The organism is Martinezella lusitana (assembly GCF_016901135.1).
In the GTDB taxonomy this organism is placed as follows: domain Bacteria; phylum Pseudomonadota; class Alphaproteobacteria; order Rhizobiales; family Rhizobiaceae; genus Rhizobium; species Rhizobium lusitanum_D.
The window spans coordinates 1-43,404 of record NZ_JAFEVL010000034.1 but is presented as its reverse complement, the minus strand read 5'-3'; the positions used below and the strand labels follow the sequence as shown (position 1 = coordinate 43,404).

The window sequence follows — 43,404 nt, the reverse complement described above, 5'->3', positions numbered from 1 at the left end:
CTTCACAGCCCGAAGACCCCCTGAGCCCTTCAAGATATCCAATGTCATTGTGTCCACCGTCTCCCTTGTGGACACAGAATCCTTCATTCGCTGTTCAGTGAACAGGTGCGCGGAATTGCGCGCTTACGAATCAGCGATTGAGCGATATGGACAACGAGCGACTGAGCGCATCAGGGAATAGGCAATCGCCGGATTTCGGCAATCAGGTGGCAGTAGTTTCACAACCCGAAGCAGCATTCTTGTTGAGATAAGCGCATTGCGCCCTATTTCGGTCAGGGCTGCTGCTGCAAATCTTCCTATTCTGCGTCGCCGCACAAGTCGGGGAAAGGAATGCCGCTCTAATCGGAACTTCTGGGATCAGGAGGGAGGTATAGGATGAGAAGCTATTTTCCGTATATCATTGGTGCCTTCGCCGGAGCGTTGACAGCAATTCTCCTTTCGCACTTCTTTGGTCTTAGTGGAACACCTCAGCTGGTGATGTTCGGATGTTTACCAGCGCTAGGTGGCGCCTTATCGGAACGCTTTGCTCAACGTCCCTCGCAAAAGCCCTAAAGCTACGTCGCAGAGTCCAAACGCTAAGTCGGCGCAGCTGGTTTTGTCGCTTGAAGATGATCTTCCCGCTATCTGGGATCACTACGAGACCGCCGTTTGGGGGTGATGCGCCAATCCCCTTCCGGGTTTCTGGATCGACATCATCGGCACGGGCACGCCTTAGCTTGGCATGGGGGAGATGCTCCACCAAGAACGTCGTAGCCATAGGCGCGAAGGAATGACAGAGCGACGTTGAGAGGGAGGTCGCGGAAAACGCGATCCAACTCGGGATCGTGGAGCACTCCGTCCCGCAGGACTACAGGAATTTCAGTATCGGGCTCCTCCGCTGATCTGACCTGTGCTCTCAGGAGCGCGAAGCCGTCCTGACGCATGTTAATGATGTGGCCCCAACTTGCCAACAGCCCACTTTTCGCGTCGATCAACCGTGGAGGCAATCGTCGCGACGTTGCAGCTTTTCCCGCTTGAGCAAGCTGAGCACCGCTGTTACTTATACCTCAGTATAAGTTATGCGACGCTTTCCGACCGCAGGCTAAGCGATATCCGGTTCATCCACAACGGGGTCTGACGCTGACACACAATAGATCCTTGCTGACAAAAGAATGGTACAAAGTTCCGTTTTCAGCTGATTGCCCAAATTGCGGCGCGCAGACGCGGTCCGCCGCCATCGTGGTAGGTCCTGCGAGCTTGGTGCGCGACGCCGGATTCGCGCCAGAGAGCGATATCCTGATGAAGCCTTGGGAACGACTTGACGCGTTCGCATTAGTCGAGTCTCTGGCTGGTCGGACGGAGGACATCGAGCGCTCTATCGTCAATCGCTTCCATAGCGAATTCGCCTTCACAAATGGCCGACTGATATCGATCTGTGAGCATTGTGAGGAAAGCCTTCCCCCTGCTGCAACCCGTTCCACTGTGATGAACGGCTTCGTCCGTCTTGGCCAGCGACGCCTTCTGGTCAATGAGCATATGCTGCTCTTTGCGTCTGACGCTGCACTGACGGAATTCCGTGGCGGGACCTCGCTCGAGGAAAGTCCCATGCAGGATCCGGACTATGCTCTCATGCTGATCTGCGACGCGGAAGGCGTGAACGGCGAAGGCGGCACCATCGAGCTCTGGCATAGCATTGCGCGCAACGAGTACGCCATTGTGGTCAAGGGCCACGAGGGAATGGAAATGCTGCGAGACGCCCTTAACGATGACCTGAAGGACGTCGTGGCGGCTATTGCGGATCTCGGACTGGTGCTCACCCAACTTCACCTGGCACAGGCATTATCACCCTACTGCGCGCTCGCCCGCGATCTTTTCCTCGAAGCCCTCAACCATGCCGGCTATCGGCAAGCAAGCTAGAAAGCGACGATATGCAAATTTCCATGTTGCACTCCGTAGCTCTGACGATGGTGATCTTATTATCCGGTTGTGGCCACCAGACCGAACCGACACGCCCATTGCCGCCGACGCCGTTCGCGTATCTCCGCCTTGCCGGCTGCAGAGGCTATTCTGACAATATCGTCGAGTGTCAGCTGGAATATGGAACTGAGTACGGACGCCAGAGTCTCGGCCCTGTGCAGGAAAGGGGGCTGTCAATCGATCGTAGTGATGCTCGCTATCAAATCGATTCCTGTTATCCGGTTTCGAGAATTCAGCAGGAATTGCCCAATTTCGTTTGCCGAATCTCTGGCATTCGATCCGGCGCTAATGCTGGTTCAGTATTGATCAAAGGAGGCACGGCCGTGCGTCTGGCCCGTATTCTGGGCGATCGCGAGCAGATACAGTATCGTTGGACGCCGGACAAATGGTCGCGCCTACGCGATTGAATTTCCTTGAGAAACTAATTCCAGGCCATCGCGCTCAGCGCAGAGAATTATACTCAAGGCAAATTTCCGGTTGATTTCCGTAACGGAATGCAGTTCAAAATCTTATACCGCAGTATAATTTTGCACTGGTTCGGCCATGGATCGCATCCCGCTTTCACCTGTGAGAAGACCGCAAAAAGCATGGTCGCGAAGCGCGCTGTGGACGGCTGGGATTTCAACGCTTCTGCTCACCGGTTTCGCCTCCGGTCCAAATGACAACGACCCGCATTCCGGTTCGCGAATGTCTGTACAGGGCCGTTTCGGTAGCCGTGCCACAAGCCCGAAGGTAGCGAAATTGGAAGCTGAGCCTGCTCCGAGCGCCGCTTCGAGCGTGGCAACTCCAGGCCAGCGGCTCGCTTTTCCCTCGATCGACTGGGCCAGTTTCAACCAGCGCTTCGACGGACCAAACGATGCTGCCCCAATTTCCAATGCTGTTTCATTGGACGAGATTGGAAAGTTTGATAACAGTCGCGTCGAAATACCAGGAGAAGCGGCTGGTACTGCGAATGCACGGCGCGAACGCACCGTGCATTCGCCCATCAGCGTCTTCTCATTTGATCAGAGGCCAGCTCCTCCAATCATTGATCCCGCCGTCGAATCACAAGTCGATACCGGCCGATCATTGCCGCGGCCTCGACCCGATCTGCTTTCCAACACTCCCGAGATATATGCCAGGCTCGCTGTGACGATCGCCGCTGCGGAAGAGGTCGATCCGAACTGGGTGCTCTCGATCATGCGGGCGGAGAACGCCGATTTCGATCCGAGCCTTGTCAGCTCTGCAGGTGCCATCGGGCTGATGCAGGTGATGCCGCGGATCGGCAAAGCCTTTGGCGCGAATGACCTGACCGACCCTGAGCAGAACATCCGCGCAGGCACACGGTTCCTCCGTGTCCTAGTCGACAAGTATCGCAATCCCGTGCTCGTCGCGGCGGCCTACAACGCTGGCGAACCGAACGTCGACCTTCACCATTCCTTGCCGCTGATCCGCGAAACCGCAGATTATGTCACCCGCGTCGTCGGGTACTACATCGGCACGACCGCGGGGAAGGCCCCTCCACCTGTAAGTCGGTCGTCTACGGCCGTTCCTGGCTCAGAGCGCCGAACAGGATCGGCCGAGCGGGCAAAGTCCCCGATGCTTGTTTTTTCCGTTGCAAACCCGCCTCCGTCAGCCGTTCGCCCTCATCAGGAGGAGGCGAATATCGGAGCTGGCGGTCCGGTGAAGATCGTCAAGGAAGAGGTGCTTCAATGAATCCCATCACATTGGCAGTCCACACTGCAGTCCTTTATGGCAGCGTCGCCTGGTCCTCCATCGCCCGACAGAAGTGGGTCGGCCATGCCGCGATCGTGCTTGCGGCGAGCTTAATCCTGCTCGTCAGCCAGTACGAGCCGGCGGCGGCGCAGAACCTCGATCGCCTCCAGCAAGCGGCTGATCGCTTGGTGCAATTCTTTACCGGCCCGTTCGGCCGATCGGTTGGAGCGATTGCCTTCATCGGCATGTTCCTCGCCGCAGCATTTGGCTACTGGTCCTGGGGCGCGCTCCTGCGGGTTGCCGGTTGCCTTGCCGGCATGTTTGCCGCGGCCGAGCTCGTCGACTTCCTGGCCGGCGGCGGAGCATGACCATGGCCGCATTAGGCAACGACATCGGCGGGGGTGATGACTACATCGAATCCTATCCCGTCATCCTAGCCCTGACCCGGCCGCCGACAGTCATGGGAATACCCTACACTTACTTTCTGGCCGAGTGTTTCGTCTCGCTGATGGCGTTCATGATCCTCGGATCCATCCTCTGGTTTCCGGTTTCTTTCGTCATCCTCCACAGCATTCTCTATGTGCTGACAGTGAAGCTGGACCTCTGGTTTTTCGAGATCGTCGGCCGCCTCAGTATGTGCGGCGTCAACCCGCTCGGCCGCAAGCTCGGTGGCGGAGTGAGAACTTACGGGGTGTGAGCGATGAACACGATGGCGCGATCTTTGAAAGGGAGCTTGTCGAGGGGTTGGGAGATCTTTGCCGACCGCACTGTCTCGACCCATGTTCCCTTCTATGTGCCGACCGAAAACGGCATCATCCGTCTGAAGAACGACTGCCTTGTCTCGACCCTGCAACTGACCGGTTTTTCGTTCGAGACCGCTGACATCGAGACGATAAACATGCTGCAGCGGCAGCGCAACGCTGCCTTCCGCGCGATCTCCTCGATCGGAAGCTTCGCACTCTATACTCATGTCATCAGGCGGAAGGTGGCGCCGTCGCTGCCCTCGGCCTTCACCGATCCCTTCATGCAGCGTCTTGATCACGTCTATCAGTCGCGCATCTCGAAGAACGAGATGTTCGTCAACGACACGTATGTCTCGCTGGTCGTACGCCCCATGTTCAGAAAGGGCTCTGCGCTTTCCCGCATCATGGGGGTCGGCGGCAATGTCGTGCGCAAGGAGCAGTTCCGCGCGATGCGCGACAAGCTGATCGAGGCGACGCGGGCGCTGGAGAAATCGCTTGCCGTCTATGGCCCGAAGGTCCTGCGAGATGTGCAGCGGGTGCAGGCGGACCTCGGCGATAACCGGATGATCTTCCGTGACGTCTCGGACGACATGGTGGTCGATGACGCCGCGCGAAAAGCTTGGTTCTCCGAACAATGCGAGTTCTTCTATACGCTGCTCAATGGCGGACGCGTCCGGCCGATCCGGCTTGGCAACATCCCGGTCGATGAAATGCTGCCGGCGCGCAGGACATCGATTGGCAACCGCATTATCCACCTGCAGGGCGACACACCCGATGACGACCGCTATGGGGCGATGGTCTCGCTGAAGGAATATCCGCCAGAGACCGGCGCCGGCATGCTCGACTATATCCTCAAGCTCCCGTTCGAGCTGGTTCTGACCCAGTCGATGTCCTTTGTCGACGACATGGCGGCGCGTAGCCGGATCGAACGGTTGGACCGCCAGATGTCGAAGGCCGATGAAGGCGGGTCCAGCGTTCAGGCCAATCTCGACATCGCCCGGGACGAGCTCGCACGCAAACGCGTCGCTTTCACCGAGCATCATCTCACCGTCATGCCGGTCGCAAAATCCACCGCCCAGCTCGACGACGCGGTCGCCCTGATCGGAAACGAACTCGGCGCTCTCGGCGCGTCATATGTGCGCGAGGACCTGAACGCGGAGCCTGCCTATTGGGCACAGCTGCCCGGCAATCAGGCCTATATCGCGCGTCGCGCCTTAATCTCGACACTCAACTGCGCGGGGCTCAGCAGCTTTCACGCATATCCCTATGGCAAGCCAGATGGTAACCATTGGGGACCGGCGATCACGATTTTCGAGACGACGTCGGGCACACCGTTCTTCTTCAACTTCCACCAGGGGGATGTCGGGCATACGACCGTGTTCGGTCCGACCGGGTCAGGCAAGACCGTCATCATGGCCTTCCTCATCCTGCAGGCCTATCGTGTTAGCCCACGATTGAAGACGATCGTCTTCGACAAGGATCGCGGTCTCGACATCATGGTGCGGGCGGCGGGCGGAACCTACATGACGCTCGAACCCGGCGAACCGTCGGGATGGAATCCGCTGCTGCTCGACGACAGCGAGGAAAACCGTGTGTTTCTCTACGGGCTTTTGAGCTTCATGTTGAAGCCGTCGAAAGAAGGCGAGAGCCTGACGCCGCAGGAAGAATCAATCATCCGCAACGCGATCAAATCCGTCCTCAAGACAAAGGATCGATCGTATCGGCGCCTCTCGTCGCTCAGGGCACTGCTCGCCGGCAGCGAAAGGACCGAAGGCAGCCTGATCGCCAGGCTCGACAAGTGGGTCGACAAGGGACCCTATGCCTGGCTCTTCGACAACGCCGATGACGACCTCGATATTTCCAGGCCGATGATCGGTTTCGACATGACGTCGATCCTCGATGATCCCACGGTGCGCACCGCGGCCCTTCTCTACATGTTCCACCGGCTGGACGAAATCTACGACGGCAAGGCACCGATCATCAACTTGATGGACGAAGCCTGGAAGCTGCTCGACGACGACGAGTTCAAGCGCACGATGAAGGATTACTTCAAGACCATCCGGAAAAGGAACGGTCTGGTGATCTTCGGCACGCAGTCGGCTGACGATGTTGTGCGCTCAAGCGTCAGCCGCACAATCATCGAGCAGACGTCGACGAACATCTTCTTTGCCAATCCGAAAGCAGACGAAAGCTCCTACATGGAACACTTTGGCCTCTCCCGGGCGGAGTTCGAGTGGGTCAAGAACAGCGATCCCAATTCTCGCTTCATGCTCATCAAGCAGGCTAAGAACAGCGTGATCGCCCGCGTGGACATGTCCCACATGCCCGAGTTCATCAAGGTGCTGTCCGGTCGCGAGGAGACGGTGCGCGAGGTCGAGATGCTGCTCGACGAATATGGCGAGGATCCGAAGAGCTGGCTTTCGAAATTCTGCGACTGGGATGGGGTGGCGGTCGATGAAGAACGCAAAGCGTCTTGAGAGAGCCGCGGCCGGCGGTCTGGTGGTGGTCTTGATCCTTGCCGGGGGATCGAGCAACGCCCAGGTGCCCGTCATCGATAAGGCCCGCCAGAAGATCCAGCAGGCGACGTTGAACTGGTATCAGTCCTATCAGTCCGATACCCGCAAGGTGAAAGGCGCGTCGGGCGGTACGACCGATAGCGTGGCGCCCGGTCAGGGTTCAGGCGCTCCTGCCGATTGCTCGGTGGACGGCATGGCCGGCGATACCGCGCCGGCGGCGCCATCTCAACGCACGCCGAGCCAGCAGGAAGTTGCCCGCATGGTCGAGGAAGAGGCGACCCGGCAGGGCGTTGATCCGAACTTCGCACTGGCGATCGCCGAGCAGGAATCCCGCTTTCGCCAGTCCGCGCGCTCGGCGGTCGGTGCCACCGGCGTCATGCAGCTGATGCCAGGGACAGCCGCTCAGCTCGGCGTCAACCCCTACGATACACGCGACAACATCCGTGGTGGCGTCAAATACATCAAACAACTCCAGGGGATGTTCGGCGACCGCTACGACCTGATCGCCGCCGGCTACAATGCCGGCCCGTATCGGCAGTCACTGCAGAATGGCCAGATCCCCAACATTCCGGAAACCCAGGACTACGTCCAGAAAGTCTCTGCCTATTACAGCCGCAACAAGGCTCAGAATGGTGATCGTACGCCCACTGAAGGGGCCGGCGAGCCGGAAACCGCCAGCTACGGGAGCGGATGCGGCGAGCAGTTGAAGAAGGCCGTCGACCGGAACACGCAGGCGCAGGTTGAGCGAGGTTCGGTGTGGAACGAGCTGCTCGGTAAATCCCTAGCGGCGAACCAGCAATATCTTCAGCGCCTGCAGGCTGGCCTCCAATCGTCCTCGGCGAGCCTGCGGGGCAGCGGCGGCGGCAACGCCAAAGACAACGATGGCTCCCTTGTAATGGCGCAGATCCAGTGCCCGACCAACATCGTCGACACCGGCGGTACGCGGTGTTTTGCCGTTCCATCGAACGCCAGCAGCGAGCAGATCCAGCGCTGGCTCTCCGAGCTGCAGGAACAGGCGCGTGCCAACGGCACGGTCGCGACCTTCTCGGCGATGCAGGACCCCGCACTTGGCCTCGTCACCGTCGTCGATTCCCGACCTACAGCAAACTGAACAATGAAGAGAGGTTAGGCATATGAAGACAGCAGTGATCGCACCGGCATTCGCCATCCTACTCGTCTCGCACGCACAAGCGCAGGTCCCCGTTAAAGATTCGGAAAACATCTCCATCAGCGAGGAGATCAAGCGCCTGTCGTCGGAGATCCAGCAGGACACTTCCGTCGTCAAGGACAACACGACGAAAACCCTGGCAGCGATCACCGGCGATCGGACGCAGGATGCCAGTCAGTTTGCCAAACTTGCGACCGGCAATGGCTTCAGCATGGGACAGGCGCCGGACTTCAGCACGATCCTGTCGAGCAACCAGGCGGTGTTCGGAGGAATCGGCGGCCAGTTCCAGAACACCGCGGCGAAGCTCATCAACGGCCTGAACCTGGTCAAGATGGTGGTCGACACCGCCAAGGGCGGCGGGCTGTCCGGCGCCAATCAGGCCTATTCGCAAGGGATCAATGCGCTCACTACGCTCACCGCGCTCACCGACGCGATGAACAGCGCCACCAAGGACCGGCAGAACTCGTTCATGCAGGCCACACAGCAAATTGGCACGGCAAAGGATCTGAAAGGGGCGCTGGAGCAGAACACCCAGATGGTCCTTCAGGGCAATCAAACGGCAAACGAGGCCGTCGGCTCTCTGAACAACCAGGTCATGCTCCTGAACCAGCAGTACAAGGCCGCCCTTGCGACGTCGTCGCAGAACCTCAAGACCTTTGCCCCACTTCCCGACAGCGTGATGCGTGACGGGGGGACCGCGTCACAGGGCACTTCGGTTCGTGATCAGTTGAAGGCTTTGGAGGAGCAGAACCAGTGAGGGTCACCTTCGTGCTGGCGATCGGCTTCGTAGCGCTTACCGGTTGCGCCGGAAGGTACGAGCAACTGGCGAAATGCTCGGCCGACGAAAACCCGGTACCGGCACTTGGCTACCAGACAGCGATGAAGCCGACAGCTGCGGAGGTGGCGGTCGAGGGAGCAACCAAAGACGATTGCGGCCCGATGCGACCGGTCAATCAATTTCAGGATGAGATATGGATCCCGTCAGCTACGCAATAAATTTCTATGGCGATGCGCTTCGATATTTCGACAAAATCAACGAGGCTTCGTTGGAACGGGCCTGGGGGCTATTTGCCGAAAACGGCAATCTCGTTTCCGGCATCCTCGCGATCTTCCTGATCCTGTATTTCCTCTGGGGCGCGCTCGGATTGTCCAGCGTGTCCCTGCAGGACATGGCAATCACCGCCTTCAAGCTTACGCTCGCCTATGCCCTGATCATGTCCTGGGCGTTGTTCTACGACAACATTGGACAGTTCGTGCTCTCGGCGCCGCAGGATCTCGGCTCCGCCATATCATCGGCAATGGGCGGCCAATCGGCAGGAGCGGATATCGCCCAGCAGGTCGCCAGCATGGCCCGCAAGGTCTACGACTTTGCCATGCAGCTCTTCAATTCCTACGAGTCCGGATGGCTGCCGAATGTGACGGGCGCCGTCGTCGTTTTCATCGTGCTGGTCTTCGGTCTGCTGCCGATGCTTTTGATCCTCACCGGCGTCACGCTGTTTGCCAAGATGATCACCGCCGTCATGCTGGCGATCGGGCCGATCGCCATCCTCTGCTATTTCTTTGGAATCACACGCTTCGTTTTCGACGCATGGGTGAGGGGCGTTGCCTACGGCATGTTCATGCTCCTGTTCACCTACATCATGGCCGGGCTGTCCTTTGGATTCCTGATCGGCATGATGGACACGATCAATGGCGACATGGCCACCAAGGAGAACGCGCTGGCAATCGTGCTCGCAATGGTGCTCTACCTCGCGCTGATTTCCTACTTCATCTTCCAGGTGCCGGATTTTGCACGGACCTTCGCCTACGGAGCGGCCTTCTCCGGCGTGCCCGGGGGAGGTGGGGTCGACACGGCCTACAATACTGCCCGCAGGCGCCTTTCCTCCAGCAATTCCCGCGCCGGCCAGGCTGCGGCCATAGCGCTCAGCACGCTCGCCGGCCCGAGAGGCGCCGTCACCGCTGCTGCCCTTGCAGGCCGCGGCAGTGTCGCGGCAGCCGGCGCCCTCGGCCGCATGCTCACCAATCGCCGTCGCAACAGCGAATGACGCGGTGGCTGCGAAGAGAACATCCAGATTTTACCCATGCGACTTCGAGGTTTGAAACTTGGCATTGTTCAGAAGGCAATTGAAGGCTGTACCGACCGACCGGGTCCCCGGCCCCCAGGACATCTACGATGGACACCTCTCGTGGGGCGAGAAGAACCGCTCGCTACGGACACTGATCGGTCTCATCCTGCTGGTCTTCGCGGTCGCGGGCTGGATTGTCGCTGGCGTGCTCTCGTTTTCCGTTGCGCAGCTCTTTCCGCTCGTGCGCACCGAAGTCGTGCCGCTGATCGTCGACAAGAACACCGGCTACATGGAGACCGTGACGACGCTCGACAAAGACCGCTCGAACGTTTCCGAAATCCAGGCCGTTCGCGCCTCCTTCGTCGGCAACTACGTCATCCGCCGCGAGACCTACGATCCACGGTATCTCTCGGAAAACTTCGACATGATCGCTCTCTGGTCAGACCCGGATTCGTCGGCCTTCAAGGATTATTCTGAGTGGATGAACCCTTCCAATCCAAGAGGTCCCGTCAAGACCATGGGACCATCCGGCGAGATCCGGCCGGAAATCCTGTCGGTCAATCCGCTCAACCTGACGACGATGTCGGTACGCTTCGAGACGAGGGAGCGACAGCGCGGCGGCGAGGTCGTCAATCGCTGGTCCGCCACGGTCCGCTACAAGCAGATCAACTTACCCGCCAGCAACCGGGTCCGGCTCTACAATCCGCTCGGCTTCGTCGTCACCGAATATGTGAAGGTTCCTGAGACCATGCCTTCGGGGCTCGTTCAATGAAGCGGACGATGGCTGGTATTATGATGTCACTGCTCCTGGCAACATCATCGGCACAGGCCGAGCTCATTGCCCGGCCGGGCAGGCTCGATCCACGTGTCCGGACCTTGCCCTATTCGGCCGAGCAGGTCTTCGTGGTGACCGGCACGTACGGGATGGTGACGACCATCCTCTTTGGGGCGGATGAGGAGATCACCCAGGTCGTCGCCGGTGACACCGTCTCCTGGCAGATCCTCACATCGGCTGACAGGCGCTCCCTCACCCTGAAGCCGATGGAAAAAGACGCGCCGACAAACCTCTCGGTGGTCACGACGAAGCGGACTTATTCCTTCGATCTGGAGGTGAACGACAGCAAGGCAATCCAGAACCAGACCTTCAAGCTGCAGTTCATGTATCCGGAGGATGCCGGACTGAGGGGCACGGCCGAGCTTTGGAAGCAGGCGCAGGACGCCGAACAAAATCCCAATATCAAGAACATCCGGCGCGACAAGGTCAATTACGACTATGGTTTCAAGGGCAGCGATGCCGCCAAACCGCTCTGGGTGTTCGACGACGGATTGAAGACCTTCATGAAATTCACCGGCGATGTGCCGGCGATCTTCATCGTCGATAACAAGCGGCGGGAGAGCCTCGTCAATTATCGACGGGAGGCGGACTACATCGTCATCGACACGGTCTCGCGGCAGTGGACGCTACGCTACGGCACCGAAAACGAGACCTGCCTGTTCAATCTCAGGACCGCTCCAGCTGACGTACCGGCGCCGATCGAGGGAGCGGTGGCGCCCAAGCGGCTTGGCTCGGGCGGCGTCACTTCCTCGCCGAGATCAAAATAGGGAGGCACGATGTCGGATCCGAACTATCATTCCATCGAAAACGACACCGCGATTGGCGGGCAGGTTAGGCGCTCCGGGATCGGGCTGATGCGGCCGGTTGCGGTGGCATTTGCGATCGCCGGTGTCGGTGTCGTTCTCTATTTCCTGTTTTCCGGCGGCGAGCGGGAACCGACAGTCGACAATACCCCTCGGGAAGAGTTCCGCCCGGTTCAGGCGCCGAGAAACGAAGGCTTCAAACCGCCGGCGCCGCCGCCCCTGCCGACGGTGCAGGTGCCCGAGGCGCCGCCTCCGCCTCCACCCCCTCCGCCTGCTCCTGTGGTTCCGACGCCAGCCCAGATCGCACCGCCAGTCGATGTCGATTGCTCCAGAGGAAACAATCCCGACAATCCACGATGCATCGAGCTCGCCCGGCAGGCCAAGCTTCTCGAGCGCGTGCGCTCTACAGCCGTTGTCTTCGATCAGTCCGAACAAACGAACGGAGCAGCACGGGCTTCGTCCGATACTTCAGGAGCTGGTCTGTTCGGGGCGAACAGCACGGCCGGAGCATCTACGGCGAATGGGGACACTAGCGGCGCGGTCGATGGTGATCGCGCCTTTCTGAAAGCAATGGGCGGGCAGGGAGTAGAGGTCTCGGTCGCCGCCGAAAACCGCCGCATCGATGCCTGGATCCCGCAGGGCACAATGATTCGTGGCACGCTCGAAACGGCCGTGAATTCCGATCTCGCCGGCATGGTGAAGGCGATCGTCCGGGAGGAAGTCTATTCCTTCGACGGCCGCCGCATCCTCATTCCCGCAGGCTCCTCGTTGATCGGCGATTACAAGTCCGGTGTCGAACGCGGGCAGGAACGCCTCTTCATCGTGTGGACGCGGATGATCCGAGGCGACGGTGTTTCGGTCCAGCTTGGTTCCTACGGCACCGACCGTCTCGGCCGCTCCGGCATGACCGGCGTCGTCGACCGGAAATATTGGGAACGGTTCGGGCCGCCGGCACTGATGACGATGATCGGCGGTGTGACTCAATATATCGCCCAGCTCGGTCAGAAACAGGACCGCAACATCACGATCGTCAATACGGACGGAACAGTGACCAGCATCCCTCAAGACAATGGAAGCACATCGCAGGACAGGGCACGCGAGATCGGTGCGGAGACCATCGCAGCGGGCATCCAGCAACTGGCGACGGAGGCATTCCAGGATACGCGGAACATCAAGCCGACAATCCACATCGCCCAAGGCTCGGACATCACAGTTTTCGTCACGCGAGATCTGGATTTTTCCGATCTCTATCCTGACCCGGTTCGCGAGGCGTACGAGCGCCTGCGTAGAAAGAAGGTCGGCAAATGAATGCGCGCCCGTCGATCTCAGCCGAACAGCACTTCCTGTCCGAGGCGCTCGAGCCCATCAAGTTGTTTCTCGACGATCCCGGCGTGGTCGAGATCTCCTGTCAGCGCAGCAATGAGATCTGGCTGGAGCGGATCGGCCAACTCAGCATGGTGAGGCGGGAGGTCGATGGTCTCGACCAGGATGCGATCCGTCACATGGCGTCCCGCGCCGCTTCGTTCACCAAGCAAACCGTCAATACCGAAAACCCGTTGCTGTCCGCCACACTGGTCGATGGCGAGCGCGTGCAGTTCGTCCTCAATCCGACCTCGGCGACAGGGCATGCTTTCTCGATCCGAAAACAATTCATCCGCCGCTTCGACCTCGACGACTATGAGAAGGCAGGAGCCTTTCGCTTCACCAAGGTGACAGGCGACGACTATATCGATGACATCGACGTCGAGCTGTCCCGTCTGTTACGGGCGGGAAGGGCGCGCGCGTTCTTGGAGCTTGCGGCGATCAATCATCGTAGCATGTTGATCTCGGGCGGCACCTCGACCGGCAAGACGACGTTCCTCAACACGATGCTCACGGCCATTCCGAACCACGAGCGGTTTATCCTCATGCAGGATACGGCCGAGCTGGAGCCCCTGCAGGAAAATGTCGTCTCGCTGCTGGTCTCGAAGGGCGGGCAGGCCGAGGCGCGGGTGACGATGACGGATCTGCTCGCTTCGGCGCTGCGCCTCAGGCCCGACCGGATTTTCATGGGCGAGCTGCGTGGTGACGAGGCCTTTGATTTTCTCAATGCGATCAACACTGGTCATCCGGGCTCGATGTCGACCATCCACGCGAACTCCCCACACCATGCCTTCAACCGACTGTCGACGCTGGTGCTCAACAGCAACGTCCGCATGGAGCGTGACGATATCATTCGCTACATCCGCTCGATCATTCCGATCGTGGTCCAGTTGAAGAAGAGCGATGCCGCCGGCGGTCGCGGCGTCAGTGAAATCTATTTTGCCGACGAGGTGGACGAAGATGGCAAGCGTATACACGGACGCAGAGGCTGAACGCCCGAAGTGGACGAGGCTTCAGGAAGTCTCGGTCCTCACGTTCCCGGTCGTCATGTTCGGCGCCGCCGCGATATGGCTGATGTTCTTCACGCTGATCTATGACGCCTACGTCGCCTCTTTTGCGTCGGCCTCCTACTATGACTACGTCGCAAAGGCTCCTTTGCTCGATAGCATTGCCTACACATGGTCGATCATCCATGTCCGCAACACGGTCGGGCTCTCGATCCTGGCCTTCGTCCTTGCTTCGCCACTCGTTTTTTTTCTGCTGTGCTTGTGGATGTTGAAAGGCGGCAGGGCGCTGTCGCGCAAGATCCTCTACCTCCTGCACATCCGGTCGCTGTTCACGCTGATTGCGCACACTGCTCTCATATTCGCCGCTACCTATGCCGGTGTCATCGTCTACGGCATTGTCTTCTATCTCGTCGCGACAAGGGCCGGCGGGCACGTCGATATCGCGGACTATTACGGCAATCATCTCGCAGCCATGTACCAGGCGCCATTCGGCGCGACCGACGCGGTCGGCGCCTATCAGCGACCGTCGCGACAGACGGTCCTTGCGGCTCTGGCGGGCCTGGCGGCCGCAGGGGCGATGGTTGGGTTTCCGATCGGCGCTGCGATTCAGAAGCGGCAACGGATGATCATGGGCAAGGCGCGGCTGGCAACCTTGAAAGATGCCGCCGACTTTCGGTTGCGTGACAAGTACGGCATCGTGCTCGGTCTGAAACAGGGCCTGCTCCTGCGCAACGACGGCGACCAGCATGTGATGGTCATCGGATCGCCGGGGCAGGGCAAGTCGCGCGGCTTCGTCATCCCCACGATGATGAGTTTCCAGGGGTCGCAGGTGGTCCTCGACATGAGCGGTGAGCTCTTCGAGGAATCCTCGGGCTATCTGAAGGACAAAGGCTACGAGATTTTCCTGCTGGCGCCGGGATCGAAATTTACCGACGGCTATAATCCGCTCGATATGATCAGCGCCGATCCGAACCAGCGGATCACTGACCTGCAAAAGCTTACGCAGATGCTGTTGCCGGAACGTCTGCGCTCCGATTCATCCGATTTCTGGGAAGAAAGCGCCAGGATCCTTTTGACGGCCATGCTCGGCTTCGTGCTCGAATGCCCTGATACCCGCAAGTCGCTGAGCGAACTCTACCGCATCCTCAATTCGATGTCAGACGAGCGCAAGGCGATCATCCAGCTTTTGGAAAACTACGAGGCTGTCCTTTCCGACCAGACCCGCATGCAGCTCACCAAATTCGCCGGGCGCCACGAAAAACTCGGGGAGGGCATCGCGGCGGAGATCGTCGCCAAGCTGAATTTCCTGCAGAACCCGCTCGTCGAGGCGCTGACCTCAATCACCACGATCCCGATCGACAGCATCAGAAAACGGAAAATGGTGATCTTCGTCCAGGCCGACTGGAACGCCATTCAGATCTACGAGCGGCTGATCTCGATGTTCATCCAGCAGATGGCCGACAAGCTCGTGCAGATGGGGCCGCTGCGCAATGGCGAGCACGAGGTGCTGATGATGCTCGACGAATTCGGCAATGGCGGCCGCATCGACACGGCGCTGACGCTTGCTCCGCTGATCCGCAAGAACGGCGTGCGCTTTGTCTTCATCCTGCAGGACGGCGCCCAGCTCGAACGGCTTTATCAGCGCTCTGGCCAGAAGATCCTGATGGGTGCTTCGACGATCAAGTTGTTCATGAACTTCCAGAACCAGGAGGATGCGACCGCAGTGTCGATGGCCGCCGGCCGGACGACGGAGTGGGTCGAGCAATCTTCCTACACCCATCGCCATGGTCGCCGCGATCGGTCGATCGCGAAGGTTCCGGTCTCTGTCGACCTTTTGCCGGTCAACACGCTGATGATGATGAAACCCGAGGAAGCGATCCTGCAGGTCACCGGCATGCCGCTGATGCGGATCATGAAGCTGGATTCCGGCGGTGAGCGGATGTTTTCGAAGGTGCGGAAGTTCAAGCCGGTACTCAGGCCCTGTATGGAGCCGGTCGAATGGACAATCGCGAATAGCGACGCATTTCAGCCAATCGCGTCGGACGCGGAGACGACCATACCTCGGAGGAGCCCGTCGCCTGGCCCTCGAAAAGACATCGGTTTCAGCGCCGTCAACCGGCCGCAGCAACCACAGAATATGCGCTTCATCGTCAAGGACGGCGTGCGCCATGTCTACATATCATCGCTTGACGAACTCCGTCATCGCCTGGATCTCGACGAGAAGCGCGAGGCTGGAATGACAGAGGAAGATCTGCGAGAAGAAAAGCAGGAAATGACGCGGAAGATACAATCTGCCACGAAGGCCGGCCGACAAGGAAAGCGGAGCGCTTCCCGAGCTTCCGGAGTTATCCCAGTTGATAACGTCCATCTCGAAATCGACCAGGCGAAGCTGAACAGCAACGTTTATCCAGGGTCTCCGCGAGGGACGCACAATCGACGAGATCGCTTTCCTGATGTTCAGGCCGAAGCCGGAACCTCTCCCTCGGCTATTCTTCGACGCCAGGACGTCCGCGACGCATTCGGAGATGACATCCAAGCCTTGAACGCCGCGATTTTTGAGCAGGCTGACGCGGGCTCGTTCGAGCCGACGGAGCTGAATGCAGATGTCGCGCTATTGATCGGAACCCTCTCTGAGCGTCTGACCGAGGATAGTTCGAAAGCGCTTCTGCGCGAGTTTGCCAATCTTGCACGGGATCCGCTGCGCGAAGACACGGAGCCGCCCGAAGACCGTTTCGAATAGGTGGCAAGGGTGTCACGGCGTGCAGCATCCCGACAGCGAAATTCAGAAGCGGCTGTTTGCCGGTTCCCGCACGACTGATAGAGGGAGGAAAAGGCCATGGCCGAAATCAGATACCTCGCCAATCGAGATCTTTGGAAACACGACGTTCTCGGCCGGATAGTGGCAGCAGCCCGAGCCAACGCCGGCTTTTGGCTGATGGTCAAAGAGCGTGCGATGGAAATGCGCGCGCTCAAGTCCGAGCTCGGACGGTCGGGAGTGGGCGCAAGGGACATGGATCGCCTGTTTCCAACGAGTTTGACGCCGACGATCACCGAACTCACGGAAGAGCTTGTGTCCACTATATTCGGAAACTGCCCGCCGGAGGTGCGGTCCGATGCACAGACGGCTTTGCTTTTGGCTGCGGAAACCGAGTTGGATGGAGACACTAATGAACCAACCTAAAACCCTGAAAATCGGCAAGGCTACTCCTCCGTCGCCGCTCATCAATGAGCCGCGCCGGTGTTTCCGCCCGTGCGAAGCTGACCGACGACCCACTCCTGTAGCCTCCGCCCGGTGGCCTCGGAATTGGTCTCGGTGAGATCCTTAGGATAGATATCAAATATCGGTCCGAGATGCTGCATTCGTGGGAGCGTTTTTTCTTTGGCCGCCCGATATTCGTCCGTCTCCATCCCGAAGGCCTCGACAATCAATTTCCGGGGCGGATAGTCCTTGTACTTGACCTCTAAAACGAAGTCCGGCCTGCAGAGTCCGATGGGCGTTTGCGATGCGAAAAGCGGTTTGGTGACCTTTATCCGCAGTTCTGGTGCAGCGTCGAAGAGCGATTGCTGAAGCCAGAACAGAAGGTGCGATACATTCCGCTCAAACCCAGATTCGACCGGGAACAGCGTGTCGCCGTTGTAGACCGGCTGGGCGTAGGCCTGCACCGCCCGAACCGGCCCTTCATCATCCTCCTGAAAATCGACGTTCAGCAAGGTCAGGAACGGCCCTCGACTTGCCGGATCACCCCGCAGCGGCTGGCGCACCTTGGCAATGACGTCGATTGTTCGCGAAGAGGATGCCGGCATGATCGCCTGTGTCGATATGCCGGCCGAAAACAGCAGCATGAACCCGGTGCGGCGAAGCCCCTCCGGCCAGTCGGGGCGGGAGGTCGCAAGCAACCGTTGCCAACGGCTGTCCGGATCCCAGTAATCCGCAGCCCAGGTGGACATAAGCGCATTGAGCGTCCAAGTTCGAAGCACCCTGAGCTCCCGCGCGGCCGATCGAAGCTTGGCGAGCTGATTGCCGAGTGTGAGGTTGGGAACGTCCTGCAGCGGCGCAATAACGTTGGTTTCTGCCTTCTCGAGCATTCGCCACAAAATACCGCCAAGCCTGGAAGGCCGGTCGTTTCGCTCGGTTGACCGAGCGGAATCCTGACTCGAGACCTCGGCGAGGCGCGTTGGGATAGCCGGGAGTGCATCGATATAGGTGCGATCGGATCTCGGTAGTGGACGAAGATGAAAGCCGCGATCAAGGAGGGCGGGGTCGGCATCCTTGTCGACATGGAACGGACAGGTGAGGGCATGATTCGGCCGTTCGTCGTGTCGACCGGGGGCCTCTTCCTTAGGCGTCAGTCTCCGCAGCGTGAACGTGCGCTCCTGCTGAATTGGGGCGAGCAATGGCTGGTGTCGCCCGTCCAGGCAGTCGCATTCTATCCAGCCATCCATCCCCTTGACGCGCCGGATAATCGCTAGCGCGATCGCCTCGTCCTCGCTGGAACTGGCGTTGCCGTACCAGGCGCGCAATGCGACGGCCTCGCGTTCGGTCAGTTCCGCCAGTTTGTGAGTCGAGCTGTTGCGAACCACGATCCGCATCGGTCGCCGTTAATACCCGATCGACCAAAGGCTAAAGCCGAGATATCCGACGCCCACAGCCCCGGCGATAGCGGCGATCGTCTCCGCCCAACCGCGACTGTCGCGAAAGCTGCCTCTTTGAATCCGAGCGCCTTCTAGCGTGGCGGAGAGGAACACATAGGAGGGCACGACCATGGCATAGCCTAAGGTTAGACTATCTTTGAAGGTCAGCCGCGCGACGAAGAACACCAGGGCGAGGATCAAAGCCGCCATGCCGAGCCGCCGCAGATCAAGTCGATAACCAAACCGTTCGAGCCAATCCATCAATTGCCCTCTATCAATCAGAACGTGTCAAAACTTTAACCGCAGTTAAATTCTGATGCAATTCGACATTAATGTGCGGATCGCTTTTTCAATCTCGGAAGCCGCAAACGGTCCCCTTGCAGGGGCTGTTCGTCACAGTGTATGAAGCGCAACGAACTTATGAAGAGATGAATGCAAACGACAGACGATAAAGCGGTTACCCTTGGCACCCTAGGTCTCTGGACGACGTCAGGCATCGAATGAGCAGTGGAACCTCGAAACAATCGAACATCTGTCGCCGGCATGTGCTTGCGCGCGGGTGCCGCCGTTTGTCGTTCCGCGAACCGTTGATGAGATCTCCCACTGACGGTGGCGTTTGATGCCGCGGTTAAAGCACGAAGCACCCCACGAGCCGTCAGACGTCACAGACTTGGCGTCGCTAACTTTTCAGGAGAAACTCGCGATAGGGCTCGACCGCCTGAAGTCCACGCGCGGATTGACGAACAAGGAATTGGGTGAGCAGCTCGGGGTGTCGGAAGCATATATGTCGCAGGTCACGCGCGGAATGCGCGACGTGAAGCTGACAACGCTCGACAAGATGACGCGTGTTTGGGGCGTCTCGATCGAGGATTTGTTTACGGTCACGGCAGAGGACCTCGCCCGGATAGCAGCGAAGAAGGCGAGTCGCCGGAAGAAGAAGGCCGCCAAGCCATCGTCTTGATCCCGTCGTGAGCTGCATGCTCGGTGCCTACTGGCTCAGGTTGAACCAGAACCTTTGTTTCACGCCCTGGTCATTCGGGATATCGAAGAAGTAGGGGTCTGCGCGGCGTGGCCTCGGAGTCGCAATCTGCTCGATGCAGCTATCGCCTCGATCGCCAAAGCTCCGGCTTATCACAGTACCCTTGAGCCCGACTTCGGAACCACGCTGGCTTGGAGACCGGCAAACGTCAACCTTCTTGATGCATTGGTCAGGCTCGCCCCTCCAGCCATTATCCCCCTGCGAACTGTAGCCAGCGGTGGTGCCAGCGGGGCAGTCATCGAAAATCTCGTGCCCCGGCTTGCCGGCATTGGCCTCATGGCAGATTGGCCACGAAAACCCCGGCTCCTTCATGGCCGCAATCAGCTTGGTCATGGGTGCGACGCAATAGGAAATGCCATGCCAGGACGGATTTTGCGATGCCGCACAGAGCAGAACCTGGCATCCCCAGGACGCATCCTCGGCCTTCGCCGGCATAACCGGAGGGGCAAAGGCCGAACCAAGCATGACTGCGGTCAGAATCGTCAGTCTCATTTTTCGTCTCCTTCGGATGGTCATTGGATCTGCGCCCAGGTGCCGTCTATTTTCGCAAAGGAGAGCACTCCAGGCTGGGTAGCCCCGGCAAACGACCCCGTAGTCGTGGTAATCATGCCGGTGCAGGTCACACCCGGTACAGCTTGGCGCGGCTTGCATTCCGAAATCCGCATCGCCCGCCCGGACTTCGCAATCGCAGCGCTTGCCTCCTCGTCACTCGGGGCGCCAGTTCGCGTTTTTCGCTGCTCTTCGTCTTTCAGCCGGACGATCTCGCGTTCAAGATCGGTCACCTGGCTGCTGCTTACGATTTCATTGATCGCATAACCGCCGGCAATCCCGACGAGAAAGGCGATCGCCGCCGCTATGACTGGGCCATGGGAGGTTCCCGCGGTCGCCACCTCTTAATATCCCTCAATCCCGAGCCGCTTAAGGATGGCGACTGGATCGGTCTCGCAGTCTCGTTTCCACTCGCGATGCTTTGCACAGGCATAGGCATATTGGCTGAGGTCGGCCGAGGAGAGATCGGCAAGTTTGTTGCCAACCGCCTTCCACTGCTGCACCTCGGCCGGATCGCAACCGGCGCCTCCCGCTCCGCAAAAGTCGGGGTCGCGCTGATCGATCTGCTTCTGGGTGGCGCCGTCTTGCGCGAGTGCCATCGGAGCAAGTCCGAACAACAACATGATCGCTGCGGCGGATCCAACAATGCGATTCATTCAACCTCCATGCGTATCGTTGAGTGACAGTGATTTATCCGGGCCGATAGGAAGGGGTAGTGGGAGACCGCTGTCCGGTTTTTCCGTGGCGCTTCTGGCCTTGTCCCTATTTGCCGATGATGCGGTGTAGAGCCATGGAGGAAGCAGATCTGGCGAGGACCAGACACCATATCCAAGTCCTCGAGCTCTCCTCTCGATATCGAAATAGGCGGGCACCTGAGGTTCGCCGCGATAGTTGAAGGCGTAGCCGATGCCTTCCGCGACCGCCGTGGCGGCGAGGTTTGTCTCTCCGACGAAACAATGAGCGAGGATAACGCCGTTGGTGTCGCGCCCTATCGGTGCGCAGTTGACGTCCTGTCCAAGCGTTCGAAGGATCATCCAGGCCCGCGAGACCTGACCGGCTGGCCAATCGATGCCATCGCTTCTTGCCGTCTGTTCGAGGCGAGGGGCCTCGTATCCGGCAAGCCGCACGGTCTGTCCGCTTTTCCTGAATTCGAAGGTTGTCGCGTCCACGACCTGAACTTTTCCATAAATTTGACGGGGGATATCGACTGGCCGGTTCTGAGCGGCTGCGGTCGTCGCGGTCATCGTCAGCAACAAGATCGGCAATGAACCTTTCATCGCTGCGCTCCCGCTTGGCCGGTAAGGACGGCGACGGGGTGGGGCATGTCCGAATAGACCCACAGTCCCGCGCGAACCGATCGAGCACTTTCCTCCGCCACCCTGTAGCCAGGAACGATCAAGTGGCCCGTGTTGTCGACGGCGGCAAATCCCCATCCCTTAGCGATCATGTAGGTTGCCAGATCATAGCGACGTTGGCCGGCGGTCGTTTGGCAGGCGACCACGGCGTTATGTTCATCGAGATCCTTGATGGCCGCGCATACGGGCCTCGTGTCTTTGATCAATGCCTGCGCCATGATCAGGTTGAGTTCCCCGCAGTCCCTCTCAACACCGGGAGAAACAGTCACAGACGTTCCTCGCAGACACGTCTGCAGCCCGTACAGACGAAATCGCCGACCGCCAGAAATCCAGGTATCGCCAGTCTCGAATTGCGCCTGTGCTGGGAATGGGACGAATCCTGGCTGGTCACTACCTTGGCTGCTTGCAACCGGCACTTCACTTTCACGCGCCTGGACCGGAATGACTGTCGGCTGGAGGCGAGATGCTTCCGGAGGGTACGAGTTGCCCAGCATCGGCGTGAGAGTGATGCCTGCGTAAAGGCCGGAAACTGCGAGCGTCGACATTAACATCAAGAACCTCATCCGGATCAGTTTGTGGAGCGGTTGCCGCGATAGCGCTCACCAAAGGGATGCGTGAAATGGGCGTTTGCCCAGATCCCGGCCCTTGCCCTCTGTGCACCTTCCTCCGCCTCAGCATATTCCGGAAACACCGCGCGACCGGCGCGGTTACGGGCAGCGAAGGCCAGCCCCCTGGCAATGAGCACCTCAGAAAGCGATTGTGCTTCGCCATCCTTCACAAAAAAGCATTCGGCAAAGCGCACGGTCGGCGTGCCGGCATTTTGCCCGAGGAAATGACACGGGAACGCATTTCCGGCAGCCGCCCCGGCCTCACTGAGGGTGGCGGTCAAACCGGCGAGCGAGGCCATCGCGCAAGTCGTCTGCAGGCCGGCGACTTCCACCTCCTCGGTCGAGAGGCAGCCTTGGGTACCCGCAAGTTTGACGATGGTTCCGTCGGAGGCGAGAAACGCGCTACCGCTCAGCGCGCCTTCCGGTGTGACCGTTCGCAGGTCGAGCCGCTCGGCGATCGATGAGAGATCGAGGGTTCTTTGAGGCGCAGGAATCAGATCGCGCCCTTCCGCGTAGGCCTTCTGATACTCGTCGACAAATTTTAAAGTCGCGTCGTCCTGTGCCGCCAGCGTCAGGGCGTTCATCGTGCATGCAATGGTGCAGAAGAGGGGGCGAGTGAGCCGCCATGCTCCGGGATTCATGCTTGCATCCGTCATCGGTTGCCTGTCGCCCAGCATGCACAAATTATACTGCAGTGCAAGTCTGGAAAAGCTCGGCGGATTGCGGTATGTCTTTTTCAAATGTCGTACGCGCATGGAGAAAGGCAGATGTCGGTACATCAAAAGGCCCTCAGGGTTGTGACGATCCCCTTTAAGGCTGCGTGGCTCCTAATTTTGATCGTCAACTTTTTGATCCTCGCGGCTGCCTGTGTGCTGATCGCGGCCTTCGTTGCCTACGGCCTTGCCCTGATGATTTCGTACTTCTTCTTCCCGGTGGAATGGACGCGGGCACTCTGGCAGTGGGCAGTGGGCCTTTACGCACAGTTCGGATGGTTCAAGGCAACGACGATCATCTTCTTCGTGCTCCTTCTTCTGCCGATCCTGAAACTCTGGCCGGGCAGAGATCTCAAGGCAGACGCAGCCCGTGAGCGCGAAGCGACGAGGCTCAACGACGATCTGATCGCGGCTCGCCAGCGGGCGCAGAGCCAAGCGAAACTTCGAGGCTGAGGGATCCATGACAGGCAAACCACTTTCGCTCGCGATCTCGACGTTCAAGGGTGGCGCTGGGAAATCGACCTTGAACGTCAATCTCGCAGCCGAGTTCGCCCAGCAGGGACACAGGACACTGCTCATCGATTGTGACGAGCAGGAATCGTCGACGCGCTGGTACAATGTCTCCATGAAAAGGGGACTGCTCCCGACCAACGGCACGCTGTTGCATCTGCGGGTCGCGCCGGATGACCGGTTCGCAGATCGCCTCGCGGAGGCACCTGCGGCGGATATCCGGATCTACGACGTCGGCGGATACGTCCACCAACGGGCAATCGAGGTCTATCACGAATGTGATGCGGTCCTCATTCCGGTCATACCGGAACCGACGGCCGCGACCTCAGCCATCAGGGTGGCGACGATCCTCAAGGAGATTTCCAGGAAGCGGGCGCAGGGTCCGATCCCGTATGCGGCGATCTGGAACTATGTGGACATGATTGCCCTCAGGCACAATCGCTCCCTTCCGGAGGTCCATGCTATCCTGACGAGCGGCCGAATTCCGATGGTCGACACGGTCATCCGGAAGAGCAATCACTTCAGCGACGTCGGCGCCGGCTTCGGGTCGCTCTATTCCAAGCTTTCCAGCATCGAGAACAATCCTTCCCTGACGCCGTCGGCCAAGCGGCGCGCCTCGGAAAGCGTGCTCGATGCGATTGACCTCGTGAAGAAGATCAACAATGAGTTCATCGAGCTTCTCCAGGCGGAGGCTGCCTGAGCACGATGTCGAGGGAAAGGACGCCTGCCGGCAACATTCTCGCCCTTGCCCGATCGAGAGAAGATCAGGCGAGGGACGTGGAGGAGGATGCGACCTCCTACATGCCGACCAGCCTCGACCTCGACAAGCTCATGCCGGAGGATCCTCCTCAGGCGCAAGAGCTGAGCGTCGATGGCGAAACAAGGTCAGAGCACCGCCGCCCTCCAGCCAAAAGTAAAACTCGGGAAGAGCAGGCGGTAAAGGCCCACGCTGATATGGACGTGGGATCGGTCAAGCGAAAGCGTATCTCCCTTTACCTCGACGACGACATGCTGACGAAGATCTTCCGAGTGTCGCTGGAACGGCATGAGCAACTCTCATCGGCGACCCACAGACTGATCCTCGAAGCCCTGAAGGCGAGGGGGCTATAGGTAGATGCGCGAACCAGCCGTCATGTTCCGTCTCCCTGCTCATGTCCTTGGCAACGTGGAGCTGCTTGCCAGCCGTCTCGATATTTCTGTGAACCTCGTCGCGAAACTCATCGTCACCAGAGAGATCATGCATATACCCGCGATCCTGGAAGAGCATGACCGGCAGTTGGGAAACATGCACCAGTTCCTCCGCGAGCTCGCCTTTCGCAACGAAGAGTTTCTGTTGGAAGAGCGCGACCAAGCCATCCTGGGCGCGGCCATCATGGCGAAGCTGGACGAGGTGATGGGCGCCCTGGACTCAATCCGGGACGCAGCTTTCGTCAGACCATCCACCTTTATCACCGACCTGATCAGGAGATACGATGAACGACCTCACCAGAAGTCGCTCAGCGTCTAGGCCTGAAGGCCGCAGGCTGCCGAGCTATTTCGACCTCATCGAGGACGAGCTTCGACGGCGCGGCGGAGGTGGCGGTGGAACGAAAAAGGCGCTGCCGAGGACGAAAGCCGGGATATCCTCGGCAGCGCGGAACACCGGCGCAGCGACGGCATTCAGCCGGGCGAGTGGCAATAATGCCGTCGTCGTCAAGGTGTTGTCCTATGGGGCCGGTGCTTCCTCGGCACGCAACGTCCTTGCCTACCAAAGCAAGGAAGAAAAGGCGCATGATCAGGATGGCCGTGAAGTCACCGATCTCAGCGCAGCCGTCCGGTCCTGGGAGCGCGAGTTCGCGCACCGGAAAGGAAGTAAGGACGTTCTATGGCTAACCTATGAGCTCGAGAGTAGCGACCGAGAACAGATTGCCCGCGCACTGAACTCACTTGCGTCCGAGGGGTTCCGCGACGTTGGTGATACCGATCGGACCTACGCGTTCAGCGTGAGCCAGGGCGTGAAAGGTCAAACCCGTCTGAATTTCACGCTGGTGATTGCCCATGAAAAGAAGGACCGATCCGATCGCAGCAGCCAGAATCGCATTGCCGCCGAAATCGATGACGTGCATGCGATCGATGTGCGCGTTGACAGAGCATTGCGGATGGAGGGGATCACGCCGGTTTCGCGCTATCCGGTGGAGTTTTCGAGCGGTCCCAAGGGGTTCACAGCCACTCTGCATGCGATGCAGCGGCAAGGCGCAGAAGTAACGCTTTCGACGAAGACACAGATAGAGGAGCGGCCAGGAAACAGCGGCCGCTATAGGCAAGCCACGGACCGGCGCGAGACGACGACAAGCGATCACAAGCAGCTCACGGCGGAGGGCAAGATCGTCGGTGCGTTGATGCAAACGCGCCAGGCTCGCGACTTCATGCACCTGTTGTTGTCTGGGCCGGCCAATGTCGACCGGGATCAGTTCATCCTCGCTGGCCGCGACTTCCTGAAAGAGCAATTTTCCGGTCATCGCTATGCTTATGCCGTTCACAACCGCAGCAACCTTGATAAGCATCCGCATCTGCATGTGATCGTCGCGCTACGAAACAGCAGCGGCAAGATGATCAATCCCAATATCCGCGACTTCACCGAGTGGCGGTCCCTCTTCGCCGAAAAGGCGCGGGAGCGCGGGATATCTATCGATCGTCAAAAGCGCGTCGAACGTGCTGGCCCACCGCCCGTCAAACGATGGGAGTGGGAGATGTTTCGCCGTATGGGCGCGACCGCACCGACCAATGTCGTCGAAAAGGTGATCTCCAAGCTTCGCGACAAGCCGACCGCGCCGAAACTTGAAGAGGCAAGGAAGCGGCTCGATCAGAGCCGGCAGTCAATCAGCCGCGTTATCCAAATGCTGGAAGGCATTGCGAAGGACCGAAGTTCGCCCAGCACGGCTCGCGAACTGAGCCACGATCTGTCGATCGGGCTGAAGCGCGAGTACCGTCGGTTGGAAATAGCCGTGCGCGAAGGACATGATCCCACCAGAATGAAAGGAGAAGAACACATGCTGCGATCCACACCGATCAGCGCCGCTCAGGCGAAAGCAGCGAAGGAGACGCTGGCGACGACCGCCATCAGCGTTGCCGCGAAAATCCTAAATCCCGCCGATCGTCTGCTCTTCGAGCAAGCAACGAAAGTTATCGGTAAGGTCGTCGGGCTACAGCTTGACTCGCGCGTAACCAAGAATCGAGATCGCGCGGAGGCGGGCAAGGGTAAGCGCTCCTCGGATAGCTTGGAAACGAAGTCGGCGACCGGTCGCGACCACGTCGCGGAGCAGGGAATAGAGAACAGGACTTCGAGCAACCGTACCGCCGACCAATCCCGCATAGCACGCTCAAATGCGGAGCACGATAGTTCCGAGAACAGTCGGACGGATCGCGAACGCTACCAGCGACGTGAGCGCGATCAGTCAAAATCGATCAAACTTCGCCCCCCGCAGGACAAGGATCGGGACCGAAGCCGGTAGCCGAGTGGGCCGCGTCAGCAAACGCGGTTTTGTAGATCTGATCTCGACTGCCGAACCAAACTCACGGCAGTTTCAAAGCATGCTTGATTTTCGTCTTAAGCCAAACCAGTGCTGCTCGCCGGTCGCTGTCGTGGCCGCCGGTGCTTAATCCTGGATAAAGAATTTCCGTGAAAGCTGGCGTCGTTGAGCTGTAGTGATGGAACTCTCCCTTGCGCACCAGGACCGTCATCGTCGGATCGACGTCGTACCATTCAGTCAGTTTCAATATTACATCGAGATCGGAGGTTTCGGGCCAACGCCGGAGTTGAACTGGGCCCGGTGAATGGATTGCCTCTATCCAGAAGTCGGGTACGGCGCCCGAGACCTTCAGGAGATCGTCGAGCAGCCGCGTAAGCGTTGCACTGTCAATGCGCGCACCACGATCGGATCGGGAGGTTGTGTGGTGCCAAACAAACCCGAAGCGAACGCCAAGCTCGCGCATATCCTGAAGCATTGCCAAGAACTCGGTGTCGATATCTCCTAGCGTCTGGTCTGCGAGCTGCGGCCTGTGCCGCAGCAGAATGTCATCACGTTCGAAAATGACTAACCCAACTGACCCCTCTCGTCTTTGGATACAGTGATCGTCGAGTACGACAGTCTCCATAGCTGCTCTCATGCTGGCTTTGCTTTCCCTGAGTGCTGTAATCCGCGATTGGGACCGTCCCACCTGAGACAAGCCCGAACCCCGGCTGATTTGCGAGACGCCTTCCAGGTTTTGATAATTCATAAAAACGACGATTACCGCAGATTGCACGATATGATGCGAAACCAACTGAAATAAAACGAAACGGCGGCGACAACCGATTGGTTTCACACGCAAATTTTTGCGGAAATGGCTCGAGGCGCGTGCGCAGCAGGAGAACATCGAAGTCCACGAAATGCTGCAGATTGGCCTACCTGCAATGAGTTTCTCGCTTGCCGGCTTAGGCGCGATTGCGCCGAAGTAGGGGATTCTCCAGATTTGACGCAAAACGAGCTAGATGAAACCTACGGGCTCTCTCTTAGCTTCTGGACTTCTGAACCGCTGATGGAGCAACACTATTCGAAGCTTTTGCGCGCGACAGAAAACGCTTCAGGCTCCAACCCGCAAACAAAATGTACGGTGGCGTCGCGAGCGAATAGTGGCCGCAGTTCAGCTTCAGAACACTTGGCTTGGCTCCTGCTTGATACAGTTTTTCGATGAAGCGTTTCGTTAACTCGGGCAATACCACTTTGTCTCTTGTCGCAAAAACTACCTGAAGCGCGAGATCGGGCCGTGCCAGTTTCTGCGCGAAATTCTCCAAATTCAGCGGACCCCATGCCCTCCGGAGATCCGCGAGCGCAATTGCCGGTTCTAAGCTGTCGCGGATCGATCGGGTTGCGCGTCCCGTCCAGACCATGTCTGCGAGATTTCCGGCCGTCAAAAACAGCGAAGCCTTCGACACCGCAGGTTCATGCGCAGCGATCAGACCCGCCACCCATGAGCCCAGGCTCATCCCAAGAACCGAGATCTCTCGGTAGCCTTCGCTCTTCAGCCACCGGATGAGCTTTCGCCCATCCCAAACGGCCTGCCGTAAAGATTCGATCGTGCGGCCGAGGTTTGAGCTGAGCATATAATCGGCGTATAGCGCGCCGGGTCGGCTGCGTTCGAAGTGGTAGGGCATAGCAATCTCCACGACCGTGATCCCACGTTTCGACAAGAACCGGGCGATCTGGCGATTTCGGGCGCTGGCATTCCAATGATGAAAAATCACCAACGCCTGATCGCGCGAGCCACTTTCGGTAAGCTTTGCCCAGACGGTGTTGTTCTCTTCCACGTCGGTGACAATTTCCGACGGGAATTTGAGCCACGAATCATGCCTTTCAAAACCTTGACCGCTCCCGTCCAGCGCATCGTAAAAGCCTGGATCAGACACAGCCTGTTCCGCAAGGGCACAAAAATCAGCAAGAGAGTCTACCCCCTCCGCGTCGGGAAAGGCGCGACCGGCGTCGAGGATGAAATCCGTCGCTTTCTTCGCTCCTTCACCACGTTGGGCCCGACGTTCGTCCCAACGATCTAGCCAACTATAATACACCTTGATTGCTCTCCGATTTGCGCGATCGCCGCAGCTCGAACTCTGGATCAAACAGCCCGTATGTGGCGACTAACGCTGCAGCGATGAGAAGGATTGAGAAGCCGTCAAAGGCATCGATCAATAAATAGCTGGCAAAGAGTAGGGCAACGACTGCCGACATCTTCCACAAAACCTCACGAAACCGCGCTCCGACATTCAGGCGTATGGAACCGTAGAGAAAAACGACACAGGCCGAAATGGCGACAAGGAGGCTGCTATAATGCGTTGGCATTCTATAGTCGAAGCTGTTGGCGGGTTGATGATTACGATAAACGACCGAAAACAAATCGTGGAGTATCCAGGTTACGATATCCCCTCCGTTCGAGCTCAGATAGGAGCTTTGAACCTTCATGCATATGGCAACGAGGACCCCAACGATGGTGCACCGGAAAATCCCCCGCATGACCCTGATGCGAATTTCGCCTCCCTCGCGGCGATGTTCTCCACCAAGCCGCGGCATCATTCCTTCTTCGATTCTCCAGAAATCGTGAACGATCGTGTGGAGCAAAATGAGACCTGCGAAGAACAGGTAGAAGCAGAGGCACATATACAGGTATGCAAGCCCCGTGAAAACGATCTCCACTGGCACTGATATGAGATTAGGTTGCGCAGTTGCCACCGTGCCCCAACTTGTCGCGTAGTCGCCACCACCTTGCAGCAGCGGGATCAAGCACACGCCAATCCATTGCAAAACACCTGCGAATATCACGCAAATCACGAAAACGGCCGAGTACGAGTAAGAATAGGCCTGGACGTTGCGCGTCCAAGACGCCTCGCGTTCGAACAGGTCGGATTGCGCCAACAGCCTGAGCCGCGCGTCCTGTTTCCAAAAGAGTAGCAGCTCTGTCACAAACGAAAAAAATAGCGGTAAGAGCACCATGAATAGGAACGTCCAGTTCGGCGCCCAAAGGAAGCCGACCTGTTTTACGACCCCATCCGGCCGACTATATGTAACGCTGTGGATCCCCACGATGTACGACAAAAATCCGAGGGCAGAGGCGCCAGCGAATGTGGACGCAGGGAGGTTCAAGGGAGATCCGCTACTAAAAAGCGCCTCCGACCGTTTGGCCAAGCTGAAGCCCTTTTTTTGCGGAACGACCTCGCCTTTTTGTGCCCGGTCGTCCGCAAGCTGCGTGAGATTTTCAACGGTCAGTGGGCGGGGAGAATCTGGCGCCGCTGCGGTAGCAGCCGCTTTCTTTGAATCTCGTCTCTTGGCGGTGAGGCGTGATTGCGCCGCGCTGAGCTCCAGCAGCCATTCGCTCGTCGCTTCCTTATCGTCGCAGCCGAAGATCCGAGCCAGCCAGTTAATGTTGGTGGGGCTGATCCCCTTGTCGTTCTCTTGAAACCATAGTTGGACGGTGCGTAAATCGACTCCGGCCCGATTGGAGTCGATCTGCGTAATCGCCTCTGCCAAGAGCTCCGGAGTCCACGGCCCCTGGGGAAAGCCGTCAGTGCCTACCGCACGGCCCGCACCCACAGCAGCTAACTGCTTGAACAACTCCTTGAAGTCGCTTCCGTCCTTGGGCGGGGCGACAAAAATCTTCCCGTTCTTTTCCAATGGTTCAAACGCTCCAAATGTGCTCAGTTTCTCATATAATTGGCGGGCTCTCCGCCTATGTGAAGCCGTTCCGATTGATGCCGTGGAATCTCTTCTCTTCCTCATCGAAGCCATGGCGAAACTGCCGCAGAACGACGGATAGTCTTCCCGTCCGTCAGGGCGAAGTCGGCGCTGCTTCGCGACAACTTTATATACGGGAAATGCCTGGGCGAAAAGAAAAAAACAGCTCCTGCGTGTGACGAAATGCGCAAAAATGTGACGCCGAAATAGTAAATAAATGGCGATTATAGAATGGCTTACGGCCTCAGGGGTCCCGCCGCCGCTAAGGCGAAGGCTATCAGCGGATCAATCAAAGATTGTGTGGCGTAATACTATTTATGGAACTGGCCACTAATGAAGGACTTGAGAGAAGCAATTTGTGCTGTACCGGGCCGACGTACACCGCGCCACAGCTTTGGGGCTACGCGAAACTAGCGGGCTCTATTCGCTCTCCTCAATGTGCATCGGCGTGGGACAAGCAATCGCCGTTACTCTGAAATGCGCCTGAACGCAGCCAAAATGATCCGGGTCCATATTTAAACACGCGGATCAGCTTTGCAGAAAGTCCAGAAGAGCGGTGTTGAACGCGGGAGCGGACTCAATATTGACGATATGCCGGCCGGGCAGGGAAACATGTCGACTGTGGCGTACATGGGCGGCGATCGCTTCCAAATCCCGCGGCGGGCAGACCGGATCGTCGTCGCCTGATATGGCAAGCACGGGGTTGTCGATCCTCGCGATATCGGCGCGAAGGTCGGCCTCCGCGAGTGCCGCGCAGCAACCAATATAACCATCCGTGGACGTTGCTACAAAGCTGCCGAGCACCTTGCCGACTGTGTCAGGTTGGCTTTTGTTGAATTGCGGTGAAAACCAGCGCTCGGCGGTGGCGGCGGACAAGGGTGAAAGGCCGTTCATCCTGACAGTCTCTATACGCGCAGCCCATGACTCAGTTGTTCCGATCCGGGCAGCCGTCGCGCAAACCGCCATCTTGCCGAAGCGCTCCCCGGCATGGATCCCCAGCCATAAGCCGGTCAGCCCGCCAATCGACAAGCCGCAGAAATGTGCCTGGTCGATCTTTAGAGCGTCAAGCAAGGCAAGGACATCGCTGCCGAGATCGGACAGCGTATAGGGCGGCAGCGGTGCGGGCGAACGCCCATGGCCGCGTCTGTCATAGCGCAGGACCCGGAAATGTTGCGACAGCGCCGTCGCTTGCGCGTCCCACATGCTCATATTGGTACCAAGCGAGTTGCAGAACAGCAGCCAGGGCGCGCCTGCGCCCTGATTGCCGTCGATTCGGTAAAACAGCCGATTTGTAGAAAGATCGAGGTATCTCAGGCTCATGTGCTGCTTCCGGCTTTTACGCTTTACTTAGCCTCGACTCGCCGAGCTACCGGCATAAGCCACAGCCCGCCCGGTTCAGAAAGAACCGGACAGACTGCGGTGCCGATCAGGCGGCGACGCGCTTGCGCTGCTCGTTGAGCTGATTGTCCACGCCATCGACAAGATGTGTGAGTTGAATGTCGAATTCGATTTCGGCGAAAGGTCCGTCGAGGTTGTTCGCCTTGATGCTGGCTTCGTCGACCCGTTCGGTGACGTCCGGCACCAGGCCGTCGCGGGTTGCATAGGCGAAGTCGTCATGGAGCAAAGGATCGCCGGCGATATTGATCTGCGTCGTCAGTTTGCGATGGCCGTCGGCACTGATGAAGAAGTGAATATGCGCGGGGCGCTGTCCATGGCGGCCCAGCGCCGAAAGAAGCCGCTCTGTCGGGCTGCCGGGCGGCACGCCGTAGCCATGCGGCAAGATGGACTGGAACTTGTAGCGGCCCTTGTCGTCGGCGATGATTGTGCGCCGCATGTTAAAGGGCGCCTGCTGTCCCGTCGGGTCGAAATGAGAATAGAAACCGCGTGTGTCACAGTGCCACACTTCTACCAACGCACCTGGCAAGGGTGAGCCGTCGGAGTCGTAAACGGTGCCGTGCATGATCAGCGTATGCCCGTTGGCATCGGTGCCGTCATCAAGGCGGGCAAAGCCGGTCGAGACCGGTGCTCCCGCGACATAAAGCGGACCCTCGATCGTGCGCGGGGTTCCGTTCTTGATGCCAATCGCTTCGTCGATGGCGTCCAGACGCTCGTCGATGAAATGATCGAGGCCGAGACCGGGAGAAATCAGACCCGCCTGACCTGCAGCACCGATTTCGTTCAGCCAGGCGATACCTGTCCAGTATTCATCCGGTGTAATGTCGAGATCGTCGATCGCTTTAAACAGATCGGACATCAACCGGTGAACGATCTCCTTAACGCGTGGCGACCCACCTTCCTTGTCGAGCCCACTCAGAGTTTTCAGAAAGTCCTGGATTTCCGGCTTATCAAATATCTTCACAGTCATAGTCATTCCTCCTTCTTTGCGTGTGGATCCGACCCTGCCCCCGTACCTCCAGGGAGCGCGCCCGGAAAGCGTTTAGAGATCCGTCTCGCGGATCGACGAGGGATGCCGAAGCAACGGCTTCACCTCGATGTGCATGAACTTAGACAGCGGCAATCCCGAGATAATGTCGTGCAACTCCGTGTTGTCGTTCACGTCGAAAATGCTGATGTTTGCGTACGCGCCCGCCAGGCGCCAGATGTGGCGCCATTTGCCGCTCTGTTGAAGCTGCTGCGAGTAGGCTTTCTCACGCGCGAGAATATCAGTGACCTCCGAGGTCGGAAGGTCACGGGGAATATCGACGTCCATTCGGACATGAAAAAGCATAATCGTCTCCTCTACCCGGCGACACTGATCGTTTTGCGCGGCGCGCCACGCGTGAAGAACGTCACACGGTCGTCGTCCAGATCTATTCCTAGCCCTGGACCAACGGGGACGGTCAGCTCGAAATCCGTGTAGTCCAGCGGGGTGACGAGAATCTCTTCCGTCAGCAGCAACGGGCCGAACAGTTCCGTGCCCCACTGGAGACGGGAGAATGTGGCAAAGACCTGCGCGGAGGCCACCGTGCCGACCACACCTTCCAGCATTGTGCCGCCATAGAGGTCGATCCCCGCCGCGTCTGCGATGGTGGCGACCCGCTGGGCGTTGAAAAGGCCTCCGCTCTGCGCGATCTTGACCGCGAAGACATCAACATCGTGTCCTTTGGCGATCTCGAAGGCGGTTTCCGGACCGCGCAAAGACTCGTCGGCCATCAGTGCCACCGGAAAGCGGCGCACCAGCCGGGCAAGAGCGGCAGCCGAGGCTACAGGCTGCTCGACCAATTCGCATCCGGCATCGGCCAGAGCCGCCATGCCATACGCAGCCTCGGTTTCGCTCCATGCCATGTTGACATCCACACGCACCGCGCCACGCTCGCCCAATGCGCGCTTGATTTGCGCCACATGCGCAATGTCTGTCGCGACGGACTTCGCGCCGATCTTCAGTTTGAAGATTTTATGCCGGCGCAGATCCAGCATCTTCTCCGCCTCGCCGATGTCTTGTGCTGTGTCGCCGGACGCTAATGTCCATGCGACGGGCAGGCGATCGCGCAGGCGACCACCCAGCAATTCGCTGACGGGCACGCCGACACGCTTGCCCTGCGCATCGAGCAGGGCGGTTTCGACCGCACTCTTGGCGAAACGATTTTCTTTGATGCCCTTGCCGATACGCGCCATCAGCGCCTGCACGCGTGTCGGATCCTGACCGACGATCGCGGGCACGAAATAGGTATCGATGGCAAGCTTCATGCTTTCGGTGCTTTCGCCTCCATAGGCCAGGCCGCCGATCGTGGTCCCCTCGCCGATCCCGACGATGCCATCACTACAATGGATTTTGATCAGCATCAGCGTCTGGCCGTTCATCGTCGCGACAGACAGCTTGTGAGGCCTGAACGTCGGAAGATCGACCAGCATTGTTTCAACCCGCTCTATCGTCGGGTGAGAAACGCTGGTCGACGGGTTGATTGCAAATGTCGTGCTCATGGCCGGATCATGCAACGGCGCGACGTGCAGCGTCCAACATCATTTGCGTCTTTCATCATGCCTTAAAGGTATGACGGGAGTAAAAATACGAGTTTAAACAAAGTTATTGCACCGCAACATATACGTCGAATAACGCGGTCATGATCGGAGATCGGTTTCGCTTTCATGTGGCCATAGCGCGAACGGCAGATGGGTTGCCAAGCAGTGGAACTTGTCACATCATACTAAAAAGGTCTCATATGGAAACGCTTTGTGTTGATACGCAATGGACGTGGGCTTATCGAGGGAGGAAATATGGAATGTCGTCGCCTGACGTATTTCCTGGCTGTGGCAGAGGAGTTGCATTTTGGCAGGGCGGCAACGCGGCTGGATATGGCGCAACCGCCGCTGTCACGTCAGATCGCCTCGCTCGAGGAAGACCTTGGCGTTAAACTGTTCGACCGGAGCCGCAGCCAGATCCGACTAACACAGGCTGGCCTTGTCCTTCAGGACCACACCCGTCAGATACTTGAACGTCTGGACTCTGCGTTTCGGGATACCAGATCCGTGGGAAGCGGGGGGGGCGGGACGTATCAGAATCGCCTTCGTCGGATCCGCGTCTCATGGCGTGCTGCCAACGCTAATACAATCCTTCCGCTCACTCTATCCGGAAGTTGAGCTGGCACTTTCCGCAATGAATAACGCCGAATTGCAGCGGGCGCTTGTGAGCCGCGAGATCGACCTTGCTGTCGCACGGCCTGAGCTGAAGGATGAAGAGTTCAGAAGTGAACTTCTGTGCCGTGAAAATCTAATCCTGGCAATCCCCGACAATTCTCGTCTTGTAGAACTTACGGAAATCCACTTCTCAGATCTAGCGGACCAGACATTCGTTCTTTATCCGCGCCGACCCCGGCCAAGCTACGCCGATGTCGTTTTGGGGATGTGCGAGAAGGCAGGCTTCAGCCCGGCGAAACTTGAGCTTACGCAAGACTTTCAAAGTGCCATCTCACTTGTTTCGGTCGGTGTCGGCCTTTCGGTGGTTCCCGAAACCGTCTCCAGAACGCAACGCCCTGGCGTGCTTTTCCGACCCTATGTCGGGCACAATCCCGGCACCGGCCTGACAGTCCATGCGCGCTTGGACAACCGAGCGCCGCAAGTGATCAATTTTATGGAGGTCACCCGTAAATTCGCGCGCAAGGCCAGCCGACAGAGCGTAAACCTAGGGGAACAAGGATAGGGCTGAATTCTGTCGCGCCGCGTCTAATCCGATCTCAAAGAGCAACCGCCATATCGGGGGCATCGTGTGATGCTCTGCTATTAATAGACCGGCATCGACGGTTCAATCCTTGCGCGTCCCGCAATAATGTTAAGTATTCCAAGAATGACATGGGTTACTTCCGGCGGCACTACGTCCCGCAGGGCCACCAGCGCACGGATCCCGACGCCTCGCCACTCCTGGTTTCCGATCTGGGCAGCGCGCCGGTATCCCTGATCATAACGGCAGGCCACGACCCCTCCCTGCACGATGAAGGTGCGGCCTATGCAGACCGGCTTCGCGAGGCAGGGACGAAGGTCGTGTATCGCGATTTTCCTCAAGACATGCATGGTTTTGCCACCCTGCCCGCCCTGACGTCTGGAGATGACGCGCTGCGCGAGATCGCATCCTTCCTGTCCGGTCTGCGGTAATTCCGATCACTTCGGAATTTAATATCACCGGTCCTTGAAAGGACCGGTGATATTCCGCACTCGCGTCACGGCGCCATCAGCCGGATCGCGCCTGAGACGGACTGCGGGCGCAAGCGGCCCGACCGAGAGCGCGATCGCCTGCTTTGACTTTCCAAGGTCAGTTGGCCTTCGGGTTGTCTCCCAGTTGCTGCGACACAAGGGCGGTAGCCTCGACGACAACCCCGCGAAAGGCGCGCGGCTGGCGGGCATACCGGCTTTCCGGAACCACCATGGACAACACGGCAAGCGGCTGGTTGGAATGGCCGTAGACCGCCGCTGCGATACAGACGACATCCGGTTCCCTTCCCAGCGGCGCGGCAAAGAAGCCGTCTGTGGCAATCTCCGCGAGCTGGTTTCGGAATGTCGAACGGGAGACGATCGAGGCGCCAGGGTGCGCGTGCTCGTCCAGCCAGTTCTCCAACGCAGCATGGGTTAGGCCAGACAGATGGATCAGTCCGGCGGCAGTATTGTGCAAGGGCAGCGGCGATTCGAGCACATCCTTGCACACGCGCAATGCGCGCGTGCCTTCGTTTGCGGCAAGGACCAGTAGGCGGCCCTGGTCCTGCAACGTCAAATGCAGGGTTTCGCCGTGATCTTTGACAAGGGCGGTCATGATGGGCCTGGCAGCCTCCACCAGAGCCGAGCTGTCCTCCATTGCGCGGTAAAGCGTCGTTATCAACGGTCCTAGCCTGTACCGACCTCGATCAATCTTTCGCAGCAGCCCGATCTGCGCCAGCGCGTCCACCAGATCGTGAGTACCACTGGTGGAAAGCCCAAGTTCCCGTGAGAGTTCGCTCGTGGAATGCTCGGGCAGCGTGGCCGAGAACAACCGCAGTATTTGACCGACTTTACGGATTGTCTTCAATTTCACACCTCATCATTTCTGCACTTTCCGGTAATGCCGGAAAAAGTCGCGGTATCACGAGATACCTTTCGGAAATTCGGTTTACGATCCAATACTTATAGACTGAATACTTCGGTCTTGGAGGAGGAAATTAAATTGGATCAGATCGTAACGAAAGTGACACCCTATACCGGCGCCGAGTTTCTGGAGAGCATTCGCGACAGCCGTTCAGTCTATGTGCACGGCGAGCGCGTGAAGGATGTGACGACCCATCCGGCGTTTCGCAATTCCGCCCGTATGGTCGCTCGTTGGTATGACAAGTTTCATGAAAAGAAAGAACAACTTGCGCGGCCGACCGATACCGGCTCGGGCGGCTGGACCCATCCCTTCTTCAAGGGACCGAAAACGGTCGATGATCTGATCGCTTCGCGTGACGCGATCGCCGAAACCCAAAGGGTGGCAGCCGGTTGGATGGGTCGGGCGCCCGACTATAAGGCGGCGTTCCTTGGAACGCTCGGTGCGAACTCCGGCTTTTACGGCGAATATGCCGGCAATGCGAAGGCATGGTATTCCCGCACGCAGGAACGCATGGATTATTGGAACCATGCCATCGTGAACCCGCCCATCGATCGCCACCTTCCGATAGAGGAAACGGGCAACGTCTTCATGCAGGTGGACAAGGAAACCGACGCAGGCCTGATCGTATCCGGCGCCAAGGTCGTTGCTACCGGCTCCGCGCTGACGCATTGCAATTTCATTGCCCATTACGGCATTCCGATCAAGGAAAAGAAGTTCGCGCTTATCTTCACCGCTCCGATGGAGAGCGAAGGCGTGAAGCTGATCAGCCGCGCATCCTACGAGTTGAACGCCGCGGTGATGGGCACACCGTTCGACTATCCCCTGTCCAGCCGGCTCGACGAAAACGACGCCATCCTCGTGTTCGACAGAGTGCTGGTTCCTTGGGAAAACGTGTTCATTTACGGCAATATTGAAAAGATCAATGCCTTCTTTCCTGCTTCGGGTTTCGTGCCACGCTTCACGCTGCATGGCTGCACGCGGCTTGCGGTCAAGCTGGATTTCATATCCGGACTGTTTTCCATGGCGCTGGAAGCGACGGGATCGCGCAGCTTCCGTGGTCCGCAAACGGCCGTGGGCGAGGTTCTGGGCTGGCGCAACCTTTTTTGGGGCATGTCCGACGCTATGGTCAAAAGCCCTACGGCGTGGAGTGGCACCGATGGCTATCTGTTGCCGAACATGAACTATGGTCTTGCCACCCGTATCTTCGCACCGATGGCCTATGGCCGGATCAAAGAACTGATCGAGCGTCACGTCGCTTCCGGTCTCATCTATTTGCCGAGTTCCGCTCTCGATTTCGCATCGGATGAAGTTCGTCCTTACCTGGACCGTTTCGTCCGCGGATCGAATGGAATGGTTGCGGTGGATCGCGTGAAGCTGCTGAAGTTGCTTTGGGATGCAATCGGATCAGAATTCGGCGGCCGGCACGAGCTTTACGAAACCAATTACGCCGGTAACTATGAAAACATCCGCATCGAAACGATGCTGGCCGCCGAGGCGACCGGTGAGATGGAAACATTGCATCAGATCGTGCGCGATTACATGGACGAATACGATCTCACCGGATGGCTCTCGCCAGACATGATCAACCCATGGGACGTCAACCGTCTAAAGGGCGGTTTCCAAAAATGATGCGGCTGGCGGCCCGGCAGCGGGCCGCCCAGTTTCTCGGAGGAGGATCGCATGAGACCGGAACCGTTCACACGGATCTTGACCGACAGACAGATTTCATTGCCCGCAAGCATCGTGGCAATCGGCGCATTCGACGGCGTCCATCTCGGACATCAACGTCTTATCCGATCGATGGTGGAAGATGCGCGGACGCAAAGGGTGCCTGCGGTAATCTGGACTTTCGATCCGCCACCGAAGATTTTTTTCGGTCGGGCATCGCAACTGTCTCCCCCCACTCAAAACCTGGCGCGGCTGGCAAGCCTGCGTGCGGATTACATCGTCGTCGCATCCTTTTGCCAGACATATGCCAACCGCCCGGCCGATGCTTTTCTCGCCGATCTCTCTCAGATTGCTCCGCGCAGAGTGCATGTCGGCGCGGACTTCCGGTTCGGCAAGGACCAGAAGGGGGACGTAGCCCTCCTCTCCCGGTATTTTCCAACGAGCATCGCAGCCACTGTCACATGCGCCGACGGAACGGTTATTTCCTCCAGCCGCATTCGGGCATTACGCGCGTCAGGCCACGAGGGCGAGGCGGCCGCCCTGCTGGCCGCGCCGGACCCTCTCGCGCTGCTGGCAGGCAGCCTTCATTCATACGACACCAGATTCAGGGAAGATCTCAATGTCTGACTTTGATGCACGCGCCTTGCGTGACGCCTGTGGAAGCTTCGCGACAGGGGTGACCGTCATCAGTACGACCACCGACGAAGGCGATCATGGCATGACCGCAAACGCCTTCATGTCCGTTTCTCTCGACCCGCCGCTGATCACAATTTCGCTCGATCGGAAGTCCCGCATGCACACGAAAGTGCGTAAGGCAGGACGTTATGCCGTCAGCATCCTATCTCAGGACATGCAGCACGTGGCCATGCATTTTGCCGGGCGGCACAATCCGGACCTCTCCGACATCTTTGTGCGGCTGCATGATTTGCCGGTCATGCCGGGCTCGACCGCGGTATTCCTGACAGAAGTCGTCCAGGAGGTCGATGCAGGAGATCACACGCTGTTCATCGGCCGTGTGACCCATCTAGAACGCAATACTCTGGCCTACCCCCTTCTGTTCTGCGGCGGAAAATTTGGTTCGTTGGAAGTGTTGGCCTGATACGGCTTACCCGCGCTTGCAAACGCAAATTGTGTGGCAGCCGGGTTTGCAGGCGGTTCGAAAGCTTTTGAGCGTGTAACCGGGCTTTTTCGCGAACCTGGCGGTCTCTTCCGGCCAGTATAGCGATACGGCAGCTAGGTTCGAGACCTGAAACGAGATCGAAGCTCGCAGCGGCATTCCGTTTTACCGACCCCGATCTATCGACCATTTGCCCCTGCAGTTCGTCACCGATGTGTACGGCACGTTATGCCGCTCGGGCCCGCCGTTCGCCGGTGCTTGCTTCGCGCATTTGAAAGCGCGCCGCGAGGGCTGCGGATTCCGACGTGAAGCCGGCCGCCATTCCAATCAAAGACCGGCCACCATTCCGATTTGAAGCCGGCCACCGTTCCAATCAAAGACCGGCCAGTTTTCGGCACTGAACATAACCTCCTGGGTCAGCAACTTTTGGCATCGATACCTCGTGATGAACGAGGACCTTTTGATGCCGGCAAAGAGAAGGCTGACCATGAGACAGTTGAGACAAATGCTGCGGCTTGCCGGAAGCGGGACCAGTTCCCGCGAGATTGCGGTCGTATTGGGAATAGCGCGCAGTACGGTGCAGGATAACCTGCAGCGCGCAGCAGCGGTTGGATTGAGCTGGCCCTTGCCGGGCGAACTGACCGACGATGCGCTTGCGAACAAACTCTTCACTCGCAACGGTGTCAAACAGGGCACGAGAAGACGCGTCGAGCCGAACTGGGCCGATCTTGCCGTCGAGCTCAAGAAGCCCGGCGTCACCTTGCTTATCCTCTGGGAAGAGTATCGTGGGTCGCATCCTGAGGGTTACGGCTATTCCCGCTTTTGTGAGCTCTTTCGCGGTTTCGAGCAGCGGCTCTCGCCGACGATGCGTCAGGAGCATGCGGCCGGCGACAAGGTCTTCGTCGACTATTCCGGCAAGAAGATCCCGATCGTTGATCGCAAGACCGGTGAGATCCGCGAGGCGGAGATCTTCGTGGCGGTGCTCGGAGCCTCCAGCTTCACCTATGCGGAGGCGACCTGGACACAAACGCTCCCCGACTGGATCGGTTCGCATGTCCGGATGTTCCGTTTCTTCGCAGGCGTTCCCCGGCTGATCGTTCCCGACAATCTGAAGTCAGGCGTCAGTCGGGCCAGCTTTTACGATCCCGAGATCAACCGCAGCTACGGCATGATGGCCTCTCACTACGGCGTCGGCGTACTTCCAGCACGGCCAAAACGTCCGCGGGATAAATCGAAAGTGGAAAATGGAGTGCGTTTCGCCCAGTCCGCTATTTTGGGGCGGCTGCGCAATCAGACTTTCTTCTCGCTGGCTGAGGCCAATGCCGCCATCAGCCAGGCACTCGATCGCATCAACGATCACGTCATGCGCCGACTGGGTGTCAGTCGCCGACAACTGTTTGAGAGTGTCGAGCGTGCCGCACTCGCAAGCCTTCCTGTCGAAGACTACGAATTCGCCGAATGGCGTTTGGTCCGTGTCTCGACGGATTATCACGTCGAGTTCAAGAGCTTCTTTTATTCCGTGCCGCATGGCCTCATTCGCCAGCAGGTCGATCTGAGGGCGACAGCACGCACCATCGAGATCTTCCACCGCGGCAAGCGCGTCGCCGTGCATCAGCGCCGGTATGGCGGTCCTCGCCATGGAACCGACCCGGATCATATGCCCAGTTCCCACCGGCGCTATGCCGAATGGACACCGGATCGCTTTCGACGCTGGGGCGCATCCATTCCGCAGACAGAAGGTTTGATCATCGCAATCCTTGCCAGCCGTCCGCATCCCGAACAGGGCTTTCGAACATGCCTGGGTGTGCTTCGCCTGTTTCGCGACATCGAACGCAATCGGGCCGAAGCCGTTTCAGCCCGCGCCGTCGAGATCGGTGGCGTGAACTGCAAGAGCATCGCCTCGCTGCTGGCCAACCACAAGGCGGCGCGCCATTCCACCGAACCAACCGCCATTGTCGACCATGCCAATCTGCGTGGCCCTGATTACTTTCATTGAGGAGACATACCAATGCTGACCAATCCCACCATCGATATGCTGCGTGAACTCGGCCTCAATGGCATGGCCACAGCCTTCCAGGAGCTCGACGCACAATCCGAAGCGCGCGGCCTCGAGCATGGAGAATGGCTTGCCATACTGCTCGAACGCGAGGCAACTCTGCGCCGTCAGAAGCGTTTCGAAGCGCGTGCCAGGGCTGCCAAGCTTCGCCATGACGCGCAGATCGAAGATGCCGACTTCCGTGCCGCACGCGGTCTCGACCGCAATCTGTTCATGACGCTTGCTGGCTGCGACTGGATCCGCAGGCACCACAGCCTCCTCGTCACAGGGCCGGCCGGCGTCGGCAAGAGCTGGCTTGCCTGTGCACTCGGCCATAAAGCATGCCGCGAAGATTTCTCCGTCGCCTACCACCGGGTTCCCCGGCTATTCGCAACACTTGCCCTTGCACGAGGCGATGGGCGATATGGCCGGATCCTCAAAGCGCTGGCCAAGACCGACCTGCTGATCCTCGATGATTGGGGACCGGAAAAACTCAACGATGATCAGCGACGCGATCTCCTCGAGATCATCGAAGATCGCTATGAGCGGCGATCGACGATCGTCACCAGTCAGGTGCCCCTGGATCACTGGTGGGAAATCATTGCAAACCCCACGCTCGCCGATGCGATATTGGACCGCCTCGTTCACAACGCCTATCGCATCGATCTCACCGGTGAAAGCATGCGAAAACAGCGCTCGCCGATAGTGCCGGAAACACCGCACGCTTGACCTGAAACGAAACCCGATCCAAACATCAAACAGACCCAGGATCAGTCCGACAAATGGCCGCCTTCAAATCGGAATGCTGGCCGGAATGAAATCGGAATGACTGGCCGGCTTCAAATCGGAATCGGTGGCCGGCTTCATCGGAATACGCAAGGGCAGCGATGCGTTTGGCTTCGGTGGCGAGAGACCGGCTGGCAGCGCTGGATTGCTCGATCATGGCTGCGTTCTGCTGCGTGGCCTGGTCCATGTGATTAACCGCGACGTTCACCTCGCGCAAGCCTGTGGCCTGCTCGTGCGACGACTCGGTGATCGATGCGACGAGTTGGCTTAGCCCTTCGACCTGGATAACGATCTTTTCCAGCGCGGCTCCGGTCTGCTGGACCAGGCCGACGTTGTTGCATCGATCTGGTGGCTGCTGATATCAGGCGTCCGTTTTGGGACCCAGGATATTTCCGATGCCGCATAAGTTCAATGCCGACCGACGGGACAAGATAGCCAAGCAGAAGCTTAAGG

47 protein-coding genes are annotated in these 43,404 nt (G+C 58.6%); 30 read left to right on the top strand and 17 right to left on the bottom strand.

All coding sequences use genetic code 11. The features are described from left to right. Window positions 1–1,278 precede the first annotated feature (1,278 nt). From JTP94_RS13430 to JTP94_RS13355, 16 genes are all read left to right on the top strand, one after another. Window positions 1,279–1,896, top strand: coding sequence for a hypothetical protein (locus tag JTP94_RS13430; protein ID WP_246754921.1), 618 nt, complete (start codon window positions 1,279–1,281; stop codon window positions 1,894–1,896). A gap of 11 nt (window positions 1,897–1,907) precedes the next feature. Next, on the top strand, window positions 1,908–2,363 hold the full coding sequence (locus JTP94_RS13425; protein ID WP_204850995.1) for a hypothetical protein: 456 nt from the start codon (window positions 1,908–1,910) through the stop codon (window positions 2,361–2,363). Between the two features lie 136 nt (window positions 2,364–2,499). Beyond that, a complete protein-coding gene (locus tag JTP94_RS13420) occupies window positions 2,500–3,651 on the top strand; it encodes a lytic transglycosylase domain-containing protein (protein ID WP_210384111.1) in 1,152 nt (383 codons plus the stop codon). Further along, the gene (locus JTP94_RS13415; RefSeq protein WP_168298555.1) at window positions 3,648–4,019 is read left to right on the top strand and encodes a TrbC/VirB2 family protein; all 372 of its coding nucleotides are present in this window, start codon (window positions 3,648–3,650) and stop codon (window positions 4,017–4,019) included. The genes JTP94_RS13420 and JTP94_RS13415 overlap by 4 nt, the downstream gene beginning before the upstream one ends. Before the next feature lie 2 nt (window positions 4,020–4,021). Further along, complete coding sequence (locus JTP94_RS13410; protein WP_072640972.1) at window positions 4,022–4,348, top strand: VirB3 family type IV secretion system protein; 327 nt, start codon at window positions 4,022–4,024, stop codon at window positions 4,346–4,348. Between the two features lie 3 nt (window positions 4,349–4,351). Next, a complete protein-coding gene (locus JTP94_RS13405) occupies window positions 4,352–6,871 on the top strand; it encodes a VirB4 family type IV secretion/conjugal transfer ATPase (RefSeq protein ID WP_204850994.1) in 2,520 nt (839 codons plus the stop codon). After that, complete coding sequence (locus JTP94_RS13400; RefSeq protein WP_204850993.1) at window positions 6,849–8,021, top strand: lytic transglycosylase domain-containing protein; 1,173 nt, start codon at window positions 6,849–6,851, stop codon at window positions 8,019–8,021. Before JTP94_RS13405 ends, JTP94_RS13400 begins: the two co-directional genes overlap by 23 nt. Before the next feature lie 22 nt (window positions 8,022–8,043). Beyond that, window positions 8,044–8,835, top strand: coding sequence for a conjugal transfer protein (locus JTP94_RS13395; protein WP_204850992.1), 792 nt, complete (start codon window positions 8,044–8,046; stop codon window positions 8,833–8,835). Further along, window positions 8,832–9,074, top strand: a complete 243-nt coding sequence (locus tag JTP94_RS13390; RefSeq protein WP_204850991.1) for a hypothetical protein — start codon at window positions 8,832–8,834, stop codon at window positions 9,072–9,074. Before JTP94_RS13395 ends, JTP94_RS13390 begins: the two co-directional genes overlap by 4 nt. Continuing rightward, window positions 9,050–10,123, top strand: coding sequence for a type IV secretion system protein (locus tag JTP94_RS13385; RefSeq protein ID WP_204850990.1), 1,074 nt, complete (start codon window positions 9,050–9,052; stop codon window positions 10,121–10,123). The genes JTP94_RS13390 and JTP94_RS13385 overlap by 25 nt, the downstream gene beginning before the upstream one ends. 58 nt (window positions 10,124–10,181) lie before the next feature. Then, a complete protein-coding gene (locus JTP94_RS13380; protein WP_204850989.1) occupies window positions 10,182–10,916 on the top strand; it encodes a virB8 family protein in 735 nt (244 codons plus the stop codon). A gap of 8 nt (window positions 10,917–10,924) precedes the next feature. Beyond that, window positions 10,925–11,746: a TrbG/VirB9 family P-type conjugative transfer protein gene (locus JTP94_RS13375; RefSeq protein WP_204850988.1), complete on the top strand. Its 822-nt coding sequence runs from the start codon at window positions 10,925–10,927 to the stop codon at window positions 11,744–11,746. Window positions 11,747–11,755: 9 nt separating this feature from the next. Then, window positions 11,756–13,090: a type IV secretion system protein VirB10 gene (virB10, locus tag JTP94_RS13370; RefSeq protein ID WP_204850987.1), complete on the top strand. Its 1,335-nt coding sequence runs from the start codon at window positions 11,756–11,758 to the stop codon at window positions 13,088–13,090. After that, window positions 13,087–14,136: a P-type DNA transfer ATPase VirB11 gene (gene virB11, locus JTP94_RS13365; RefSeq protein ID WP_204850986.1), complete on the top strand. Its 1,050-nt coding sequence runs from the start codon at window positions 13,087–13,089 to the stop codon at window positions 14,134–14,136. The genes virB10 and virB11 overlap by 4 nt, the downstream gene beginning before the upstream one ends. Beyond that, window positions 14,105–16,891: a type IV secretory system conjugative DNA transfer family protein gene (locus JTP94_RS13360; RefSeq protein WP_204850985.1), complete on the top strand. Its 2,787-nt coding sequence runs from the start codon at window positions 14,105–14,107 to the stop codon at window positions 16,889–16,891. The genes virB11 and JTP94_RS13360 overlap by 32 nt, the downstream gene beginning before the upstream one ends. A gap of 96 nt (window positions 16,892–16,987) precedes the next feature. After that, window positions 16,988–17,332 carry a hypothetical protein gene (locus tag JTP94_RS13355; RefSeq protein WP_204850984.1) on the top strand — a complete coding sequence of 115 codons (345 nt, stop codon included), beginning with the start codon at window positions 16,988–16,990 and terminating at the stop codon, window positions 17,330–17,332. 41 nt (window positions 17,333–17,373) lie between these two features. Here JTP94_RS13355 and JTP94_RS13350 read toward each other — a convergent pair whose 3' ends face one another. Then, on the bottom strand, window positions 17,374–18,741 hold the full coding sequence (locus JTP94_RS13350) for a hypothetical protein (RefSeq protein WP_204850983.1): 1,368 nt from the start codon (window positions 18,739–18,741) through the stop codon (window positions 17,374–17,376). 9 nt (window positions 18,742–18,750) lie between these two features. Further along, window positions 18,751–19,044 (bottom strand): hypothetical protein, encoded by a 294-nt coding sequence (locus JTP94_RS13345; RefSeq protein ID WP_204850982.1) that lies wholly within the window; start codon window positions 19,042–19,044, stop codon window positions 18,751–18,753. 409 nt (window positions 19,045–19,453) lie between these two features. Here JTP94_RS13345 and JTP94_RS13340 point away from each other — a divergent pair, with 409 nt between their 5' ends. Further along, on the top strand, window positions 19,454–19,744 hold the full coding sequence (locus tag JTP94_RS13340) for a helix-turn-helix domain-containing protein (protein ID WP_246754919.1): 291 nt from the start codon (window positions 19,454–19,456) through the stop codon (window positions 19,742–19,744). A gap of 27 nt (window positions 19,745–19,771) precedes the next feature. Here the strand turns inward: JTP94_RS13340 and JTP94_RS13335 are convergent, their stop codons facing one another. The 6 genes from JTP94_RS13335 to JTP94_RS13310 are packed head-to-tail and all read right to left on the bottom strand — an operon-like array spanning window position 19,772 to window position 22,918. Then, window positions 19,772–20,314 (bottom strand): hypothetical protein, encoded by a 543-nt coding sequence (locus JTP94_RS13335; protein ID WP_204850980.1) that lies wholly within the window; start codon window positions 20,312–20,314, stop codon window positions 19,772–19,774. A gap of 20 nt (window positions 20,315–20,334) precedes the next feature. Beyond that, complete coding sequence (locus JTP94_RS13330) at window positions 20,335–20,712, bottom strand: hypothetical protein (protein WP_204850979.1); 378 nt, start codon at window positions 20,710–20,712, stop codon at window positions 20,335–20,337. A gap of 3 nt (window positions 20,713–20,715) precedes the next feature. Next, window positions 20,716–21,027 carry a hypothetical protein gene (locus tag JTP94_RS13325; RefSeq protein ID WP_204850978.1) on the bottom strand — a complete coding sequence of 104 codons (312 nt, stop codon included), beginning with the start codon at window positions 21,025–21,027 and terminating at the stop codon, window positions 20,716–20,718. Further along, the gene (locus tag JTP94_RS13320; protein ID WP_204850977.1) at window positions 21,028–21,648 is read right to left on the bottom strand and encodes a thermonuclease family protein; all 621 of its coding nucleotides are present in this window, start codon (window positions 21,646–21,648) and stop codon (window positions 21,028–21,030) included. Then, on the bottom strand, window positions 21,645–22,271 hold the full coding sequence (locus JTP94_RS13315; protein WP_246754917.1) for a thermonuclease family protein: 627 nt from the start codon (window positions 22,269–22,271) through the stop codon (window positions 21,645–21,647). The genes JTP94_RS13320 and JTP94_RS13315 overlap by 4 nt, the downstream gene beginning before the upstream one ends. 23 nt (window positions 22,272–22,294) lie before the next feature. Beyond that, window positions 22,295–22,918, bottom strand: a complete 624-nt coding sequence (locus tag JTP94_RS13310; protein ID WP_246754915.1) for a thermonuclease family protein — start codon at window positions 22,916–22,918, stop codon at window positions 22,295–22,297. A 183-nt stretch (window positions 22,919–23,101) separates the two neighbouring features. Between JTP94_RS13310 and JTP94_RS13305 the strand changes: the two genes are divergently transcribed. The 5 genes from JTP94_RS13305 to JTP94_RS13285 are packed head-to-tail and all read left to right on the top strand — an operon-like array spanning window position 23,102 to window position 27,048. Then, window positions 23,102–23,500: a hypothetical protein gene (locus JTP94_RS13305; protein ID WP_204850974.1), complete on the top strand. Its 399-nt coding sequence runs from the start codon at window positions 23,102–23,104 to the stop codon at window positions 23,498–23,500. Window positions 23,501–23,507: 7 nt separating this feature from the next. Beyond that, entirely contained in the window at window positions 23,508–24,257 is a 750-nt protein-coding gene (locus tag JTP94_RS13300; RefSeq protein ID WP_204850973.1) for an AAA family ATPase, read from the top strand. Between the two features lie 5 nt (window positions 24,258–24,262). After that, window positions 24,263–24,667, top strand: a complete 405-nt coding sequence (locus JTP94_RS13295) for a hypothetical protein (protein WP_204850972.1) — start codon at window positions 24,263–24,265, stop codon at window positions 24,665–24,667. A 4-nt stretch (window positions 24,668–24,671) separates the two neighbouring features. Further along, the gene (locus JTP94_RS13290; protein ID WP_204850971.1) at window positions 24,672–25,064 is read left to right on the top strand and encodes a hypothetical protein; all 393 of its coding nucleotides are present in this window, start codon (window positions 24,672–24,674) and stop codon (window positions 25,062–25,064) included. Next, complete coding sequence (locus tag JTP94_RS13285) at window positions 25,030–27,048, top strand: relaxase/mobilization nuclease domain-containing protein (protein WP_204850970.1); 2,019 nt, start codon at window positions 25,030–25,032, stop codon at window positions 27,046–27,048. Before JTP94_RS13290 ends, JTP94_RS13285 begins: the two co-directional genes overlap by 35 nt. A gap of 61 nt (window positions 27,049–27,109) precedes the next feature. Here the strand turns inward: JTP94_RS13285 and JTP94_RS13280 are convergent, their stop codons facing one another. The 7 genes from JTP94_RS13280 to JTP94_RS13250 form a co-directional block, all read right to left on the bottom strand. Next, entirely contained in the window at window positions 27,110–27,691 is a 582-nt protein-coding gene (locus JTP94_RS13280) for a hypothetical protein (protein ID WP_204850969.1), read from the bottom strand. 397 nt (window positions 27,692–28,088) lie between these two features. Further along, a complete protein-coding gene (locus JTP94_RS13275) occupies window positions 28,089–29,141 on the bottom strand; it encodes an alpha/beta fold hydrolase (protein ID WP_204850968.1) in 1,053 nt (350 codons plus the stop codon). Next, entirely contained in the window at window positions 29,131–30,738 is a 1,608-nt protein-coding gene (locus JTP94_RS13270; protein WP_204850967.1) for an RcgA family putative transporter, read from the bottom strand. Before JTP94_RS13270 ends, JTP94_RS13275 begins: the two co-directional genes overlap by 11 nt. A 588-nt stretch (window positions 30,739–31,326) precedes the next feature. Further along, on the bottom strand, window positions 31,327–32,118 hold the full coding sequence (pcaD, locus tag JTP94_RS13265) for a 3-oxoadipate enol-lactonase (protein WP_246754913.1): 792 nt from the start codon (window positions 32,116–32,118) through the stop codon (window positions 31,327–31,329). A gap of 106 nt (window positions 32,119–32,224) precedes the next feature. Further along, a complete protein-coding gene (gene catA, locus JTP94_RS13260; RefSeq protein WP_204850966.1) occupies window positions 32,225–33,163 on the bottom strand; it encodes a catechol 1,2-dioxygenase in 939 nt (312 codons plus the stop codon). Window positions 33,164–33,235: 72 nt separating this feature from the next. Beyond that, on the bottom strand, window positions 33,236–33,526 hold the full coding sequence (gene catC / locus JTP94_RS13255) for a muconolactone Delta-isomerase (protein WP_204850965.1): 291 nt from the start codon (window positions 33,524–33,526) through the stop codon (window positions 33,236–33,238). A gap of 11 nt (window positions 33,527–33,537) precedes the next feature. Next, entirely contained in the window at window positions 33,538–34,719 is a 1,182-nt protein-coding gene (locus tag JTP94_RS13250; RefSeq protein WP_204850964.1) for a muconate/chloromuconate family cycloisomerase, read from the bottom strand. 294 nt (window positions 34,720–35,013) lie between these two features. Here JTP94_RS13250 and JTP94_RS35465 point away from each other — a divergent pair, with 294 nt between their 5' ends. Genes JTP94_RS35465 through JTP94_RS13240 form a run of 3 tightly spaced genes read left to right on the top strand, consistent with a single transcriptional unit; the run spans window position 35,014 to window position 36,384 of the window. Beyond that, a complete protein-coding gene (locus JTP94_RS35465) occupies window positions 35,014–35,376 on the top strand; it encodes a LysR family transcriptional regulator (RefSeq protein WP_246754911.1) in 363 nt (120 codons plus the stop codon). Then, window positions 35,327–35,935 (top strand): LysR family substrate-binding domain-containing protein, encoded by a 609-nt coding sequence (locus JTP94_RS13245; RefSeq protein WP_312038160.1) that lies wholly within the window; start codon window positions 35,327–35,329, stop codon window positions 35,933–35,935. Before JTP94_RS35465 ends, JTP94_RS13245 begins: the two co-directional genes overlap by 50 nt. After that, a complete protein-coding gene (locus JTP94_RS13240; RefSeq protein ID WP_312038161.1) occupies window positions 35,884–36,384 on the top strand; it encodes an alpha/beta hydrolase fold domain-containing protein in 501 nt (166 codons plus the stop codon). The genes JTP94_RS13245 and JTP94_RS13240 overlap by 52 nt, the downstream gene beginning before the upstream one ends. 157 nt (window positions 36,385–36,541) lie before the next feature. Here the strand turns inward: JTP94_RS13240 and JTP94_RS13235 are convergent, their stop codons facing one another. After that, complete coding sequence (locus JTP94_RS13235; RefSeq protein ID WP_204850962.1) at window positions 36,542–37,288, bottom strand: IclR family transcriptional regulator; 747 nt, start codon at window positions 37,286–37,288, stop codon at window positions 36,542–36,544. Window positions 37,289–37,423: 135 nt separating this feature from the next. Between JTP94_RS13235 and JTP94_RS13230 the strand changes: the two genes are divergently transcribed. The 5 genes from JTP94_RS13230 (at window position 37,424) to istB (ending at window position 42,894) form a co-directional block, all read left to right on the top strand. After that, the gene (locus JTP94_RS13230) at window positions 37,424–38,974 is read left to right on the top strand and encodes a 4-hydroxyphenylacetate 3-hydroxylase N-terminal domain-containing protein (protein WP_246754909.1); all 1,551 of its coding nucleotides are present in this window, start codon (window positions 37,424–37,426) and stop codon (window positions 38,972–38,974) included. A gap of 78 nt (window positions 38,975–39,052) precedes the next feature. Further along, the gene (locus JTP94_RS13225) at window positions 39,053–39,640 is read left to right on the top strand and encodes an FAD synthetase family protein (protein WP_210384109.1); all 588 of its coding nucleotides are present in this window, start codon (window positions 39,053–39,055) and stop codon (window positions 39,638–39,640) included. Then, complete coding sequence (locus JTP94_RS13220; protein ID WP_204850959.1) at window positions 39,633–40,112, top strand: flavin reductase family protein; 480 nt, start codon at window positions 39,633–39,635, stop codon at window positions 40,110–40,112. The genes JTP94_RS13225 and JTP94_RS13220 overlap by 8 nt, the downstream gene beginning before the upstream one ends. 505 nt (window positions 40,113–40,617) lie before the next feature. After that, complete coding sequence (gene istA, locus JTP94_RS13215) at window positions 40,618–42,126, top strand: IS21 family transposase (RefSeq protein ID WP_409456607.1); 1,509 nt, start codon at window positions 40,618–40,620, stop codon at window positions 42,124–42,126. A 12-nt stretch (window positions 42,127–42,138) separates the two neighbouring features. Beyond that, on the top strand, window positions 42,139–42,894 hold the full coding sequence (gene istB, locus JTP94_RS13210; RefSeq protein WP_204850957.1) for an IS21-like element helper ATPase IstB: 756 nt from the start codon (window positions 42,139–42,141) through the stop codon (window positions 42,892–42,894). 25 nt (window positions 42,895–42,919) lie between these two features. On the opposite strand, the gene JTP94_RS36040 is transcribed toward istB, so the two are convergent. Then, window positions 42,920–43,168 (bottom strand): hypothetical protein, encoded by a 249-nt coding sequence (locus tag JTP94_RS36040; RefSeq protein ID WP_204850956.1) that lies wholly within the window; start codon window positions 43,166–43,168, stop codon window positions 42,920–42,922. Window positions 43,169–43,404: the final 236 nt, after the last annotated feature.

Excerpts from the sequence above, each read along its gene's own strand:
- JTP94_RS13430 (WP_246754921.1), top strand. The coding sequence starts at position 1,279 with ATGAAGCCTTGGGAACGACTTGACGCGTTCGCATTAGTCGAGTCTCTG.
- JTP94_RS13425 (WP_204850995.1), top strand. The coding sequence starts at position 1,908 with ATGCAAATTTCCATGTTGCACTCCGTAGCTCTGACGATGGTGATCTTA.
- JTP94_RS13420 (WP_210384111.1), top strand. The coding sequence starts at position 2,500 with ATGGATCGCATCCCGCTTTCACCTGTGAGAAGACCGCAAAAAGCATGG.
- JTP94_RS13415 (WP_168298555.1), top strand. The coding sequence starts at position 3,648 with ATGAATCCCATCACATTGGCAGTCCACACTGCAGTCCTTTATGGCAGC.
- JTP94_RS13410 (WP_072640972.1), top strand. The coding sequence starts at position 4,022 with ATGGCCGCATTAGGCAACGACATCGGCGGGGGTGATGACTACATCGAA.
- JTP94_RS13405 (WP_204850994.1), top strand. The coding sequence starts at position 4,352 with ATGAACACGATGGCGCGATCTTTGAAAGGGAGCTTGTCGAGGGGTTGG.
- JTP94_RS13400 (WP_204850993.1), top strand. The coding sequence starts at position 6,849 with ATGAAGAACGCAAAGCGTCTTGAGAGAGCCGCGGCCGGCGGTCTGGTG.
- JTP94_RS13395 (WP_204850992.1), top strand. The coding sequence starts at position 8,044 with ATGAAGACAGCAGTGATCGCACCGGCATTCGCCATCCTACTCGTCTCG.
- JTP94_RS13385 (WP_204850990.1), top strand. The coding sequence starts at position 9,050 with ATGGATCCCGTCAGCTACGCAATAAATTTCTATGGCGATGCGCTTCGA.
- JTP94_RS13375 (WP_204850988.1), top strand. The coding sequence starts at position 10,925 with ATGGCTGGTATTATGATGTCACTGCTCCTGGCAACATCATCGGCACAG.
- virB10 (WP_204850987.1), top strand. The coding sequence starts at position 11,756 with ATGTCGGATCCGAACTATCATTCCATCGAAAACGACACCGCGATTGGC.
- virB11 (WP_204850986.1), top strand. The coding sequence starts at position 13,087 with ATGAATGCGCGCCCGTCGATCTCAGCCGAACAGCACTTCCTGTCCGAG.
- JTP94_RS13360 (WP_204850985.1), top strand. The coding sequence starts at position 14,105 with ATGGCAAGCGTATACACGGACGCAGAGGCTGAACGCCCGAAGTGGACG.
- JTP94_RS13355 (WP_204850984.1), top strand. The coding sequence starts at position 16,988 with ATGGCCGAAATCAGATACCTCGCCAATCGAGATCTTTGGAAACACGAC.
- JTP94_RS13350 (WP_204850983.1), bottom strand. The coding sequence starts at position 18,741 with ATGCGGATCGTGGTTCGCAACAGCTCGACTCACAAACTGGCGGAACTG.
- JTP94_RS13345 (WP_204850982.1), bottom strand. The coding sequence starts at position 19,044 with ATGGATTGGCTCGAACGGTTTGGTTATCGACTTGATCTGCGGCGGCTC.
- JTP94_RS13335 (WP_204850980.1), bottom strand. The coding sequence starts at position 20,314 with ATGAGACTGACGATTCTGACCGCAGTCATGCTTGGTTCGGCCTTTGCC.
- JTP94_RS13325 (WP_204850978.1), bottom strand. The coding sequence starts at position 21,027 with ATGAATCGCATTGTTGGATCCGCCGCAGCGATCATGTTGTTGTTCGGA.
- JTP94_RS13320 (WP_204850977.1), bottom strand. The coding sequence starts at position 21,648 with ATGAAAGGTTCATTGCCGATCTTGTTGCTGACGATGACCGCGACGACC.
- JTP94_RS13315 (WP_246754917.1), bottom strand. The coding sequence starts at position 22,271 with ATGTCGACGCTCGCAGTTTCCGGCCTTTACGCAGGCATCACTCTCACG.
- JTP94_RS13310 (WP_246754915.1), bottom strand. The coding sequence starts at position 22,918 with ATGAACGCCCTGACGCTGGCGGCACAGGACGACGCGACTTTAAAATTT.
- JTP94_RS13305 (WP_204850974.1), top strand. The coding sequence starts at position 23,102 with ATGTCGGTACATCAAAAGGCCCTCAGGGTTGTGACGATCCCCTTTAAG.
- JTP94_RS13300 (WP_204850973.1), top strand. The coding sequence starts at position 23,508 with ATGACAGGCAAACCACTTTCGCTCGCGATCTCGACGTTCAAGGGTGGC.
- JTP94_RS13295 (WP_204850972.1), top strand. The coding sequence starts at position 24,263 with ATGTCGAGGGAAAGGACGCCTGCCGGCAACATTCTCGCCCTTGCCCGA.
- JTP94_RS13290 (WP_204850971.1), top strand. The coding sequence starts at position 24,672 with ATGCGCGAACCAGCCGTCATGTTCCGTCTCCCTGCTCATGTCCTTGGC.
- JTP94_RS13285 (WP_204850970.1), top strand. The coding sequence starts at position 25,030 with ATGAACGACCTCACCAGAAGTCGCTCAGCGTCTAGGCCTGAAGGCCGC.
- JTP94_RS13280 (WP_204850969.1), bottom strand. The coding sequence starts at position 27,691 with ATGGAGACTGTCGTACTCGACGATCACTGTATCCAAAGACGAGAGGGG.
- pcaD (WP_246754913.1), bottom strand. The coding sequence starts at position 32,118 with ATGAGCCTGAGATACCTCGATCTTTCTACAAATCGGCTGTTTTACCGA.
- catA (WP_204850966.1), bottom strand. The coding sequence starts at position 33,163 with ATGACTGTGAAGATATTTGATAAGCCGGAAATCCAGGACTTTCTGAAA.
- catC (WP_204850965.1), bottom strand. The coding sequence starts at position 33,526 with ATGCTTTTTCATGTCCGAATGGACGTCGATATTCCCCGTGACCTTCCG.
- JTP94_RS13250 (WP_204850964.1), bottom strand. The coding sequence starts at position 34,719 with ATGAGCACGACATTTGCAATCAACCCGTCGACCAGCGTTTCTCACCCG.
- JTP94_RS35465 (WP_246754911.1), top strand. The coding sequence starts at position 35,014 with ATGGAATGTCGTCGCCTGACGTATTTCCTGGCTGTGGCAGAGGAGTTG.
- JTP94_RS13220 (WP_204850959.1), top strand. The coding sequence starts at position 39,633 with ATGTCTGACTTTGATGCACGCGCCTTGCGTGACGCCTGTGGAAGCTTC.
- istA (WP_409456607.1), top strand. The coding sequence starts at position 40,618 with ATGAGACAGTTGAGACAAATGCTGCGGCTTGCCGGAAGCGGGACCAGT.
- istB (WP_204850957.1), top strand. The coding sequence starts at position 42,139 with ATGCTGACCAATCCCACCATCGATATGCTGCGTGAACTCGGCCTCAAT.